General features: G+C 72.8%; 41 protein-coding genes and 1 tRNA gene. 20 read left to right on the top strand and 22 right to left on the bottom strand.

Going from position 1 to position 55,225, the window contains the following annotated elements:
* Positions 1-86: 86 nt before the first annotated feature.
* Both LDL48_RS37700 and LDL48_RS37695 read right to left on the bottom strand, forming a co-directional pair.
* Positions 87-1,286, bottom strand: coding sequence for a fibronectin type III domain-containing protein (locus tag LDL48_RS37700; protein WP_225259955.1), 1,200 nt, complete (start codon positions 1,284-1,286; stop codon positions 87-89).
* A 567-nt stretch (positions 1,287-1,853) separates the two neighbouring features.
* Complete coding sequence (locus tag LDL48_RS37695) at positions 1,854-3,758, bottom strand: amylo-alpha-1,6-glucosidase (protein ID WP_225259954.1); 1,905 nt, start codon at positions 3,756-3,758, stop codon at positions 1,854-1,856.
* A 76-nt stretch (positions 3,759-3,834) separates the two neighbouring features.
* Here LDL48_RS37695 and LDL48_RS37690 point away from each other — a divergent pair, with 76 nt between their 5' ends.
* Positions 3,835-6,468 (top strand): MGH1-like glycoside hydrolase domain-containing protein, encoded by a 2,634-nt coding sequence (locus tag LDL48_RS37690; RefSeq protein ID WP_225259953.1) that lies wholly within the window; start codon positions 3,835-3,837, stop codon positions 6,466-6,468.
* A 1,075-nt stretch (positions 6,469-7,543) separates the two neighbouring features.
* Here the strand turns inward: LDL48_RS37690 and LDL48_RS37685 are convergent.
* Positions 7,544-8,614, bottom strand: coding sequence for a helix-turn-helix domain-containing protein (locus LDL48_RS37685; RefSeq protein WP_225259952.1), 1,071 nt, complete (start codon positions 8,612-8,614; stop codon positions 7,544-7,546).
* Between the two features lie 219 nt (positions 8,615-8,833).
* Between LDL48_RS37685 and LDL48_RS37680 the strand changes: the two genes are divergently transcribed.
* The 4 genes from LDL48_RS37680 to LDL48_RS37665 all read left to right on the top strand — a co-directional run bounded on the left by LDL48_RS37680 (position 8,834) and on the right by LDL48_RS37665 (position 11,068).
* Positions 8,834-9,283, top strand: coding sequence for a hypothetical protein (locus LDL48_RS37680; RefSeq protein WP_225259951.1), 450 nt, complete (start codon positions 8,834-8,836; stop codon positions 9,281-9,283).
* Between the two features lie 78 nt (positions 9,284-9,361).
* Complete coding sequence (locus tag LDL48_RS37675; RefSeq protein WP_225259950.1) at positions 9,362-9,841, top strand: GNAT family N-acetyltransferase; 480 nt, start codon at positions 9,362-9,364, stop codon at positions 9,839-9,841.
* 10 nt (positions 9,842-9,851) lie between these two features.
* Entirely contained in the window at positions 9,852-10,682 is an 831-nt protein-coding gene (locus LDL48_RS37670) for an LLM class F420-dependent oxidoreductase (RefSeq protein WP_225259949.1), read from the top strand.
* Complete coding sequence (locus LDL48_RS37665) at positions 10,679-11,068, top strand: TIGR03668 family PPOX class F420-dependent oxidoreductase (protein ID WP_225259948.1); 390 nt, start codon at positions 10,679-10,681, stop codon at positions 11,066-11,068. The genes LDL48_RS37670 and LDL48_RS37665 overlap by 4 nt, the downstream gene beginning before the upstream one ends.
* 10 nt (positions 11,069-11,078) lie before the next feature.
* On the opposite strand, the gene LDL48_RS37660 is transcribed toward LDL48_RS37665, so the two are convergent.
* On the bottom strand, positions 11,079-13,103 hold the full coding sequence (locus LDL48_RS37660; protein ID WP_225259947.1) for a hybrid sensor histidine kinase/response regulator: 2,025 nt from the start codon (positions 13,101-13,103) through the stop codon (positions 11,079-11,081).
* The gene (locus tag LDL48_RS37655; RefSeq protein WP_225259946.1) at positions 13,100-14,866 is read right to left on the bottom strand and encodes a sensor histidine kinase; all 1,767 of its coding nucleotides are present in this window, start codon (positions 14,864-14,866) and stop codon (positions 13,100-13,102) included. The genes LDL48_RS37660 and LDL48_RS37655 overlap by 4 nt, the downstream gene beginning before the upstream one ends.
* 149 nt (positions 14,867-15,015) lie before the next feature.
* Here LDL48_RS37655 and LDL48_RS37650 point away from each other — a divergent pair, with 149 nt between their 5' ends.
* From LDL48_RS37650 to LDL48_RS37640, 3 genes are read left to right on the top strand one after another with little or no spacing between them, the layout of a single operon-like run.
* Positions 15,016-18,819, top strand: a complete 3,804-nt coding sequence (locus tag LDL48_RS37650) for an SCO7613 C-terminal domain-containing membrane protein (RefSeq protein WP_225259945.1) — start codon at positions 15,016-15,018, stop codon at positions 18,817-18,819.
* A gap of 35 nt (positions 18,820-18,854) precedes the next feature.
* Entirely contained in the window at positions 18,855-19,697 is an 843-nt protein-coding gene (locus LDL48_RS37645) for an alpha/beta fold hydrolase (RefSeq protein WP_225259944.1), read from the top strand.
* A complete protein-coding gene (locus tag LDL48_RS37640; RefSeq protein WP_225259943.1) occupies positions 19,684-20,289 on the top strand; it encodes a TetR family C-terminal domain-containing protein in 606 nt (201 codons plus the stop codon). Before LDL48_RS37645 ends, LDL48_RS37640 begins: the two co-directional genes overlap by 14 nt.
* 30 nt (positions 20,290-20,319) lie before the next feature.
* Here the strand turns inward: LDL48_RS37640 and LDL48_RS37635 are convergent, their stop codons facing one another.
* Positions 20,320-20,592 (bottom strand): hypothetical protein, encoded by a 273-nt coding sequence (locus LDL48_RS37635; RefSeq protein WP_225259942.1) that lies wholly within the window; start codon positions 20,590-20,592, stop codon positions 20,320-20,322.
* 112 nt (positions 20,593-20,704) lie between these two features.
* On the opposite strand from LDL48_RS37635, the gene LDL48_RS37630 reads away from it, so the two are divergent.
* On the top strand, positions 20,705-20,986 hold the full coding sequence (locus tag LDL48_RS37630; RefSeq protein ID WP_225259941.1) for a hypothetical protein: 282 nt from the start codon (positions 20,705-20,707) through the stop codon (positions 20,984-20,986).
* Positions 20,987-21,080: 94 nt separating this feature from the next.
* Here the strand turns inward: LDL48_RS37630 and LDL48_RS37625 are convergent, their stop codons facing one another.
* Entirely contained in the window at positions 21,081-21,659 is a 579-nt protein-coding gene (locus LDL48_RS37625; RefSeq protein ID WP_225259940.1) for a mycothiol-dependent nitroreductase Rv2466c family protein, read from the bottom strand.
* A gap of 287 nt (positions 21,660-21,946) precedes the next feature.
* Here LDL48_RS37625 and LDL48_RS37620 point away from each other — a divergent pair, with 287 nt between their 5' ends.
* From LDL48_RS37620 to LDL48_RS37605, 4 genes are read left to right on the top strand one after another with little or no spacing between them, the layout of a single operon-like run.
* The gene (locus LDL48_RS37620) at positions 21,947-23,155 is read left to right on the top strand and encodes an ABC transporter substrate-binding protein (protein WP_225259939.1); all 1,209 of its coding nucleotides are present in this window, start codon (positions 21,947-21,949) and stop codon (positions 23,153-23,155) included.
* Positions 23,152-24,132 carry a carbohydrate ABC transporter permease gene (locus tag LDL48_RS37615; RefSeq protein WP_225259938.1) on the top strand — a complete coding sequence of 327 codons (981 nt, stop codon included), beginning with the start codon at positions 23,152-23,154 and terminating at the stop codon, positions 24,130-24,132. The genes LDL48_RS37620 and LDL48_RS37615 overlap by 4 nt, the downstream gene beginning before the upstream one ends.
* A complete protein-coding gene (locus tag LDL48_RS37610) occupies positions 24,132-24,971 on the top strand; it encodes a carbohydrate ABC transporter permease (protein ID WP_225259937.1) in 840 nt (279 codons plus the stop codon). The genes LDL48_RS37615 and LDL48_RS37610 overlap by 1 nt, the downstream gene beginning before the upstream one ends.
* Positions 24,972-24,981: 10 nt before the next feature.
* Positions 24,982-26,187 carry an ABC transporter ATP-binding protein gene (locus tag LDL48_RS37605; protein ID WP_225259936.1) on the top strand — a complete coding sequence of 402 codons (1,206 nt, stop codon included), beginning with the start codon at positions 24,982-24,984 and terminating at the stop codon, positions 26,185-26,187.
* Between the two features lie 527 nt (positions 26,188-26,714).
* Here the strand turns inward: LDL48_RS37605 and LDL48_RS37600 are convergent.
* The 3 genes from LDL48_RS37600 to LDL48_RS37590 all read right to left on the bottom strand — a co-directional run bounded on the left by LDL48_RS37600 (position 26,715) and on the right by LDL48_RS37590 (position 30,850).
* Positions 26,715-27,734, bottom strand: a complete 1,020-nt coding sequence (locus LDL48_RS37600; protein ID WP_225259935.1) for an aldo/keto reductase — start codon at positions 27,732-27,734, stop codon at positions 26,715-26,717.
* Between the two features lie 9 nt (positions 27,735-27,743).
* The gene (locus LDL48_RS37595; RefSeq protein ID WP_225259934.1) at positions 27,744-28,937 is read right to left on the bottom strand and encodes an MFS transporter; all 1,194 of its coding nucleotides are present in this window, start codon (positions 28,935-28,937) and stop codon (positions 27,744-27,746) included.
* Between the two features lie 110 nt (positions 28,938-29,047).
* Positions 29,048-30,850, bottom strand: a complete 1,803-nt coding sequence (locus tag LDL48_RS37590; RefSeq protein ID WP_225259933.1) for an anthranilate synthase family protein — start codon at positions 30,848-30,850, stop codon at positions 29,048-29,050.
* A gap of 281 nt (positions 30,851-31,131) precedes the next feature.
* Between LDL48_RS37590 and LDL48_RS37585 the strand changes: the two genes are divergently transcribed.
* Positions 31,132-31,506 (top strand): response regulator transcription factor, encoded by a 375-nt coding sequence (locus tag LDL48_RS37585; RefSeq protein WP_225259932.1) that lies wholly within the window; start codon positions 31,132-31,134, stop codon positions 31,504-31,506.
* 9 nt (positions 31,507-31,515) lie between these two features.
* Entirely contained in the window at positions 31,516-33,513 is a 1,998-nt protein-coding gene (locus LDL48_RS37580; RefSeq protein WP_225259931.1) for an ATP-binding protein, read from the top strand.
* 19 nt (positions 33,514-33,532) lie between these two features.
* Here LDL48_RS37580 and LDL48_RS37575 read toward each other — a convergent pair whose 3' ends face one another.
* Both LDL48_RS37575 and LDL48_RS37570 read right to left on the bottom strand, forming a co-directional pair.
* Positions 33,533-34,741: a pyridoxal phosphate-dependent aminotransferase gene (locus tag LDL48_RS37575; protein WP_225259930.1), complete on the bottom strand. Its 1,209-nt coding sequence runs from the start codon at positions 34,739-34,741 to the stop codon at positions 33,533-33,535.
* Between the two features lie 9 nt (positions 34,742-34,750).
* On the bottom strand, positions 34,751-36,394 hold the full coding sequence (locus tag LDL48_RS37570) for a sensor histidine kinase (RefSeq protein ID WP_225259929.1): 1,644 nt from the start codon (positions 36,392-36,394) through the stop codon (positions 34,751-34,753).
* A gap of 149 nt (positions 36,395-36,543) precedes the next feature.
* Here LDL48_RS37570 and LDL48_RS37565 point away from each other — a divergent pair, with 149 nt between their 5' ends.
* Genes LDL48_RS37565 through LDL48_RS37555 form a run of 3 tightly spaced genes read left to right on the top strand, consistent with a single transcriptional unit; the run spans position 36,544 to position 39,535 of the window.
* Positions 36,544-36,918, top strand: a complete 375-nt coding sequence (locus LDL48_RS37565) for a response regulator transcription factor (protein ID WP_225259928.1) — start codon at positions 36,544-36,546, stop codon at positions 36,916-36,918.
* Complete coding sequence (locus LDL48_RS37560) at positions 36,918-38,033, top strand: HEAT repeat domain-containing protein (protein WP_225259927.1); 1,116 nt, start codon at positions 36,918-36,920, stop codon at positions 38,031-38,033. The genes LDL48_RS37565 and LDL48_RS37560 overlap by 1 nt, the downstream gene beginning before the upstream one ends.
* Positions 38,030-39,535: a glycosyltransferase family 2 protein gene (locus LDL48_RS37555; RefSeq protein ID WP_225259926.1), complete on the top strand. Its 1,506-nt coding sequence runs from the start codon at positions 38,030-38,032 to the stop codon at positions 39,533-39,535. Before LDL48_RS37560 ends, LDL48_RS37555 begins: the two co-directional genes overlap by 4 nt.
* Here LDL48_RS37555 and LDL48_RS37550 read toward each other — a convergent pair.
* The gene (locus LDL48_RS37550; RefSeq protein ID WP_225259925.1) at positions 39,522-40,244 is read right to left on the bottom strand and encodes an SDR family NAD(P)-dependent oxidoreductase; all 723 of its coding nucleotides are present in this window, start codon (positions 40,242-40,244) and stop codon (positions 39,522-39,524) included. The genes LDL48_RS37555 and LDL48_RS37550 overlap by 14 nt on opposite strands.
* Before the next feature lie 92 nt (positions 40,245-40,336).
* Between LDL48_RS37550 and LDL48_RS37545 the strand changes: the two genes are divergently transcribed.
* Positions 40,337-41,185 carry a LysR family transcriptional regulator gene (locus tag LDL48_RS37545; RefSeq protein ID WP_372472280.1) on the top strand — a complete coding sequence of 283 codons (849 nt, stop codon included), beginning with the start codon at positions 40,337-40,339 and terminating at the stop codon, positions 41,183-41,185.
* Between the two features lie 40 nt (positions 41,186-41,225).
* Here the strand turns inward: LDL48_RS37545 and LDL48_RS37540 are convergent, their stop codons facing one another.
* The 8 genes from LDL48_RS37540 to LDL48_RS37505 form a co-directional block, all read right to left on the bottom strand.
* Positions 41,226-42,671 (bottom strand): pentapeptide repeat-containing protein, encoded by a 1,446-nt coding sequence (locus LDL48_RS37540; protein ID WP_225259924.1) that lies wholly within the window; start codon positions 42,669-42,671, stop codon positions 41,226-41,228.
* 25 nt (positions 42,672-42,696) lie between these two features.
* Positions 42,697-44,619: a S1 family peptidase gene (locus tag LDL48_RS37535; RefSeq protein ID WP_225259923.1), complete on the bottom strand. Its 1,923-nt coding sequence runs from the start codon at positions 44,617-44,619 to the stop codon at positions 42,697-42,699.
* A 108-nt stretch (positions 44,620-44,727) separates the two neighbouring features.
* Positions 44,728-45,390: a DUF3159 domain-containing protein gene (locus LDL48_RS37530; RefSeq protein ID WP_225259922.1), complete on the bottom strand. Its 663-nt coding sequence runs from the start codon at positions 45,388-45,390 to the stop codon at positions 44,728-44,730.
* 30 nt (positions 45,391-45,420) lie between these two features.
* Positions 45,421-48,078, bottom strand: a complete 2,658-nt coding sequence (locus LDL48_RS37525; RefSeq protein ID WP_225259921.1) for a transglutaminase TgpA family protein — start codon at positions 48,076-48,078, stop codon at positions 45,421-45,423.
* Positions 48,072-49,193, bottom strand: coding sequence for a DUF58 domain-containing protein (locus tag LDL48_RS37520; RefSeq protein ID WP_225259920.1), 1,122 nt, complete (start codon positions 49,191-49,193; stop codon positions 48,072-48,074). The genes LDL48_RS37525 and LDL48_RS37520 overlap by 7 nt, the downstream gene beginning before the upstream one ends.
* Positions 49,190-50,170: an AAA family ATPase gene (locus LDL48_RS37515; RefSeq protein ID WP_225259919.1), complete on the bottom strand. Its 981-nt coding sequence runs from the start codon at positions 50,168-50,170 to the stop codon at positions 49,190-49,192. Before LDL48_RS37515 ends, LDL48_RS37520 begins: the two co-directional genes overlap by 4 nt.
* Positions 50,171-50,177: 7 nt before the next feature.
* On the bottom strand, positions 50,178-52,835 hold the full coding sequence (locus LDL48_RS37510) for a fibronectin type III domain-containing protein (RefSeq protein ID WP_225259956.1): 2,658 nt from the start codon (positions 52,833-52,835) through the stop codon (positions 50,178-50,180).
* A gap of 76 nt (positions 52,836-52,911) precedes the next feature.
* Complete coding sequence (locus LDL48_RS37505) at positions 52,912-54,381, bottom strand: tetratricopeptide repeat protein (RefSeq protein ID WP_225259918.1); 1,470 nt, start codon at positions 54,379-54,381, stop codon at positions 52,912-52,914.
* A gap of 199 nt (positions 54,382-54,580) precedes the next feature.
* Between LDL48_RS37505 and LDL48_RS37500 the strand changes: the two genes are divergently transcribed.
* A tRNA-Leu gene (locus LDL48_RS37500) sits at positions 54,581-54,665 on the top strand.
* Between the two features lie 245 nt (positions 54,666-54,910).
* Here LDL48_RS37500 and LDL48_RS37495 read toward each other — a convergent pair.
* A complete protein-coding gene (locus LDL48_RS37495; RefSeq protein WP_225259917.1) occupies positions 54,911-55,057 on the bottom strand; it encodes a hypothetical protein in 147 nt (48 codons plus the stop codon).
* Positions 55,058-55,225 lie beyond the last annotated feature (168 nt).

Raw genomic sequence — 55,225 nt, 5'->3', positions numbered from 1 at the left:
GGGGGCGGGCCCGCGTCCCGCGCGGGGCCCCGCTGTCGGCCGCACCCCGCGGGGCGGGGGCCCGCCCGACGGTGATCGTGCCGTGGTTATGCGGTGGTGAGCGCCCGCCGTGGACGGGACGCGGTCAGCAGGCCGCCGCCGCCCAGGACCAGGCCGGCGCCGAGCGCCAGCAGCAGCGCCACCGGGGTGCCGGTCACCGGCAGGCCGCCACCGCCGCCCGCGGCGATGGTGAGTGCCAGCTGCATGTAGCGCGGCTTGCCGTCGAGGCCGGTGCCGCTGGCGAGTAGCGAGTGTTCGCCCACGTACCCGTCGGGCAGTTTCACCGTGGCGGAGAACGTACCGTCGTCCTCGACGGTCGCCGAGCCCAGCGTCACCGGCTCCGAGTAGATCGCGAGCAGCACCGTGCTGTAGGGCTGGTAGCCGGTACCGGAAATGGTGATCGAGTCGCCGGCGGCCGGGTCGGCGCCATCCAGGTCGGACCGCATCGGGGGCGCGCCGTCCGGGATCGACGACGGCAGCGGGATGGTCAGCTTCGCCGCCGCGCGTCCGGGCTCGGACATCACGTCGCCGATGGCGTAGGCCGTGATCGTGTACGCCGTGCCGGCCGGCAGGTCGTCGACCGTGCAGGTCAGCGCGTCCCGGGGTTCGTCCCAGCAGCCGGTGCCCCAGTTCTCCGCCCCGATGCCGCCCATGTACTTGATCGGCACGCCGAGGGCGCTGGTGACCGGTTTCCAGGAGATGGTGATCGCGTTCGGGCCGCTCAGCTTCGCGGTCACGCCGGTCGGCGCGGGCGGGGTCTCGGGCAACGGGGTGGCGGCGACGGTCGCGCCCTCCGACTCAGGGCCGGCGGTCTTCGCCACCACACTGACCGTGTACTCCCGGTAGGTCAGGCCGGTCAGCGCGCAGCCGGTGGTCGACTGGCAGGACACCGGCTCGCCGCCGACCGGCGTCGCCGTGGCCACGTAACCGGTCACCCCGGGGCTGGGCGACGGCCCCCACGCCACGGTGAGGCCGTGCAGCGTCGGCGTCGCGGTGACCGCGACCGGCGGGGCCACCGGGACGTCCGCGTCGGCGTCGGCGTCCGTCCAGCTGCCTTCGTCCTCGCGGTACTCGACCGCATAGCTTCCCGGCGGCACCTCGGTGAGCTGGCACGAGCCGCTGGCCGTGGCGGTTTCGGCGCACTCGATGGTGGTGTCGCCATTGAGCCGGAAGCCGACGGCGGCGGTGTTCTCGTCCGGAAGCGTCCAGGCGATCGTCACGGTTGCCGCCTGACCGTCGACGGTCACGTCCACCGAGGTCGGGACGGACCGCGCCTGAGCATCGCCGGGCCGACCATCGCCGGGCCGACCATCGCCGGGCCGACCATCGCCGGGCCGCCGATCGCCGGGTCGACGATCGCCGGGCCGACGATCGCCAGGCCGAGCGTCGCCGGGCTGGGCGGCGGCGCGGCGGGCGGCGGCGCGCCTGGCCTTCGCTGCCTTCGCCGACTCAGCCTTAGCCGCAACCTTCCGGTCGCCGTCAGCTTTGCCGGCGTTGGCGGCCTTGCCGGCCTTGGCGGCCTTGGCGGCCTTGCTGGCGGCGTCCGTCTTCCGGGCGAGGCTGTCTCCAGCTGTCGCCGTTGCTGTTGACGTAGCTGTCGCCGGCCCGACCGCCGTGGCCGGAGCCGCCTGCACCCCCACGACCGCCGCCACCGCCAGCACCCCGACGGCATACCGCAGCGCCCGCCGGCCGCCCCGCTCCACCGACATGACCTTGTTACGCAAATCGATCCCCCGCTGCTTCGCCCGGGCGAAGGACTGCACCCGGCTCCACGCGAAGGCTAGAAGAAAAAATCGGGCGAAACAGTCGAACCGCTACATTCGGCGGGCCCGTAGTGCTTCCGCCACCGACCAGGCCTGGAACGGGCAGCCGGTGGCGGCGTGCGGGGCGTCGCCGTCCGCGGTCTCCGACACCGAGCCGATGCCGTACTCGCCGAGGTGGCCGTCCGCGTCGCACAACGTCTGGTCCGCGGAGACGCCCAACCGGGCCCACGCGGCCACGTACGGGCCGGTGAGCCAGGGCCAGACCGTCCCGGTGTGGTACGCCGTGTCGCGTTCGGCCGGCGTGCCCCGGTGCCGGCCGCGGTATCCGGGCTCGCTCGGCGCCAGGCTGCGCGGGCCCAGCGGTGTCATCAGGGCGGCACCGATGCGCTGAAGCACGGCCGGTTCGGGGCGCAGCGGCGCGTACGGCAGCGACCAGGCCAGCAACTGGTTCGGCCGCAGCGTGGCGTCGTCGCCGCCGGGGCCGTCGAGCACGTCGTACAGCCAGCCGGTGGGTGCCGGGAAGCGGCGGGCGAACGCGGCGAGCGCCGCCGGGTGGGCCCGTTGCGCGGCCCCGGCGCCGGTCCGGGCCTGCCAGGCCAGCTTGATCACCACGGCCAGCGCGTTCACCCACAGGGCGTTGATGTCCACCGCCTTGCCCGCCCGGGGGGTCACCGGCACCCCGTCCACCCTCGCGTCCATCCAGGTCAGGGCCTCCCCGGCGGCACCTTGGCGGAGCAGGCCGTCGGCCGGGTCGGCGCCGATGCCGTACCGGGTGCCGGCCAGGTGGGCGTCCACCACCCCGGTCAGCGCGGGCAGCAGCTCGGCGGCCAGGTCGGTGTCCCGGGTGGCCGCCACGTGCCGGCCCACCGCGTGCAGGAACCACAGCGTGCCGTCGGCGGTGTTGTACTCCACCGTGCCGGTGTCGGCGGTGTTCGCCAGCATGCCCTCGGACAGCGTGCCGGCGTACCCGCGCAGCAGGTCACGCCCGAGTTCGGCGCGGCCGGTCGCCAGGAACAGGCCCTCGTAGCTGATCATGGTGTCCCGGGACCAGGCGCCGAACCACGGGTACCCGGCCACCACGTCCGGCCCGGCCGGGGTCCGCACCACGAACGCGTCGGCGGCCAGCGCCAGGGTGGCCTGGGCCTCGTCGGCGGGGGAGGCGGCCGCCACCACGGCCCGGTTGCGCACCCGGGCGGCGGCCACCACGTCCGGCGCCGGGGGTGGCGGGTCGTCCAGGTCGCCGGCCCAGGCGGACACCGACACGGTGGCCCCGGGCTGGCGGAGTTCGGCGTGGAAGCTCCCGGCGTACCAGAGATCCTCGGTGGGGGTGAGCCCGCGGGCCGCCTCCTCGCGGTGCCGCACCCCGCGGTGCCAGACACCGGCCGGGCGGAAGTCCGGGCCGCGCAAGCGGTACGCGTGCTCCACCACGCAGCCGTCCGCGGTGGTCGTCACCCGCGGCGGCGGCCCGTCCGCGGTCCGCTCGCCGTGCACGTCGCGCCAGGTGACGAGCGCCTCCACGGCCAGGCTCACCGGGCCGCCGGCGAGCAGCCGGTGCACCACCGCCAGGCTGGGCCGCCCGTGCCGCATCGCGAGCGTGCGTTCCAGCACCACGTCGCCGACCCGCCAGCGCCACCGGGGCAGCCCGTCCACCAGCTCGAAGCCGGCCAGCAGGCGGTGCCCGCGGGGCGCCACGGTGTGGTCCGCCCACTCGTGCGTGCCGAGCCGGGCCACCCGGCCGGACGGCCAGGTCAGCACGGCGTCGAGCGCGGCCAGGCCGAGGTGCCGCCGGGCCGGGTCGGCACCGGCCACCACCAGCAGACCGTGGTACCGCCGGGTCCGCAGGCCGCTCACCGTGCCGGTGGCGTACCCGCCGCACCCGTCCGGGATCAGCCACTCGCGGGCGGTGCCCTCGTCGAGATGACCGCACACCGCAGGGCCGAACGCGAAACGCCGCATGATCCTCCGATTAATCTTCACCACATGTGCCGGTGACAAACTCAGTGTCGTCGACGGCGGAGGAGAAGGTCGAACTATGGGGGTGAGCACCGGCGTGGCGGAGCGTGAACGCCTGGCCCAGGCCGACTCTGGTGCGCAGCCGTGGCGGGTCTGGGGTCCCTACCTGGCGGAACGTGCCTGGGGCACGGTGCGCGAGGACTACAGCGAGCACGGCACCGCCTGGGACTACTTCCCGCACGACCACGCCCGGTCCCGGGCGTACCGGTGGAACGACGACGGCATGGCCGGGGTGTGCGACGACCGGCAGACGTTCTGCTTCGCGCTGGGGCTGTGGAACGGCCGGGACCCGATCCTCAAGGAGCGGATGTTCGGCCTCGGCGGCGACGGCGGCAACCACGGCGAGGACTGCAAGGAGTACTGGTGGTACCAGGACTCCACGCCCACCCACTCGTGGATGCGCTGGCGATACCACTATCCGCAGGCCGCGTTCCCGTACAACGACCTGGTCCGGGTCAACGGGCAGCGGACCCGGGAGGAACCGGAGTACGAACTGGTCGACACGGGCGTCTTCGACGACGACCGGTTCTGGGCGGTCACCGTCGACTACGCCAAGGCCGGCCCGACCGACATGTGCATCGAGATCACCGTCGCCAACCGCGGCCCGGACGAGGCAACCCTGCACGTGCTGCCCACGCTGTGGTTCCGCAACACCTGGTCGTGGGGGCTGCCGGGGCGGCACGCCGTACCGTCGATCGACGGCACTCCGGGCCGGCTGCACGGCCGGCACCGTACCCTCGGCTCGATCGTGCTGGACGGCGAGGGCGAACCGCCCGCGCTGATGTGCGACAACGAGACCAACGCGCAGCGCCTGTGGGGCCTGCCCGGCACCACCCAGTACCCGAAGGACGGCATCAACGACCACCTGATCACCGGCGCGCCCACGGTGAACCCGGCCGGCGTCGGCACCAAGGGCGCGCTGCACTACCGGGTCACCGTGCCGGGCGGCGGCAGCCGGCAGATCCGGCTGCGGCTGTTCCGCAGCGAGGACGACCGGCCGCCGGCCGCCGACCTGGGCGAGGGCTTCGCCACGGTGGTACGCGACCGCGGCGCCGAGGCGGACGCGTTCTACGCCGAGCTGATTCCCGCCGCGGCCGGCGACGAGGAGGCCGCCGTGGCGCGGCAGGCCATCGCCGGGCTGATGTGGGGCAAGCAGTTCTACCACTTCGACGTCAAGCAGTGGCTGACCGGCGACCCGGGTTCGGCGCCGCCGCCACCGGGCCGCCGGTACGGGCGGAACAACGCCTGGTGGCACATGAACAGCTTCGACGTGGTCTCCATGCCGGACCCGTGGGAGTACCCGTGGTACGCGGCCTGGGACCTGGCGTTCCACGTGGTCACCATCGCCCGGGTGGATCCGGGCTTCGCGAAGAGCCAGCTGCTGCTGTTGCTGCGCGAGTGGTACATGCACCCCAACGGCCAGATCCCCGCGTACGAGTGGGCGTTCGGCGACGTCAACCCGCCGGTGCACGCCTGGGCCGCGCTGAAGGTCTTCGAGATCGACGGCGGGCGGGACTTCGACTTCCTCGCCCGGGTCATGCACAAGCTGCTGCTCAACTTCACCTGGTGGGTGAACCGCAAGGACGTCGGCGGCAACAACGTCTTCGAGGGCGGCTTCCTCGGCCTGGACAACGTCGGCCCGTTCGACCGGTCCGCGGCGCTGCCGGTGGCCGGGGTGCTGGAGCAGTCCGACGGCACCAGCTGGATGGCGATGTACGCGCTGAACCTGCTGGACATGTCGATCCGGCTGGCGCTGCACGACCCGACGTACTCGGACATGGCGACGAAGTTCTTCGAGCACTTCGCGTACATCGCGGGTGCGGCGTACCGGCAGGGTCTGTGGGATTCCGAGGACTGTTTCTTCTACGACGTGCTGCGGCTGCCGGACGGGCACCGGCTGCCACTGAAGGCCCGGTCCATCGTGGGCCTGCTGCCGCTCGCGGCCACCACCCGCCTCACCGCCGGCACGCTGAACCGGCTGCCCGAACTCGGCGCGCGGCTGCGCTGGATGCTGGCCAACCAGGCGGACTACGCCGACGTGATCAGTGCCCGCCGGTTGTCGCCGGACGGCCGGCAGCAGCGCCTGCTGTCCATGGTGGGCCAGGACCAGCTGTTGCGGATCCTCGCCCGGATGCTGGACCCGGAGGAGTTCCTGTCCGACTTCGGGTTGCGCACGCTGTCCCGGGCGCATCTGGACAAGCCGTTCACGGTCTCGCTGGGCGGCTCCGACTTCACCGTCGGGTACGAGCCGGCGGAGAGCACCAGCGGCCTGTTCGGCGGCAACTCCAACTGGCGCGGTCCGGTGTGGATGCCGGTGAACTTCCTCCTCATCGAGGCGCTGCGGGAGTTCGCCGCGTTCTACGGCGACGACCTGAAGGTGGAGTACCCGACCGGCTCCGCCACCAAGGTCTCGCTCACCGAGGTGGCCGACGACCTCTCCCGGCGGCTGGTGTCGCTGTTCGTGCCGGACTCATGGGGACGGCGCCCGATCTACGGCGCCGCAGAGAAGTTCCAGACCCACCCGGACTGGAAGGACCTCATCGTGTTCCCGGAGTACTTCCACGGTGACAACGGTGCGGGCCTCGGTGCCTGGCACCAGACCGGCTGGACCGCCCTGGTCGCGGACCTGATCCTGACCCTGCACCGGCGGTGAACCGGACGGGACGCCGAGGTGGGCGAGCGCCTCGTCGACGGTCCGGCCGCGCGGCAGCGACTCGATCCACTCGCGCCAGATGTCCCGGTCCCGCCGCCACGCGGCGAGGTAGTTGAAGCACAGCGTCGGGGTGATCCGGTGCAGGCTGGCGCGTGCGGCCCGCAGTGATGCGGCGATCTGCTGCCGGCGGAAGGCGGTCAAGTCCTGCTGCCGCGGCAGGAGCTGCAGGAGGTGCTCGATGATCCGGGCCCGGTCGGCCAGGAACCTGGTCCAGAACGTGTGGTCGCCGTCGGCCGTGGTCAGGCCGGCCTCGATCAGCGCGAAGACCCCTTCGGCCAGGCAGTCGCCGAACTCCTCGGCGCCGGCCCGGGTGGGATTCGCGTACGGGTCGAACTTCGCCTGCGCGAACCGGCCGGACACCGCGCACTTGGCGAGTTCCGCGGAGTTCAGCAGGAAGAACCAGTCCTCGTTGTACACCTCGGGGAAGAAGGAGGTGGTGCGGGCGGCGGTGTACAGCATCGCGCCGGACCCGATGAACGTGCCCTGCCGGCCGCCGGTGTCGCGGATGGCGTGACAGACCACCGAGTTGTCCGGGAACCCGACGTTGTCCATGCCGACCACGTCGTACAGGTCGAGCAGGGTGGCGGCCCGTTCCACGGTGTCCACGCCGAGATCGTGGATGTCGTCGTCGAGCGCCAGGATGCGCCGCCATCCGGCCATGTGGGCGACGGCGAGACCGAGGTTGCGCTTGGCGGGCGTGTCCCGGCGGTAGCGGAACGGCGTCTCCGCCAGGAGCGCGGTGGTGAGTAGCCGGGGCAGCGTGTGCACGGTCCGCATGTCGACCGGGTGCACGGTGGCGCCCGCCTGCCGTGCCGCGGCCCGCACGTCGGCGGCCTCCGTCCGATGACTGCACAGCACGAGCAGGGGGCAGCCCAGGCCGGCCGCGAGCGCCATGGCGGGCTGCAACCGGCTGCCGTGCCGCGAGGCGGGTACGACGATCCCGTCGATCCGGGTGCGACGGGTGGCGACTGGCGGCCGTTCGAGCAATTGATCATGGAATGGCGACTGTGCGGGCCTAGGGCGTGGCGGTGGAACGCTCATCCCCGGCCTCCGGCCACTCGTGTAGGCGAATGTCGTCCCGCGTCCAGTCCGGAACGACCACTTCATTGGCGACGATCTTCACGCGGCAGACGATGCTATAGGTGTCGGCCGGGGGAAATCTACGGGCGATGTAGGCCGCGTTCCGCTCCTGGATCTTCGGATCGGTCAGGGCCCGCACCACCCCGTAGCTACCCCGGCTGTACATGCCGTTGAAGGAGGTCAGGGTCCGGGCGTGATTATAGGGATTCGGTGCGCGGAGAAAGTGCGCCACGTCCTCCTTCAGCGTGGTGTTGCCATGCTCCCGGATGAGTTTCGGTTTCAGATCACGACGCCGCGATCCGCCGCCCACCGAGAATCCGCCGGGGTCGTCGTCGCTGGGCCGCAGCAGTTGCTTCACCGGTACGTGCTCCAGGTCGGACAACGCCGCGGCGGTCACCTCGTTGAAGTCCACCCCGCCGAGCGCGATCAGGTGCGCGGTGAGGTCGTCGGTGGACAGCTCCCGGACGATGCCCACGGTGACCGGGTTGACCGGGTTGAGCCAGCGGACGTACGGCAGCAACTCGATCAGGGCGTCGAGATCCGCGTACTTGTAGGACTCGATGTAGTCGGGGTGGTGGGACCGGGCCCAGCCGAACTGGGAGCGGAGACGTTCCGGCAGCTCGGAGCAGACGATGGTGATGGCTTCCCCGGGCGGGTACTGCAGCGGGCTGGTGGCGGTGACCACGGTCGCGGTCCCGTCGGCGTGGTCGCGCAGCGCCAGCAGCTCGCGGCGCAGCTTGACGTAGGAGGCGCGCTCGGCGTCGTCGAGGTCGTCCTCCGCCGGCAGCTGCGGTTTGCCGTTCAGCGCGGTGCCGGCCCGGGCGAACAGCCGCGCGTAGGCGTCGATCCGCTCGTCCGGCGGCGGCGTGCCGTGCTCCCAGGACGAGACGAGCGGCACGCTCACGCCGAGCGCACGACTCAGCCGCGACTGGGTCAGGGGCTGGCCGGCCCAGCCGCCGGTGCGCAGGTCTCTGAGGCGGTCGGCGAGCGGGGTGACGGAGGGCATCGATGCCGCTCCCTTCAGAAATTTCAGTGCGTTGCCGCTGAAGCTCAGCGAGCAGACTAAACCCGGTTTGCGGCGAGTATGTGACCGGACTCGACGGAACGCGGCATAGTCGGCCCAGGCGCCAGAAAGGACGAATCCGACCGTCTACTTCAGCCGGTCGCTGAATATTAGGCTGAGCGTACAGCGACTGCTGAAGTTGCTACCTCGGACGAAGAGGTGATGGCGATGCCGATTACCGACCGTCTGCCACGAGGGCGTGGCCCGCCGCTCAACGGATCGTCCGTCTGGATCCGCGCGCACCGCTTCGGTGCGGAAGAAGAGAGCACCCCCGGATTGCGGCCGGAGGTGCTCGGCAGACACATCTCTTCGCCAGGGAAGGCCTGCATTCACATGACCATAACGCCGGAACTCGCCGACGTACATCAACTTCCTGTTTCTCTTCTGGCTGGTCAGGCAACCGGGCAGGCGCCGAACGACGTGTTCGGCGTCATCGCCGTGGTGGTCGTGATCATGTTGCTGGGGTTCGCCTTGGACGGTTTACGCACCGTAGTGTCCAGTCTCTGGGCGATGTCCAGGCTGTTGTTCTCGGCGCTCGGCGTGGCGATCTCCCTCGTCGCCGCGCTGGCCGTTCTGATCGGGGCGGTGATCGTGGCGATCATCGGTGACTGAGGTACCCGACGTGTCCCGGCCGGCGGCCGGGACACGGCCCGGCTAGCCAGGTCCCGGACGTTCGGATTAGCTGTGTCGATGGAGGGCGAGGTCCGGGTCGCGGAACCGGGCGACCTCGACCGGTTCGCCGACGCCTTCGGGCCGGAGCAGTACCACCTGTTCCGGAGCCGGGCGTCCCAGTGGCGGCGCGGACTGGGCGAGATCCTCGTCGCGCTGCGGGACGGTCGTCCGGTCGGCGCCGTCTTCGTGTCCTGGGACGTCGCCGACGAACCCGCGGTGCGCAAGTATCTGCCCGGCGTGCCGGTCATCTTCCATCTCCACGTGGCGGCGGCGCATCGCCGTCAGGGCGTCGGCACCGGGCTGATCCGGGCGGCCGAGCGGCGACTGCGCGGTCGGGGCCACACCCGTGTGCTGCTCGGCGTGGACGAGTCCAACCGCGCGGCGCGCCGGTTCTACCTCCGGCTCGGGTACGTTCAGCCGGACGAGCCCGCACTGCGCGGCCTGCACGCCCCCGCCGAGACGTACGACATCCTCGTGGCCGACCTGAACCGGGCCTAACATCGACGGCATGGAATACGGCGTCGGATACTTCCCCACCCATGACGGCATCGGACCCGGCCCCCTCGCCCGCAAACTGGAGGAGCGCGGCCAGGACGCGCTCTTCTTCGCGGAACACACGCACATCCCGGCCAGCCGGGAGACGCCCTGGCCCGGCGGCGCGGACCTGCCGCGCAAGTACTGGCACACCTACGACCTGTTCGTGGCGCTGACCGCGGCCGCGTCCGCGACCAGCCGGCTGCGGGTCGGCAGCGGCGTCTGCCTGCTGATCCAGCGCGACCCGATCGTCACCGCCAAGGAGGTCGCCAGCATCGACCACCTGTCCGGCGGCCGGATGGAGTTCGGCGTGGGTGCCGGCTGGAACCGCGAGGAGATGGCCAACCACGGCACCGACCCGCGCACCCGGATGGCGTTGCTGGGCGAACGGATCCAGGCGATGCAGGCGATCTGGAGCCAGGAGGAGGCCAGCTTCGCCGGGGAGTTCGTGAGCTTCGACCGGATCTGGTCCGCGCCCAAGCCCGCCCAGAAGCCGTGGCCGCCGGTCTACATCGGCGGCGGCGGGCCGACCGTGCTGGACCGCGTGCTGGCGTACGGCGACGGCTGGTTCCCGCAGTGGCACGACCGGGACGTGCTCGCGCGGATCGCCGAACTCACCGCCCGCGCCGACCGGCACCTGCAGGTCCAGGTGCTCAGCGTGCCGCCCGACCCGAAGGTGCTGGAGCAGCTGGAGCGCGCCGGCGTGCACCGCGCGTCGATGTGGCTGCCGTCCGGGCCGTGGAGCGTGGTGGAGCGCGGCCTGGAGCGATGGGAGCAGGCGATCAACGAGGTCACCGGCGGATGACGCCGGCCGAGCGATTCGCCGGTGCGCGGGTCGCCCGGCTCGCCACCGTCGACGACACCGGCGCGCCGCATCTGGTGCCGATCGTGTTCGCGCTGGTCGGCGACGTCATCCACACGGCGGTCGACGCCAAGCCGAAGCGGCACCGGCGGCTGCGCCGGCTGGCGAACATCGCGCACGAGCCGCGGGTCAGTGTGCTCGCCGACCACTACGACGAGGACTGGTCCGCGCTCTGGTGGGTCCGCGCCGACGGTGTGGCCCGGGTGCGCGAGTCGGCCCCCGAGGCGGTCGCGGCGCTGGCCGCGCGCTATCCGCAGTACCGCGGGACGCCGCCGCCGGGACCGTTCGTGGCGATCGAGGTGCTGCGCTGGTCGGCCTGGCCGGTGTGACGTCCCCCGGTCACGGCGGGCCGGAGTCCAGGATCTGCCGGACCCGGTCGAGCAGCGCCGCCTCGGCGAACGGCTTGGCGATCAGCGCGACGTCCGGGCCCAGCGTGCCGTCTTCGGTCAGCCCCGGGGCGTACCCGGACATGAACAGGATGCGGACCCGTGGCTTCAGCGCGGTCAGCGCCTCGGCCACCAGCGGCCCGTTCAGGCCCGGCATGACCACGTCGGTGAGCAGCAGGTCGACGTCCTCGACGTGGCGCCTTGCGAGGGCCACCGCCGCGGCGCCGTCCTCGGCGGCCAGCACGCGGTACCCGTGCCGTTCCAGGATGCGCCGGGTGACCTCGCGGAGCGCCGGTTCGTCCTCGGCCAGCAGGATCGTCTCGTCGCCGCCGCGCCGGGCGGCCGGCGCCGGGGCCTCGGCCGCGGACGCCGGGGCCTCGTCGGTGGCCGGCAGCAGCACGGTCATCGTGGTGCCCCGCCCGGGTTCGGAGTCGACCCGGACCTGACCGCCGACGTTGGTGACGATGCCGTAGACCGTGGCCAGGCCCAGACCGGTGCCCGCACCGAGCGGCTTGGAGGTGAAGAACGGCTCGAAGATCCGGTCCGCGGTCTCCCGGGTCATGCCCACGCCGGTGTCGGTCACGTCCAGCCGCGCGTACCGGCCGGGGGACACCGCGAACCCGGCCGCGGCGTGCTCGTCGAGGGTGACGTTGGAGCCGGAGACGGTGACCCGGCCGCCCGTGGGCATCGCGTCGCGGGCGTTGACCACCAGGTTGACCAGGATCTGTTCGAGCTGACCGGAGTCGATCCGGACCCGCCACAGCCCGGGTTCGGTGGCGGTCCGCAGCTCCACGCGCTCGCCGATGGTGCGCAGCAGCAGCTGTTCCACCTCGGCGACGACCGCGGCGATGTCCAGCACCTCGGGCTGCGCGATGTCGCGCCGGCCGAACGTCAGCAGCTGCTGCACCAGCCGGGTGGCGCGCTCGGTGGTGCGGCGGATCTGGTCGACGTCCTCGCCGGTCCGCTTCCAGGTCGCCGGATCGCGGGCCGCCGCGGCGGCCACGTCCTCGGCGACGAACTCCAGGTAGTTCACGATGACCGCGAGCAGGTTGTTGAAGTCGTGCGCCACGCCGCCGGCGAGCTGGCCCAGCGACTCCAGCCGCTGGGCCTGGTGCAGCCGGCGCTCGTACAGGTCGCGTTCGGCCTGGGCCTGGGCGTGCTCGCGGGCGGTCTGCAGTTCGAGCCGCTCGGTGATGTCGTGCATGAAGGCGTGGAAGTGGCGGTCGGCGCCGACGCCGACCTGCCAGATGGACAGCTCGACCGGCAGTTCCCGGCCGGACCGGTGCAGCGCGGGCACCTCGACCCGGCGGCCGGTCAGCCGGGGCCGGCCACCGTCCAGCAGCCGGCGCAGCCCGGTCCGGTGCGCGTCCCGCATGGCCGGCGGGATCAGCGTCTCGGCCAGAGGCCGGCCGATCACCTCGTGCCGTTCCCACCCGAACACCTGCTCCGCGCGGTCGTTCCAGTCGGTTATCAGGCCGTCGACGTCCATGCTCACGAACGGGTCGCCGGCACTCTGGATGATCAGCCGGCTCTGGTCCTGCTGCCACCGCATCTGCCGTTCGCTGTGCCGCAGCGCCTCCTCGATCCGCTTGCGCTCGATCGCGTGCCGGATGGCGCGGGCCAGTTGCTCACCGTCGACCGTGCCCTTGACCAGATAGTCCTGGGCACCGGCGCGGAGCACGGCGACCATCAGGTCGCGGTCGGGCCGGCCGGAGAGCACCACCAGGGGTACGCCGGACACGTCGCGGCGCAGTTCCTGCACCGCGTCGTACCCCTCGGCGTCGGGCAGGGACAGATCCAGGAGTACGCAGTCCGCGCCGCGCGCCCCGAGATGGTCGCGCGCCGGGCCGAGCCGGGTGAAGTGCTCGACCACGAACGTCTCGTCGGCCGCCTCGGACAGCAGCGCCTCGACCAGCGCGGCGTCGGCGGCCTGGTCCTCGACCAGGACGATGCGCACGGTGGCGCCGGGCGGGCTCACCGGGCCGCCGGGAGGGTGAAGGAGAACGCCGCGCCGCGGCCGGGCGCGGACTTCACCCAGATCCGTCCGCCGTAGCTTTCCACGATCTTCTTGCAGATGGACAGCCCCATGCCGGTGCCCGGGTACTCGTCGGCGGTGTGCAGCCGCTGGAACACCACGAAGACGCGCTCGTGCTGGCGCGGATCGATCCCGATGCCGTTGTCCCGCACCGTGATCCGCCAGAACGCGCCCTCCCGCTCGGCATGTGCGTGCACCACCGGGGCGTCCGCGCCACGGTACGTGATCGCGTTGCCGATCAGGTTCTGCAGCAGCTGGTTGGCGTGCAGTGCGGTCACCCGTACCTCCGGAAGGTCGTCGCGGTCGACCCGCGCACCGGCTTCGGCGATCGGGGTGTGCAGATTCGCCACCGCCTCGTCCCAGGCGGTGTTGAGCGGCGTCGGTGCCGCCGGGACTTCCGCGCTGCTCATCCGGGAGTAGGCGAGCAGTTCCGTGATCAGCTGGGACATCCGTTTCGCGCCGTCGGCGGCGAACCGGATGTACTCCCGGCCCTGGTCGTCGAGGCGGTCGTCGTAGCGGCGCTGGAGCAGGCCGAGGAAGCTGCTCACCGTGCGCAGCGGTTGCTGCAGGTCGTGCGAGGCGACGTAGGCGAAGCGTTCCAGTTCGCCGTTGGACCGGGCCAGCAGCCGTTCGCTCGCCCGCAGCTTCGCGGTCATCTGGCCGGCCAGCGTGACGGCCCGGGTCCGGGCCGAGGACAGCGCCCAGAACAGCCAGGCGGTGAGGCCGCTGAGCAGGACGCCGACGATCGCGATGGTGATCGGCGCGGCGCTCTCCAGACCGGAGGAGAGCGACGCCGAGGGCCGGTAGTGGATCTCCCAGCGCCGGCCGCCGACGTCGAGCGTCAGGACCACGCCGTCGGTCGCGGCGGCGTCCCGGTCGCCCCGAGGCAGCAGGTCGGCCGGCGCGGCGGGTGTGGGGTCGGCGGCCAGTCCCCGGTCGTAGACGGCCAGCGAGCGCTCCGAGACCCTGGTCGGCCCCAGCACGCCGGCCAGCAGGTCGCCCATCCGGAACGCGGCGTACTCCACCCCCGCGAACGCCGCCCGGCGCTGGTCGACGGTCGCGGTGGGCAGACCGGTCCGGTACGACGGCACCATGATCAGGAACCCGGTCTGGCGGCCGGTCTCCTGCACCAGCGTCACCGGCGCGGTGGCCGCGGCCCGGCCGGTGTCCCGGGCCCGCTGCACCGCGGCGCGCCGGGCCGGCTCGGTGAGCAGGTCGAATCCCAGCGCCGGCTGGTTGCCGTCCTGCGGTTCGACGAAGCTGATCGGGGCGTACTCCGCACGCTGCCCGGAGGGATGGATCGAGAAGCGGGGGTACGGCAGGCGGCTGGCCGTGATGTCGCGCCGGACGGTCACCTCATAGTCGGCCCGGGCCGGGTCCGCGACCAGCGGGGCGAAGCCGATCACCTGGATGCCGGGGTAGCGGCGCCGGATGTCGAGGCGGGCGACGTACCGGTGGAACTCGAGGTGGGTGACCGCGGTGCTGGCGCTGCGCAGGCCGCTGGTACCGATCAGCATCTCCTGGTACTGGTCGAGGCGCCGGTCGATGAACTCGCGGGCGTCGGCGGCCTGGACCGCGGCCTCGCGCTCCTCGCGGTCCGCGACCAGCACGCCGCACCACACCGAGGCCGCCACCGTGAGCCCGAGCAGGGGCACCGCGACCAGGGCAGCGCGGAGGGCGCCGTACCGGCCCGGCCGGTCCGCCACCGCTGATCTCGCCGCCCGAATTCCCCGTTTGATACCAGAAATATAACTTTCGCGCTATCCCGTAGGTGGGAAAGCCCGGTTCGCGGACTCGCGGGTTCTGAGTACGACGACTCAATCGCGGCCCGGCCTGCGAAGACGAGGATCAGGACGTGACCTACCCGTGCCCGTACTGCCGTACCGAAGCCGACGTTGCCACCGGATGCCCCGGCTGTGGCCGCGGACCCGATCCGGACGCGGCCGCCGTGGTCCGCCTGGACGCCGAGATCGGTGTGCTCACCGCACGCCTGGCGGCGGCCCGGCAGGCTGCCGAGGCGTTGGACGGCGAGCTTCGCGACGCGTGGCAACGCCGGCACACCGCGGCGGCCCGCGTCCGCGCGGCCGTCGCGGCCGCCGCTCGCCGGGCCGCTCCGGCCGCCGGCCCCGCGTCCGGGCCTGTCGCCGGTCTGGGGTCCGGGCAGGCCGGCGGGCCGGGTGGCGGCGGGCCGGGTGGCGGCGGGCTGGTTGGCGGCGGGGTGCGCCGGCCCGAGACGTCCGCCCGGCTCGTGCAGAACGCGCTGTTCCTGCTCGGCGGTCTGCTGCTGGCGGTGGCGGCGATCGTGTTCACCGCGGTGGCCTGGTCCCAGTTCGGCCTCGGCGGCCGGGCCGCCCTGCTCGCCGGCTTCACCGCGGTCGCGCTCGCCGTTCCGCCGCTCGCGCTCCGCCGCGATCTGCGCGCCACCGCCGAGACGTTCGCCGCGCTCGGCCTGCTGCTGGTCCTGCTCGACGGGTACGCCGCCTGGTACGTGAACCTCTTCGGCGTCGCCGACTACTCCGCCTACGGGTACGCGGGCGCGGTGTGCGCGGTGACCGCCGCGGTCGCCGCCGGATACGAGCACGTGACCGGTCTGGCCGGCCCCCGCTACGTGGCGCTGGTGATCGCGCAGCCGGTGCTGCCCCTGCTGGTGGCGCCGCTCGACCCCGACCCGGCCGGCTGGTCGTTCACGCTGGCCGCCGTCGCCGCCCTCGATGTCACGGTCATCTATTTTCGGGGACGCGGATGGGCCGGAATCAGTATCACGGCGTACCTCTGCGGTCTCCTTTCTATCGCGTGGTCCGTACTCGGAGCGCTGATCGCCCTGGCGGTCGCGTCGACCGTGGCCGAGGCCGCGCTGGGCGGGACCGCCCTGGTGACCGCCGTGCTGGTGGTGACCGCCGCGGCGGTACTGGCCAGGGTGGCGGTCGCCCAGGCGGTGGCCGGCGGACTGATCGTGGTCGCGCTGGCCGTCGGCGGGGCGCGGGTGCTGAACCTCGCCAACGGCGAGTACGCGCCGGTGCTGATCGCCGCGCTGGTGGCCGGCCTGGCGTGGGCCGCGGTCGCGGTTCGGCGGGTGCTCCCGGCGGTGGTCCGGCGCGGCCCGTGGGCCGGTGCCGTGGCCGTCGTCGTGGTGCCCGCCGCGGTAACGCTGATCGTGGTGGCGTTCGCCGCGTCCGGTGCGGTGGAAGCGGCCCAGCCGTTTCTCGGCGCCGATCCGGGCCGCGCGGTGGAGCGGAACGGCTTGCAGTTTCCGGCCGTGGTGGCCCTGGTCGCCGCGGCGGTGGTCGCTCTGCTGCCGGTGGGCCTGCGTCGCTGCGGCGTGATCGGGGGTGTGGCGGCGCTCGGCCTGACCGTGCCGGCCGGGTTCGGGTTGGCCTGGTGGTCCGTGCCCGCGGTGGATCTGCTGGTGGTGGGCGCGGCGGTGGCGCTCGCGGTCCGAACGGCGACACCGTCCGGTTCTCCGGCCGCAGGGTCTTCGGTTGTGGGGTCTCCGGCGGCGGGGTCTTTGGCTGATGGGTCTGGCGGGGCTTCTCCGGTCGGGTCGGCCGGGGTCGGTGGGTGGCGGCCGGGAGGTGCTGGGGCGCGTGCGGTGCCGGGTGCCGTGGTCTGGTTCGGCGCCGTCGCCGCGATGCTGGTCGCGCATGCCGTGCTGACCGGATTCGGCCGGGCCGCGGTGGCCGCCGCCACGCTCGGTGCGGTCGCCCTGATCGGCACCGCGGCGGCGGCACTGGCCCGGCCCGAGCGCCGGGGGGATGCCGGCGCGGTCTCGCTCGCCGGGGGTCTGCTCGCCGTACCGGCCGCCGTCTGGGCCCTCACGGTGGCGTTGTCCGTGCCGGCGGTCTGGCAGACCCGGGCGGTACTCGCCTCGGCCGCCGCGCTGGTGGTCGTGCCGTTCCTGGTGCACCGTGCCGGGACGGCGTACCGGCGACCCGCCCACGTCGCCGTGCTGCTCGGGCTGATCACCGCGCCGCTGTGGGCACTGGAGTCCGGTGACTCGCCCGGCATCTACGCGGCCGTGGCCTTGCTGCTGACCGCCGTCACCGTGCCGCTCCGGCCCGGGGTCGCGGTGCCCGCCGCGCTGCCCCTCGGGTTCGCCCTCGTGCTGGCGGTCGCGGAGAGCGTGTGGTCGGTGCTGGTGGCACCGTACGGCTGGTTCGGCGCGGTGTGGGACGGCCGCCCGGCCGGGGTAGGTCTCGACCCGGCCGGACTCGCCGACGTGGCCCCGGACGACACGGTCGCCGTGGCGCTGGCGGCGTTGGTGGCCGTGGTGCTGCGGGGCGCACCGGCGCTGCTGTGGTCGGGGGACGGTTCGGCGGTCTCCGGGCAAGGTGGCGGTTCGGCGGTCTCCGGGTCGGGTGGCGGTTCGGTGGTCTCCGGGTCGGGTGGCGGTTCGGCGGTGGCGTGGCTGCGGGTGGCGGTGGGGAGCGCCGTCCCGGTGGTGATCGTGGCCGGGCCGATGGCGGTCGCCGCGGCAGGGGTGCGGTGGCCGGGGGTGCCCGCGGTGAGTCTGCTGGCGGGTCTCGCGGTCCTGCTGACGCTGGCGTTGCGACCGCCGGCCCGGGACGGGATCACCGCGGCGGTGTGCGCGGGTGTTGCCGCCCTGGCCGCCGGTGCCGGGCTGGCGGGCGCGCTGCCGACACACGCCTCGACGCTGGCGGCCCTGGGCGGTGTGCTGGTCGCCGGTGCGGTGGCCGGCGTGGCGGGGCGGGCCATGGGCGTACGGATCGTGGGCTGGCTGGTCGCGGTGGTGGGCAGCTTCGGGCTGGCGTTCACCGTGGGCCGGGCCTGGGATCTGGCGCTGACGCCCACCGCCTTCATCGTCCTCGGCGCCGCGGCCGCGGCGCTGGCGCTCGGCACCATCCTGGCCGGCCGCCGGACACCTGCGGACCGGACCGAATCCGGGGCGGCGGCCCTGGACGGGATCGGGACCGGGTCCGGGGCGGTGGGCGCGGATGCCGGCCCTGGTGGCGTCGGGGGATCGCGGGCCGGGCGGCGGGCTTTGGAGGGCCGGGTCGTGCAGGCGGCGGCGCACGCCGGGGCGGTGGTGGCGGTGCTGTTGGCCGCCGGGTCCGTCCGGGCCATGGCCGTGGTCTGCACGTTGTGGGGTCTGGCGCTGGGGGTGCGTGCGCTGTGGCCGGGGGAGCGCACCGTGGTGCGGCACGGGCTGGTCGTGGCCGCGGCCGGCGCGGAACTGCTCGGCTGGTGGCTGCTCGTGGCGGACGCCGAGGTGGCGATGCGGGAGGCGTACACGCTTCCGGCGGCCGCGGTGGCGCTGCTGGCCGGATGGCTGGCGTGGCGGCGGAGGCGGGAGCTGAGCAGTTGGGCCGCGTACGGGCCGGCGCTGGCCGCGGCGCTGCTGCCCACATGTGCGTCCGTGCTGGTCGACGACGGGGCGCCGGTGCGGCGGCTGGTGCTCGGCCTGGGTGCGCTGGCGGTGCTGCTGGCCGGCGCGTACGCCCGGTTGCAGGCGCCGGTCGTGGCCGGCGGGGCGGTGCTGGCGGTCACCGCCGTCCATGAGCTGGCCCTGGTGTGGGACCTGTTGCCGCGCTGGATTCCGCTGGCCGTGGCGGGGCTGCTGCTGGTCGGGCTGGCCATGACGCTGGAACGACGGCGGCGGGACCTGTCCCGGGTCCGGGCCGCACTGACCCGGATGAACTGAAGACAGCGGATACATACAGCACGTATGTTGATGGGATGGAGAAGGAGATAGCGCTGGCGGGGGGCACGGTGCGGTACCGCGACCACGGCACCGGGCCACCCGTGGTGTTCGTGCACGGACTGTTGATGCACGCGGGTCTCTGGCGCAACGTCGTACCCGGCGTGGTGGACGGCGGATTCCGCTGTCTCGTACCGGACTGGCCGTTCGGTGGGCACTCGGTCGCGGTGCCCGCGGCCGACCTCACCCCGCCCGGCCTGGCCGCGATGATCGCCGACTTCCTGGAGCGGCTGGACCTGCGCGACGTCACGGTGGTCGCCAACGACACCGGCGGCGCGATCGTGCAGATCCTGATGGCCGCCCGGCCGGAGCGCATCGGCGCCGTCGTGCTCACCCCGTCGGACAGCTTCGAGCGGTTCCCGCCGCCGGTGTTCGCCGCCCTGCCCACGCTCGCCCGGCTGCCCGGCATGGTGTGGTTGCTGGTCCAGCTCTTCCGGATCCGGGCCCTGCATCCGCTGCCGTTCGCGTTCGGGTGGGTGGCCAAACGGCGGGTGCCCGCGGACGTCGCGGACTCCTACCTCGGCCCCTCGCGGCGGGACCCGGCGATCCGGCGGGACCTGCGGCGCTTCCTGCGTACGGTGCACCGCAGGCACACCCTCGCCGCCGCCCGCGCGCTGCCCGGGTTCACCCGGCCGGTGCTGCTGGCCTGGGCGGCCGAGGACCGGATGTTCCCCCTCGACCTGGCGCACCGTCTCGCCGCCCTGCTGCCGGACGCCACCGTCGTGCCCATCGACGATTCCTACACGCTCGTGCCGGAGGACCAGCCGCAGGTGCTGACCGAACTGATCGTGGACTTCGCCCGCCGCCATGCCCCGGCGTAGCCAGCGGGAACGTTCGGACACCACCCGGGCCGCGCTGGTCGCCACCGCTCGGGAGCTGTTCGGCGATCGTGGCTACGCGCATGTGCCCGCGGACGAGGTGGTGCGCCGGGCCGGGGTGACCCGCGGGGCGATGTACCACCACTACGCGGACAAGCGGGACCTGTTCCGGGCGGTGCTGGAGGAGGTGGAATCGGAGATCACCGAGGAGATCGCGGCCGCGGTGGCGGCTGCTCCGGACCGGGCGGCCGGTCTGGTCGCCGCGGTCCGCACCATGCTCGGCATCTGCCGGCGCCCGGCGGCGGTTCGGATCGTACTGATCGACGCCCCGGCGGTGCTCGGCTGGCAGGAGTGGCGCGCGGTCGAGGAGCGGTACGGCCTCCGCCTGATCACCGGGCTGCTCGACGACGCGGCGCGCGACGGCCAGGTGGAGCCGGCGGCCGTGCCGATCCTCGCGCAGTTGGCGTTGAGTGCGGTGATCGAGGCCGCGCTCATCGTCGCGCACGCCGAGGACCGGGAGAAGGCGGTCGCCGACGCGGAGCGGGCCCTGCTGACCCTGTTGTCCGGCCTGCTGACGGGCGACCGGCGGCGGTGAACCGTCCGGCCGGGGCCGGACCCGAGATGGTCAGCGTTCGGAGTGGACGATCGCCTGGGCCACGCGGCGCAACTCGGCGGCGTCCGGGTGGAAGCCGGCCGCGATGTCCGGGTGCAGTCCGGAGCGGGTCTGGTCGAGCAGCATCGCCTGGACCTGGTCGACGGACTCCCCGGCGTACCGATGACTGATCTTGTCGGCAGCGGCCTGCAGGGCCGAGGTCAGCTGGTCCTCCAGCGGGCCGCGCAGCTTCTCCTCGACCGGGCTCATGGTCTGCGGGTCGAGTGAAATATGGGGATCCACCACGGTGGTCCTTCCGGGTAAGAGCGACGACGGCGCGCGACGGATACCCATCCGTGCGGCACGGTCAAACCGTCCGGCCGGGTGACTACTGGCGCGCGTGTCACACACTGCTGGAATGGACCTCGCGACGACTCTCTTCGTGGCCGGCCTGGCGCTGGCCGTGGCAGGTGCGGTGTGGGCGGCTCGCCGGGCCGGTTCGGACCGGCACCCGAGCGGTTACGGTTCGGGGACCGGCGACCACCGGTTGGCCGGCGGTACGACGGCCGCGGGCGGGATCGGCGCGACCGTCGACGACAACCGCGGCGGTACCTCCGACGGCGGCTCCTTCGACGGCGGAAGCTTCGGCGGCGGCGGCTTCGACGGCGGTGGCGGCGGCGGGGGTGGCGGCGGCAGCTAGGCGGCTTCGGCCAGGGGGCGGCTGCCAGGCGGCTGCGGCCAGGCGGCGGCAGCTAGCCGCCGCCGTCCCGGGCGGCCGGTCGTGCCGTCGTGGGTCAGCCCCGGCCGCGCTTGAGTTCGAAGAACGTGCCGCTGTGGGCCAGCGGCACCACCGCGTCCCAGATCGCCAGCGCCTCCGGGTGGTCCGGCACCTCGCTCAGGATCGGGCCGTGCACCGCGCGGGGCGCGCCCTCGATCCACAGCACCGGCGAGCCGATGTCCGGGCCGGCCGAGGCGAACGCCTTCTCGTGCGAGGCGCGGACCGCCTCGTCCCAGGACGGGTCGTCGAGGATCGCCTTGACGTCCTCGAGGCCGGCGGCCTCGGCCGACGCCGCCACGATGTCGTCGCTGAGCGGGACACCGGCGTCGTGGGTACGGGTGCCGAGTTCGGTGTAGAACGCCCCGGCCTCGGCATTGCGCTGATCGGCGGCCAGGGCCTCGACCAGCCGGAGCGCGCGGCTGGCGGCGGCCATCATCGAGCGGTACTCCTCGGGGGCGTTGCCGCCGCTGAGGATGGTCAGGCTGAACGCCCGCCAGTGCACGGTCACGTCGCGTTCTGCCGCCACGCCGACCAGCCACCGCGAGGTGCGCCAGGTGAACGGGCAAGCCGGATCGAAGTAATAGGTGGCCTCCATGCCCCGATCGTAGGCCGCCCGGCCCGGCGTCGCGGCCCGGAGCCGTGTTGCGGATGCGTTTCGCGTTTGTGTCGTCACCCACTGGGGCAGGAGATCAGCAGCCGCCTCTCGTGACCGGGATCACCATCGGGTCGCTTCGTGGGCGGAGAACTGCCCGTCGGCCCCGGGCGTCCCCCGCCCGCCGCCGGCGGCTGCCGGACGGAGGCTCAATGGCGATTCGGGACCGACATCCGCAACGGGGCAGCGTGCGTGCCCGGGCTCTCGCGGTCGGGGCCGCGATAGCACTGATGGCACCACTGACGGCGTGCGGATCCAGCGACGAGGGTGGCGTACCGACCCTCAACCTCTACCAGTTTCCTGTCGAAGGCATGCAGAACGTCATCGACAACTGCAACCGGGCGGCCAACGGTCGCTACATCATCGTCTACCAGGTGCTGCCCCGCGCGGCGGACGACCAGCGGGTGCAGATGGTGCGCCGGCTCGCCGCCGAGGACGACAGCATGGACATCCTCGGGCTGGACGTGACCTGGACGCAGGAGTTCGCCAGCGCGGACTGGATCCAGGAGTGGACCGGCGAGGACCGGACCGAGATCGAGAACGGCACGCTGCCCGGGCCGCTGGCCTCGGCACAGTACGAGGACCGGCTGTACGCGGCGCCGAACAACACCAACGTGCAGCTGCTCTGGTACCGCAAGGACCTGGTGTCGGAGCCGCCGAAGACGTGGGACGAGATGATCGAAGCCGCGCTGCGACTGAAGCAGGAGGGCAAGACGTACCAGGTGCTGACCATGGGTGCCCAGTACGAGGGCCTGGTCGTGCTCTTCAACAACCTGGTGGCCAGCGCCGGCGGCAACGTGGTCAGCGAGGACGGCAAGACCGCGGTGATGGACGCCGGCACGGTACGCGCGCTGGAGGTCATGCAACGCTTCGCCACCGCGGGAGTGACCAGTCCGTCGTTCACCAACCAGATCGAGGACGACGTACGGCTGGCGTTCCAGAACGGCGCGGGCGCGTTCCAGCTGAACTGGCCGTACGTCTACTCCGCGCTGCAGAGCGACGCGCCGCAGCTGGCGCCGAACGTCACCTGGGCGCGCTACCCGGCGATCGACCCGAACACGCCGAGCCGGGTCACCATCGGCGGTTCCAACATGGCGGTCAGCAAGTACAGCCGGCACTCCGACCTCTCCTTCGAGGCGGTCAAGTGCCTGCGGAACGCGGAGAACCAGAAGTACCTGGCGATCAACGCGGGCCAGCCGCCGACCATCGAGGCGGTGTACTCCGATCCGGAGATGCTCGAGGCGTACCCGATGAAGGAGACCATCCTCGAGGAGCTGAAGGACGCGGCGCCCCGGCCGCTGACGCCGGCGTACCAGAATCTGTCGACCGTGGTGGCCGCGACGCTGTCGCCGCCCGCGGACATCGACCCCGGCCAGACCGCCGCGGCTCTGAAGAAGTCGATCCAGGAGGCCATCGACTCGAAGGGGGTGCTCCCGTGAGCATTTCGTCCACCACGCCGGCCGGCGCCGCCACGACGGACGCCGAGAAGCGGGCCGGCACCGCGCCGCGGCGCCGGGGCAGGACCCCGCTCAGCGAGGGTAAGAAGCAGGAACGGAAGCTGGGCTGGCTGCTCTGCGCACCGGCGGCGCTGGTGATGGTGGCCGTGACGGCGTACCCGATCCTGTATTCGTTCTGGCTCTCCCTGCAGCGCTACGACCTGAAGTTCCCGGACGAGCGGCAGTTCGTCGGGTTGGAGAACTACGCCACCGTGCTGACCAACAGCTACTGGTGGACCGCGTTCGCCGTGACCGTGCTGATCACCGTCGTCTCCGTGGTGGTCGAGCTGGTGCTGGGCATGGGGCTGGCGCTGATCATGCACCGGACCATCGTCGGGCGCGGCCTGGTCCGCACGTCGGCGCTGATTCCGTACGGGATCGTCACGGTGGTGGCCGCCTTCAGCTGGCGGTACGCGTGGACGCCCGGCACCGGATACCTGGCCAACCTGGTGACGCCGGACGGGGCGCCGCTGACCGAACGGGCCAGCGCCCTGGCGATCATCATCCTGGCCGAGATCTGGAAGACCACGCCGTTCATGGCGCTGCTGCTGATGGCGGGCCTGGCCCTGGTGCCGGACGACCTGCTCAAGGCCGCGTCGATGGACGGCGCGAGCTGGTGGCAGCGGTTCACCAAGGTGATGCTGCCGGTGATGAAGCCGGCGATCCTGGTCGCGCTGCTGTTCCGCACCCTCGACGCGTTCCGCGTCTTCGACAACATCTACGTGTTGACCAACGGGGCCAATCAGACCTCGTCGGTGTCGATGATCGCCTACAACAACCTGATCAAGGGGCTCAACCTCGGCATCGGATCCACCATGTCGGTGCTGATCTTCCTGACCGTGGCGATCATCGCGTTCATCTTCGTGAAGCTGTTCGGCACCGCCGCGCCGGGTAGCAGCGACGACGGCGGGAGGCGCTGATGGCCACGCTCGACACCTCGAACCGGGCGAAGTTCAAGTGGGGTCTGCTGGACGCCGTCGTGGTGGTCTTCGCCCTGATCCCGGTGCTCTGGATCATGTCGTTGTCGTTCAAGACCACGGCCACGCTCACCGACGGCAACTTCATCCCGCGGGAGTGGACGCTGGACAACTACCGGACGATCTTCCAGACCGACCAGTTCGTCCGGGCCCTGGTCAACTCGATCGGCATCGCGCTGATCTCCACGCTGATCGCGGTGGTGCTCGGCACGATGGCCGCGTACGCGATCAGCCGCCTGGACTTCCCGGGCAAGTCCCTGCTGGTCGGGGTCTCCCTGCTGATCGCGATGTTCCCGCAGGTGTCGCTGGTCTCGCCGCTGTTCAACATCGAGCGGCAGATCGGGCTGTTCGACACCTGGCTGGGGCTGATCCTGCCGTACATCACGTTCGCGCTGCCGCTGGCGATCTACACGCTGTCGGCGTTCTTCAAGCAGATCCCGTGGGACCTGGAGAAGGCGGCCAAGATGGACGGCGCCACCCAGGGCGAGGCGTTCCGCAAGGTGATCGCGCCGCTGGCCGCGCCGGGCGTCTTCACCACCGCGATCCTGGTCTTCATCTTCTGCTGGAACGACTTCCTGTTCGCCATCTCGCTGACGTCCACGGAACGGTCCCGCACGGTGCCGGTGGCGCTGTCGTTCTTCACCGGGGCGTCGCAGTTCGAGGACCCGACGGGTGCGATCTCCGCGGCCGCCGTGGTCATCACGATCCCGATCATCCTCTTCGTGCTGTTCTTCCAGAAGCGCATCGTCGCGGGCCTCACGTCCGGCGCGGTCAAGGGTTAGGTGACAACAGATGGCTGACATCGTTCTCGACAAGGTGACCAAGAGCTATCCGGACGGCACCACCGCGGTGCACGGCATCGACCTGGAGATCGCCGACGGCGAGTTCATCATCCTGGTCGGCCCGTCCGGCTGCGGGAAGTCCACCACCCTCAACATGATCGCCGGGCTGGAGGACATCACGTCCGGCGAACTGCGGATCGACGGCGCCCGGGTCAACGACAAGGCGCCGAAGGACCGGGACATCGCGATGGTGTTCCAGTCGTACGCGCTGTACCCGAACATGACCGTGCGGGAGAACATGGCGTTTCCGCTGAAGCTGGCCAAACTTCCGCGCACCGAGATCGACAAGAAGGTGAACGACGCCGCGAAGGTGCTTGAGCTGACCGACTACCTGGACCGCCGGCCGGCCAACCTGTCCGGCGGGCAGCGCCAGCGCGTCGCCATGGGCCGGGCGATCGTGCGCAACCCCAAGGCGTTCCTGATGGACGAACCACTGTCCAACCTGGACGCCAAACTGCGGGTGCAGATGCGTACGCAGGTCTCCCGCCTGCAGAAGCAGCTCGGCACCACGACCGTCTACGTCACCCACGACCAGACCGAGGCGATGACGCTGGGCGACCGGGTGGTGGTCATGCGGGCCGGCCACATCCAGCAGGTCGGCGACCCGCAGACGCTGTACGACAACCCGAACAACCTGTTCGTGGCCGGGTTCATCGGCTCGCCGTCGATGAACTTCCTGCCCGCCGAGGTGGCCGAGGGCAAGCTGCGTACCGCGCTGGGTGACCTGCCGCTGGGCGACCGGATCCAGCGGATGCTCGCCGCCGGGGACGCCCCCCGGCAACTGGTGCTGGGCATCCGGCCCGAGCACTTCGAGGACGCGGCGCTTGTCGAGGACCACCACCGGGCCCGCGGCGTGGAGTTCACCGCGCCGGTGGACCTGGTGGAGTCGATGGGCTCGGACAAGTACGTGTACCTGACCGTCGAGGGGGACGCGGCGACCGCCGCCGACCTGGAGGATCTGGCCGCCGACGCGGGCGGTGCGGACCTGCCGAACCAGTCCGGGCTGGTGACCCGGTTGTCCGCGGAGTCCCGGGTACGCGAGGGCGCGGACGCCAAGATCTGGCTCAACCTCGACAAGATCCATCTGTTCGACCCGGCGGACGGCCGGAACGTGACGCTGCACGAGGGGCGCGCGGCCGGGGTGTCCGCTTCCTGAGGTGCCGCCGGTGTTCAGTGGAACACCACGGTGGTTTTCGAGCGCCTGTACCAGCGTTGGTGTACCAGTGGAGCGCTCCACTGGTACACCAACGTCGTTTCGGGCGGCTCGGCCTGGCGGCTCGGCCTGGCGGCTCGGCCTGGCGGCGTCCGATATGTGGCCTTCGGGCAGTAGATCTTGGAGGCGTGGGCAGATCTTGGAGGCGGGTGGCCCTCCTGAGGGCCGTTGCGCTCCAAGAATCGTGCACGCCTCCAAGATCTGAGCAGCAGTGGCGGCGTTGGCCTCGAGGACGAGACGGCGCTGTCGGGGCGGCCCCGTGCGCGGCGTGTGGGGGTGTGGTGGGGTCCGTGCCGGAAGTCGACACGCCCCGTCGTTGGGGGCGCGGCGTGTGGGGGTGTGGTGGGGTCCGTGCCGGAAGTCGACACGCCCCGTCGTTGGGGGCGCGCCGCGTGTGGGGTGCGGCGCCCTCCGCACCGGGAATCGCGCCGCACCCACGGACGCGCCTCGCTTGCCGCTGCTCGGCGGGGTCAGATGGCGCGGCTGCGCTGGCCGATGCCGAGTTCGCCGTACGGGTAGTCCGGCGTGTGCAGGTCGCTCGCCGCGTCCAGCGCCGCCGTCTCCTCGGCGGTCAGGTGCAGGTCCGCGGCGCGCAGGTTGACGTCGAGCTGGTCCAGCGTCCGGGCACCGAGGATGGTCGCGGTGACCGCCGGCCGGTCGGTCACCCAGGCCAGCGCCACCTCGGCCATCGACACGCCGCGGTCCTCGGCGACCCGCTGCACCGCCTCGACCACGTTCCAGGTGCGTTCGGTGTCCCGGCGCTCCCAGGCCTCCATGCCCTTCTCCGGGTTCTCGCCGAGCCGGGTGGCGCCGCTCGGCCGCTGGTCGCGGCGGTACTTGCCGGTCAGCCAGCCGCCGCCCAGCGGGCTCCACGGCAGCAGGCCCAGGCCGGCGTCCTGGGCGGCCGGGACGATCTCCCACTCGATCTGGCGGACCAGCAGGTTGTACTGCGGCTGCAGGCTGATCGGTCCGGCCAGGCCGAGTTCGCGTGCCAGGTGTACGGCCTTGGTGAGCTGCCAGCCGGTGAAGTTGGAGAAGCCGTAGTAGCGGATCTTGCCGGCCCGGACGAAGCCGTCGAGCGTGCGCAGCGTCTCGTCGAGCGGGGTCAGCGGGTCCCAGGCGTGCGCCTGGTACAGGTCGATCGCGTCGACGCCGAGCCGGGTGAGGGAGGCGTCCAGCGCGCGGGTGAGGTGGCGGGCGGACAGGCCGAGGCCGTTGGGTTCGTCGGCCATCGCGAAGCGGCCCTTGGTGGCCAGGACCACGCGGGCGGTCACGTCGGCGGGCCGGGACGCGTACCAGTGTCCGATGATCCGCTCGGACTCGCCGGCGGAGTACACGTCGGCGGTGTCCACGAACGTGCCGCCGGCCTCGACGAAGCGGTCGAGTTGGGCGTGTGCCGTCTGTTCGTCGGACTCGCGCCCGAAGGTCATGGTGCCGAGACAGAGTGCGGACACGGCGCAGCCGCTGCGCCCGAGGGTGCGATATTCCATGCTGCCAACCTATGCCGGGCCGGCGGGCGCCGCCCGGTTCAGCAGAACCCGGCCGAGGATCGCGGTCACCACGCCGCCGAGCACCACCGCGAGCAGGCCGACCCGCAGGCTGCTGAGGTCGGCGAGCAGGCCGATCAGCGGCGGCGACACCAGGAACCCGATGCGCAGCAGCCAGGACACCACGGTCAGGCCGACGCCGGGCGGGAGGCCGGGCAGTTCGTCGGCGGTGTGCATGGCGGCCGGCACGAGGGTGGCGGCGCCGAGGCCGGCGAGCGCGAAGCCGGCCAGGGTGGTGCCGACGGTGGGCCACGCCAGGGCGCCGCCGAGGCCGGCCGCGGTGAGCAGTCCGCCGGTGCGGACCACGGTGCGCTGGCCGAAGCGGTTGACCACCCGGTCGCCGAGTAGCCGGCCGAGGGTCATCGCGGCCTGCAGGGCGACGAACGCCAGGCCGGCGGTGGCGGCGCCGGTGTGCAGGTTGTCGCGCAGGTAGATGGCGCCCCAGGAGGCGCCGGCGTCCTCCACCAGTGCGCCGCAGGCGGCGAGCAGGCCGAGCGCGGCGAGCATCCGGACCGCGGTGCCGGTGAGGCGACGTGCCGGTGACGGTCCGGTGGTGCTCGCCGCGGGGCGTTCGCGGTCGTCCGGGCCGGGCAGCGTGTACCGGTACGCCACCAGGACGATCACGCTGATCAGCGCGCCGGCCACGCCGAGGTGCAGGGCCAGCGGTATCCGGAGCCCGGCGGCGGCGGATCCCATCACGCCGCCGGCGACGCAGCCGACGCTCCACAGGCCGTGGAACGAGTTGACGATCGAGCGACCGTAGATCCTCTGCACCCGCAGGCCGTGTGCGTTCTGCGCGACGTCCACCACCGAGTCGACCGCGCTGGCGACGAAGAGCACGCCGGCCAGGACCAGCCCGTTGGGGGCGAGCGCGAGGAGCGTGAACGCCGGCGCGAGCAGCACCATGCCGAACGCCGCGACCCGGGCCGACCGGAGCCGGCGGATCACGCCGGCCGCGAAGAACCCGGCCAGCACGGCGCCCACGGTGCCGGCCGCCAGGGCGGTGCCGAGCGCGGTGTTGCTCAGCTCCAGGCCGGTCTTGAACTCGGGGATGCGCGGTACGACGTTGGCGAACATGGCGCCGTTGGTGAGGAACAGGGCGGCCACCGCGACCCGGGCGCGGCGGACCGTGAGGGTCGCAGGCATGACACCGTGACTTAAACGTGTCAGCGAGGTGCTGTCAAGCCGCGACACAGGGTGGCCGGTGATCCGGGCGGGGGCTCTCGACCCGCCCGGATCACCGGCACACCTATCCGCTACCCGATGTGGGACGGACTAACCACATCGATGAGCAAAGCTGTGACAAGTTCTTCGAGGACGGCCGTCCCGTCCCGGCTGAGCACCGACTCCGGATGGAACTGCACGCCGGCGAAGGAGGGCCCGCGCAACCCGTGCAAACTGCCGTCGGACTCGTCGCCGGCGATCTCCACCGGGCCGTACGGGGTGTCCAGGGTGGTGCCGGAACCCAGCGCGGTGAAACTGGAGTAGAAGCCCACCCGCCGGGTGGTGCCGAACAGATCGATGTCGCGGGCGACCCCCTGGTACGGCGCCTCCCGCCGGTGCAGCGGCAGGCCCAGCGCGCCGGCCAGCATCTGCTGTCCCAGGCACACGCCGAGCGTCGGCCGGCCGCCGGCGAGCAGACCGGACAGCAGGCCGCGGAGGAAGGTCATCTTCGGGTCCGTCGTGGACCGGGGATCGCCCGGGCCGGGGCCCACCACGACGAGATCCGCGGTGAGCGGCCCGGTCGCGTTCCACGGCACCACCGACACGGTCAGGCCGAGAGCCCGCAACTGGTGTGCCAGCATCGCGGTGAACGTGTCCTCGTTGTCCACGATCACCGCGCGGTGCCCGGCGAGGTGGGTCGAGGCGGGCCGGCGCTCGTCGAGCCAGAACCGGGCCAGGCCGACGTTGCGGGCGGCGAGCGCGGCCTGCACCTCGGGCGTGTCGACGGCGGGCGGCGTACCCCCGGAGGCCGGTGCGGATCGCAGGCCCAGCGCGGCCAGGATCCCGGCGGCCTTGGTGTGGGTCTCGGCGACCTCGCCGGCCGCGGTGGAGTGCCGGACCAGGGTGGCGCCGACCGGCACCCGCAGGGTGCCGGCCGGGGAGATCTCCGCGGTCCGGATCAGGATCGGCGCGTCCAGCGTCTGCCGGCCCTGGTCGTCGTGGCCGAGCAGCGCGAGTACGCCCCCGTAGTAACCGCGCCCGCGGCGTTCGTGGCGGGCGATCACCCGGCAGGCGTTCTCGATCGGGCTGCCGGTCACGGTCGGCGCGAACATGGTCTCCCGGAGCACGTCCCGGACGTCCATCGAGCCCCGCCCGGCGAGCAGGTACTCGGTGTGGGTGAGCCGGCTCATCTGCTTCAGGTACGGCCCGACCACCTGCCCGCCGTGCTCGGCGACCGCGGCCATCATCTTCAGTTCCTCGTCCAGCACCATGTAGAGCTCCTCGGTCTCCTTGGCGTCGGCGAGGAACTCCAGCAGCGAGCCGGAACCGTGCCGGAACGTCCCGCTGATCGGGTTCATCATGGTGAGGCCGTCGGCGACGCTGACGTGCCGCTCCGGGGACGCACCGACCAGCGTGCGGGTGCCGGTGTGCACCAGGAACGTCCAGTACGCGCCCTGCTCGCGGGTGAGCAACCGGTGGAACGCGGCCCTCGCGGCGGTGAGCGGGTCACCGGTGACGGAGGCGGTGAAGACGCGGTGGATGACGAAGTTGGCGCCCTCGCCGCGGCCGATCTCGTCGCGCAGCACGTCTCCGACGACGGTGCCGTACTCCGCGTCGGAGATGTCGAACGCGCCGCCGCTCACCTCGAACGGATGGTCGCCGAACGCGTCCAGCGGGGCGGTCTCGGCCGAGGTGATCCGCAGGCATTCCAGCGGCGCGCCGTCGTCCACGCAGTCGAAGCCGCGTTCGGTGATCTGGCGGTAGGGGATCACGGCCAGGGTCTGGCCGCCGGTATCCAGCGGGATGTCGGCGAGCGTGTCGACGGTGACCAGGTCTCCGGTGAGCACCTCGACGTGATCGGCGCCGTCGCGGTGCAGCAGGGCGAACGGTGGCATGGGTCCTCTTTCCTCGAGCGGCGCCGCCGAGGCCGGACCATGCGAAAACGGCCGCCTCGGGGAGGCGGCCGCGGTGTGCTGACGTTACGCGCGGGTGGGTGTGGCCGCCGGTGAGGCGGGCCACCACTGGTTCCGGTGCGCGTGCATGGCGGGAGTTTACGGCCGGCGTGCCGGCCGCGCCAGCCCCGGCCCGATGCCAGTGATCTGCCGCGCCGGACCGGAATGTCCAGATAATGTGCTATTCAGTGGCTGCAGCTACGAACCGAGCGTAGGGGGAAGCCGTGACGGTGGTGCTGGTCGCCGACGACGACGCCGACATCCGTGATCTGGTGGCCTTCAAGCTGGAACAGGCCGGTTTCGAGGTGATCGCGGTCGGCGACGGGCCGGCCGCGGTGGAACAGGCCGCGCTGCGCCATCCGGCGCTCGCCGTGCTGGACGTGTCCATGCCCGGGCTGTCCGGCATCGACGTCTGCCGGATCCTGCGCGGAGAGCCGGCCACCGCGGACATGCTGATCATCATGCTCACCGCGCGGGTGCAGGAACAGGACGTCGAAGGCGGGTTCAGCGCCGGCGCCGACGACTACGTGACCAAACCGTTCAGCCCGCGTGAACTGGTCTCCCGGATACAGGCGCTGCTGAGCCGGACCCGCGCCTGATCGCGTCCGATGCAACGTGACCGGTCCGTCGGGCATCTGCTGACCAGAGCGTTTGCCGCGCTGGTCCTGCTGATCGTCGGCGCGGGCCTGGCCGAGATGACCACCGTGCTGATCCAGCACCGGGTGGTCGACCAGCTGTCCAACCACGTGCAGCCGCTGCAACTGGCCAACGCGCACCTGCGCGGGGTGCTCGCGGACGGCCAGCGCGGGGTGCGCGGCTACCTGCTGACCGGCGACAGCGCGCAGCTCGACACGTACCACGTCGCCCGGGCCGACTACACGGTGGCGGTGATCGAGCTGCGCCGGCTGGCCACCAGCGAGGAACGGCAGGCGGTGGACGGCCAGGTGGCGCGGGCCGACATCTGGTGGACCCACGCCGAGGTGCAGCGCCAGGCGGCACCGCGCAGCGACGCCGCGATCCGGTACGTCGCCGCCGGCCGCCCGCTGTTCCAGGACTTCCTGACCGCGAACGACCAGTTCGACGACCGCCTGCAGGCCCGGGCCGACCGCCTGCAGGAGCGCAGCGCCTCGCTGAGCCGGTTCACCATGGTGACGCTGGCCGTGGTGACGCTGCTGGCCGCGGCGCTGGCGGCGACCACGGCCGCCCGGACCACCCGGCGGATCACCGGACCGCTGGGTCAGCTGGTCGCCGTGCTGGACCGGATGCGGGCCGGCGAGCACGAGGCCCGCGCCGACCCCGAGGACGGCCCGGCGGAGATCCGCGCGGTGGCGGACGCGGTCAACACCCAGGCCGACGAGAGCGCCCGGGTCCGCCACGCCGAACAGCGGACCGCCCGGCTGCGGGACGAGGCCCGCCGGCTCGGTTACCGGATCCGGGCGCACCTGGCCGTGGACGACGCGATCCGGGAGGCGATCGACGGCCTGGCCGGCACGCTCGACGCGGACCACGTGCTGGTCCGGATGGCGCCCGCGGAGACCGAGGTGCCGCCGGCCGCCAGCCTGCGTGACGAGCACGACGGCGGCCCGCTGACCGAGCTGGCCGGCTGCGATCTCGGCTGGCTGCGCAGCGGCGACGTCTGGTACACCGACGACCCGGCACCGGCCGGCGACGCCCGCCCGCCGGAGATCGAACTGCGCGCCGGCAACCCCACCGGCCACGGGCACGTCCTCACGGTCGCGGTGAGCGCGGGCAGCGATCTGATCGGGGCGCTCACCCTGATCCGGGACAACGGCCCGGCGTGGACGCCGGTCGACGTCCGGCTCGCCGAGTCGGTCGCCGCCGACCTGGGGCGCGGCGTCCACTACGCCCGGCTGTACGAGCAGGAGCAGCACCTGGTGGCCCGGTTGCAGGAGCTGGACACCGTCAAGACCGATCTGATGTCCACCGTCTCGCACGAGCTGCGGACGCCGCTGACCAGCATCGCCGGCTACCTGGAACTGCTGCAGGACGCGGAGGCCGGTGACCTGACCGATGCGCAGCGGCGGATGCTGGAGGTGATCAGCCGCAACACCCGCCGTCTCCGGGAACTGATCGAGGACCTGCTCACCCTGTCCCGGATCGAGTCCGGCGGATTCCGTACCTCGACGCGCGACGTCGAGGTGGGCGCGGTGGTCGACGGCGCGCTGGCCGCGATCTCACCGGTGGCGGCCAAGGCGTCGGTCGGGTTGTACACCGAGGTGCAGCGCCCGCTCGGGCTGCAGGCCGATCCGGACCAGCTGGACCGGGTACTGATGAACCTGCTCACCAACGCGGTGAAGTTCACCCCGCCGGAGGGCACGGTCACGGTTACCGCCCGCCGGGAGGAGGACGAGGTGGTGATCGCGGTCGCGGACACCGGCATGGGTGTTCCGGACGCCGAGCAGCCGGGGCTGTTCGGCCGGTTCTTCCGGGCCACCAACGCGATCCACCAGGCGATCCCGGGCACCGGTCTGGGTCTGGCCATCGTCGCCGCGATCGTGGAGAACCACGGCGGCTCGGTCGGGGTGCGGTCCGCCGAGAACGTCGGCACCACCGTCACCGTCCGCCTGCCGGTGCGCACCGATTGACCGGCCCGCCGGCCGCCGCCTACTGCCGGTAGGTGGAGAGGAACCGGGCCAGCCGGTCGGTCGCGTCGTCCAGGACGTCGACCGGCGCCAGGAACACCATGCGCAGGTGATCGGTGGTGGGCAGGTTGAACCCGGTGCCGTGGGACAGCAGCATCAACTGCTGTTCGAGCAGGTCGACGATCATCTTCTGGTCGTCGCGGATCTTGTGCACCTCGGGGTCGAGCCGGGCGAACAGGTACAGCGCGCCGCGCGGCTTGACGCAGTCCACCCCCGGGATGGCGGTCAGCTTGCGCCAGGCATGGTCGCGCTGTTCGTAGAGGCGTCCGCCGGGCCGGATCAGCTCGTTGATGCTCTGGTAGCCGCCCAGCGCGGTCTGCACCGCGTGCTGCGCCGGCACGTTCGGGCAGAGCCGCATGTTGGCGAGCAGCTGCAGCCCTTCCAGGTATTCCTCGGCCAGGTTCCGCGGGCCGGACACGGCCAGCCAGCCGGAACGGAACCCGGCCGCCCGGTACGTCTTCGACAGCCCGCCCATGGTCAGCACCAGCAGGTCCGGGGCGAGCGCCGCCGTGCACTCGTGCCGGGCGTCGTCGTACAGGATCTTGTCGTAGATCTCGTCGGCCAGCACCAGCAGGTCGTGGCGGCGGGCGATGTCGAGCAGGCCGAGCAGCGTCTCGCGGGAGTACACCGCGCCGGTCGGATTGTTCGGATTGATGATCACCAGCGCCCGGGTGTTCGGCGTGATCTGCGCGGCGACGTGCTCCAGGTCCGGTTCCCAGCCCTGCTCCGACAGGCAGCGGTAGTGCACCGCGCGGCCTCCGCAGAGCGTCACCGCGCCGGTCCACAGCGGGTAGTCCGGGCTCGGCACCAGGACCTCGTCGCCGGTGTTCAGCAGCGCCTGCAGCGACATCACGATCAGCTCGGAGACGCCGTTGCCGAGCAGCACGTCGTCCGGCTGCACGTCGCGTACGCCGAGCGTCTGGTAATACTGCGCGACCGCGACCCGGGCCGAGTAGATCCCCCGGGCGTCGCTGTAGCCCTGCGCGTCGCCCAGGTTGTGCACCACGTCCGCCATGATCGGCTCCGGGGCGTTGAGCCCCCACGGCGCCGGGTTGCCCAGGTTGAGCTTGAGGATCCGGTGGCCGGCGCTCTCCAGCTCCTGTGCGCGGCGCAGCACCGGCCCGCGGATGTCGTACCGGACGTTCCTGAGCCTGCTCGCCTGACCCACCATCACGCCAGCTTAGAACGCGCTCAACGCAGGCAGTGCGTCCGGGACCGTCACGCCGGTGGCCGAGACGGTGAACGCGAAGACGCTGCCGCCGCCCGGGTTCGCGGTCACGCCGATCTCGCCGCCGTGCATGTCCACGATCCGGCGGCACACCGCCAGCCCCAGCCCGGTGCCCGGATAGCCGTCGGCGGCGGGCGCGCGGTGGAACGGCGCGAAGATGCGAGCGCGGTGCTCCTCGGGTACGCCGATGCCGCGGTCGGCTACCTCGATCCGCCACCATCCGGGGCCGGCCTCGGCGGCGCTGATCCGTACCCGGGCGGCGGTGTCGTGCCGCACGAAGCGCACCGCGTTGTCCACCAGGTGTTCCAGCACCTGGCGCAGCAGCGCCGCGTCCGCGGTGACCACCGGCAGCTCGCCGACGTCGATGCTGGGCCGGGTGCCGGTGTGGGTGTCCAGGTGGGCGGCGACGACCTCCAGGGTCAGCCGCTCGGTGTCGACCGGTTCCGGCCGCAGCGCCTGGTCCATGGTGTCGGTGTACGCGCGCAGTTCGTCGACCACCCGCAGCATCCGGGTGGTGCTCTGCTCGATGCGGTCCAGGAACCCGTGTGACGCCTCGCCCAGCCCGGGCGTCTCGTCGCGGAGCAGTTCGGTGAAGCCGGCGATGGCGTGCAGCGGGGCGTGCAGGCTCTCCGCGGCGGTCGTGGCGAGCCCGGTGAGTTCCGCCTCCCGGTCCCGGGCGGCCTGCTCGGCCTGCTCGGCGCGGCGCTCGGCGGCGGTGCGCCCGGCACGGTCGGCCCGGGCGCGGGCCGCGGCGGCCCGGTGCGCGGCCGTGACGACCAGGACGATCAGTGCGGCGAGCGTGCTGACCGCGGCGGCGGCCAGCATGGTCAGCGGGGCGGTGGCCGGGCCGGCGCCGTCCGACGGGGTGGTGGCGTGCACGGTGACCTGCCAGGACTGGCCCGCGACACCGAGGTCGGCGGTGATCGCGGCGGCCCGGGCCGGGGGACCGTCGGACCAGTGGGCGACCTGGCCGGCGCCGGCGGCGGTCAGGGCGACCGAGACGCCGGAGACGCCGGCGCCGTGCAGCGCCGCGTCCAGCAGGTCGCGGGCGCGGATGCTGACCACGACCCACCCGGCCCGCGGGCCGGGTTGCGGTGCGGCCAGCTCGAACGCCGGTTGGCGGCGGGCCGGTGGCAGCGGGAGGTCGGCGAGCAGCAGGTGCGGCGGACCGGCGACCAGGCGGCCGCTGGCGCGGGCCTGGTCCAGGGCGCGGAGCAGGTCCGGTCCGGGGCGCAGCCGCGGCTGGTCGGGCGGGGTGGTGCCGTCGAGGACCCGGCGGTGGTGCACCGCGCGGTCGGCGCCGATGATCAGCAGTTGGTACGCGCCGGGCAACCGGTCGGCGGCCACCGCGGCGACGGCGGTGGCGGGGTCCGGTCCGGTGGCGGTGCGGGCCGCGAGGTCGTGCATCGTGTCGGCGTACCGCTGCATCGTGGTGGTCAGCGCGGCGTGCACGGCGCCGGAGCGCCGGGCCAGGTCGGCGGCCTGGGCGCGGTCCTCGGCGAGCGCGACGCCGCCGGTGGCGACGCCGCCGGCGGTCAGCCCGAGCATCAGGACCGCGAGTGCCAGGGCCGCTCCGCGCCGACCGGGCACGCGCATCACCCCGCTGATATCCACGGTGCCTCTATCGGACCCGGGGCATGCGGCTTGAGCAGCACCTCCCAGGGTTGCGGCATTGCTACCGTTGCCCGGGTCGCATCGGTTGATAACGGATATATTGGGCGGACCGGCGGAGGGAGCGGGAAGCGGTGAGCACCATCCTTCTCGTCGAGGACGACCCGGACATCCGGCAACTGGTGTCCTTCAAGCTGGTCCGGGCCGGGCTGCGGGTGGTCGAGGCCGCCGACGGCCTCAGCGCGCTCGACGCGGCCCGCCGGCACTCACCCGACCTGGTCATCCTGGACGTCCGGATGCCCCGCATGTCCGGGCTCGAGGTCTGCCGCGAACTGCGTGCCGGGCCGCTGCCGACCGAGGTGCCGATCATCATGCTGACCGCCCGGGCCCGTCCGCAGGATCTCGAACAGGCCTACGCGGCCGGGGCCACCGACTACGTCGTCAAACCGTTCAGCCCGCGGGCGCTGCTGGAACGGGTCCAGTCGGCGCTGCTGCAGGTGGGCCGCTGATGTCCGACCTGTTCGAGATCACCCTGATCGTGCTCGCCGCGGTGGTCGTGGGCATGACCGCCGGCATCGTCGTGGTCCGGCTGGCCCGGCACGTCCGGGAGAGCCGGCGGGCGGCCCTGGCCGCCGGGCCGCGCCGCGCGCTGCTCGCCTTCGTCGCGGACAACGGCGAGACCGGTGGCGACGAGCTGGTCGCCATCGGCGACGACGCCTGGTCCGCCGCCGAACCCGCGGCGCTGAGCCTGCTCGGCAAGCTGCGCGGCGAGGCGCACCTGGGCCTGGTGTCGGTCTTCCTGCGTCGCGGCACCGCCCGCGCCGCGCTGCGTGACCTGCGCTCGCGCAGCGCGGTGCGGCGTGCCCGGGCCGCGCAGATCCTCGGCGACCTGGAACTGCGGCAGGCCGTGCCGGACCTGTGCCGCCTGCTCACCGACCGGCACAGCGAGGTGCGCGTGGTCGCGGTCCGGGCACTCGGCCGGATCGGCGACCCGGCCGCCGCCTGGCGCCTGATCGCCAGCCTGGACCAGCCCGATCAGGTGCCGTCGCTGCTGGTCACCCACACCCTGGTGCAACTCGGCCCGGAGACCGAGGTCACCCTCTCCGCGGCGCTGGACCACCCCGAGGCCCGGGTACGGGTGGTCTGCCTGGACGCGCTCGGCCTGCTCGGCGCCGCCGGGTCGCTGCCGCGGGTGTCCCGGGTGCTGCGGGAGGACCCGGTGCCCGAGGTACGCGTGTCCGCCGCCGCCAGCCTCGGACGGTTCGGCACCCGGTCCGCCGTGGAACCGCTCACCGCCGCCCTCGCCCCGGCCCGGCCCACCGAGCTGCGGGCCGCCGCCGCCCGGGCCCTCGGCGACCTCGGTTCCCCGACGGCCGTGCCGGCGCTGATCGAGCTGGTGCACGACGACGCGTACCGGGTCGCGCACGAGGCCGCGCAGGCGCTGCGCCGGCTCGGCCCGGCCGGGCTGCGGGCCCTGCAGGAACTGCTCGACGAGGAGGCGAACCGGGCGCGGGCGAACGGCATCGGCGCGCACGCCCGCCCGTCCTCCGGGGTCGCGCACGCCCGCGAGGCGCTCGCCCTGGCGGCGATCACGTCGCCCGGCCGGCTGGTGACCACCGCATGACCGAGGATCTGGTGCGGGACGTCCTGCGGATCACCGACTGGGGGATCTTCGCGTACTTCATCGCGCTCAACAGCAGCTACCTGGTGCTGATGGTGCTGGCCGGGCTGGAGTTCATCCGGCACCTGCGGCGGATCCCGTTCGCCGGTGCCGACGACATGTTCCGCAGCCCGCTCACCCTGCCGGTGTCGGTGATCGTGCCGGCGCACAACGAGGGCGCCGGCATCGTGGCCGCGGTGCAGGCGATGACCGCGCTGCGGTATCCGCGGTTCGAGGTCGTGGTGGTCGACGACGGCTCGTCCGACGACACGTTCGAGCTGCTGCGCCGCAAGTTCGACCTGGTCGAGGTGCCCCGGGTGGTGCCGGGCGAGGTGCCGTACCGGTCCCAGGTGCTCAGCGTGCACGTGGCCCGGGACAACCCGGAGGTGCTCACCGTGGTCCGCAAGACCAACGGCGGGAAGTCCGACGCGCTCAACGTCGGCATCAACCTGGCCCGGCACCCGCTGATCTGCATGGTGGACGCGGACTCGGTGCTCGACCCGGACGCGCTGCTGTCGGTGGCGAAGCCGTTCGGTGACGACCCGCTGCGGGTGGCCGCGTGCGGCGGCGTGGTCCGCATCGCCAACGGGTGCAAGGTGGTCGGTGGCCGCGTCGTGGACGTCCGGATGCCGCGCCGCTGGCTGGTCCGGATCCAGGTGGTCGAGTACCTGCGCGCCTTCCTGATGGGCCGCACCGGCTGGTCCCGCCTCGGCGGCCTGGTGGTCATCTCCGGCGCCTTCGGCGTCTTCCGCCGCGACCTCGTCGTCAAGGTCGGCGGCATGGCGCACGACACCATCGGCGAGGACGCCGAACTCGTCGTACGCCTGCACCACTACCTGCGCGAACGCGGCGACGACTACCGCGTCGTGTTCGTCGCCGAACCGGTCAGCTGGAGCGAGGCCCCGAGCACCTGGAGCGTCCTGGGCCGGCAACGCCGCCGCTGGCACCGCGGCATCGCGGAGATCCTGAGCAAACACCGCCGCATGATCGGCAACCCCCGGTACGGCCGGATCGGCCTGCTCGCCCTGCCGTACTACGTGGCGTTCGAACTGCTCGCGCCGTTCGTCGAACTCGCCGCCCTGGTCCTGCTGCCGCTCGGCCTGTGGGTGGGCGCGGTGGACGTCGAATTCGCCTGGAAGTTCGCCCTGGCCGCGTACGGCTACGGCCTGCTGGTCAGCCTGGTGTCGCTGTTCATCGAGGAGGTGTCGTTCCACCGCTACCGGCGCTGGTCCGACCTGCTGCGCGGGGTGCTGGCGGCGATCGGCGAGAACTTCGGCTACCGGCAGGTGCTGGCGGTGTGGCAGGTGCGCGGCGCGGTCGGTGCGTGGCGCGGCGGGCAGGCCGTGTGGGGCACGATGGAACGGCAGGGGTTCGAGACGGTGGCCGCCGACGCCGGCGAGAGGCCGGTCAACCCGGCGGCGCCCCCGATGGAGACGGTCGGACTGCACCCACCTACCAGGGGATGACGCCGTCGTCGTTGACGAACGTGCCGGTCGGGCCGCCGTCGGGCAGCGTGGCGAGGCGGATCGGGGTGGCCGCGGCCTCCCGCGGCGGGCGGCCGACGAAGCCGGTGAAGTCCGTCGCCACCAGGCCCGGGCAGGCCGCGTTGATCAGGATGCCGGTGCCGGCGAACTGCCGCGCGTACTGCACGGTGACGGCGTTCAGATACGACTTCGTCGGCGAGTACGCCGCCATGATCGGGCCCACCTCGACGGCCGGGTCCGCCTGCCAGGTCACCGACCCGACGCTGCTGGAGACGTTGACGATCCGCGGCGACGCGGACCGCCGCAGCAACGGCAGCATCGCATTGGTCACCCGGATCACCCCGTAGACGTTGGTCTCCACGATCTCGCGGACCACGTCCAGGTCCAGCGTGGTCGGGTCCTGCACCCACCCCGGGCCGGTCTCGCCCGAGATCCCGGCGTTGTTGACCAGCACGTCCAGGCGCTCGAGCAGGTCCACCGCCCCGGCCACGCTGCGGTCGTCGGTGACGTCCAGCGGGACCGCGAACGCGTCCACCCCCGCGGCGTGCAGCGACTTCACGGCCGCCTCGCCCCGGGCGCCGTCGCGGGCACCCACCGCCACCCGGTAGCCGAGAGCGCCCAGCCCGGCCGCGATCTCGTACCCCAGTCCCTTGTTCGCGCCGGTCACCAGCGCGGTCTTCGTGTCACTCATGACGTCGATGCTGGCCGGTCCGGGACCGGCGGCCCAACACCGATCCGGTGCGCTGTCATACCCGCCCGGTATCACCGACGTATCGTGGTGCGGTGGACACGCTGGAGACCCGCGAACTGCGATACTTCGTCACGGTCGCCGAGGAACTGCACTTCGGCCGGGCCGCCGAGCGCCTCGGCATGGCCCAGCCGCCGCTGTCCCGGGCGATCCAGCAGCTGGAACGACGCCTCGGCGTGACCCTGCTCGACCGCAACCGCCGCGGCGTCGCGCTCACCGGCGCCGGGCAGGTGCTGCTCGACGAGGCCCGGACCCTGCTCGACGGTGCCGCGGCCGCCGCCCGCCGCACCCGCCGCGCCGCGTCCACCACCACCCGGCTGGTGCTGGCGACGAAGGCCGGCGCGAACCACGACCTGCTGCGGAACCTGCTCGACGCGCACGCCGCCGAGCCCGACGCGGCCGAGATCGAGGTGGTGCTGTGCGGGATGGGGGACCAGGCGCGGATGCTGCGCGACGGGCGCGCCGACGTGGCATTCATGCAGCGGCCCTTCGACAACCTCGCCGGCTTCGACACCGAGGACCTGACGACCGAGCCGCAGGTCGCCATCGTGCCCGCCGCGCACCCGCTGGCCGCGCGCACGTCGCTGACCACGGCCGAGATCAGCGACGTGCCGGACCTGCCGCTGGCCCGCTGGCCCGATCCGGACGGCCGGTACGAACCCGGCCCGGGCCCGGAGATCCGTGACCTGTCCCAGCTGGCCCAGCTGATCGCGCTCGGACACACCACGGCGGTGCTCTGCGCGTCCGCCCGGTCCTGGCTGTGGAGCGCGCACGCCGCCATTCCGCTGACCGACTCCGCCCTGGTCACCACGGTGCTCGCCTGGCCCGCGCACAGCCGGTCCCGGGCCGTCGCCGGGCTGGTCCGCACGGCCTCCCGGCTCTGACCGCCGCTGGCCCGTCCACGCGCCGGTGTGCGGCGTCGGGCTATCCGCGGACCAGGCGTGCGGAATCGGGTCCGTCGGGCTCGACCTGCCATCCCTGCGGTGGGAGGTGCGCACGGTCCAGCGGGCCGGAGAGGTGCACCCCGTCGAAGCCGGGCGGTCTGCCGAACGACGCCCCGTCGAACGAGATCAGGCCGTGGAAGGCGGCGCCGGCGTACGCGTTCACCGTGAAGTCCTCGCCGCCGAACTCCGCGCCGCCCTGGAAGACCGTCCGGCCGAAGCGGGCGTCGCCGAGGAACGACGCGCTGCTGAACGCGCAGCCGTCGAGGAAGGCGGCACCGTCGAAGCGGGCGTCCCCGGCGAACGAGACGCTCCGGAAGGCCGCGAAGTCCTCGAACACCGCATCGCAGAACGAGGCCCCCTCAAAGGCCGGGGCGTCACTCAGCCGAGGGTCGTGGACCGCGACCTCGCCCCGCCCGGGCCGGCCCTCGAAACGCGCGTCGCTGAACCAGGCGGTGTCCTGGAACGTGGCCCCGGCGAAGTTGGCGAACTCCGGGAAGGTGGCGCCGAGGAACGAGGCCGGACCGTCGAACGTGGTCCCCTCGAACGACGCCCATCCCCGGAACGTGGCGCCGGCGAACTGTGCCGGGCCCACCCGGCAGCCGCGCATGTCGAAGTCGACCAGCACGGCACCGGCGAAGTTGAGTTCGAGGTCGCGCCAGAAGCCCTGATCGGCGGGTCGCAGGTGGCCGAGGAGGACGCCCTGCGCGGTGCGGCGCACCTCCAGTTCGTCCGGGGACGGTGATCCGGCGTCGCCGTCGTCGTCGCCGGCCGGGAACGGCATGCGGAGGTAGGCGCAGATGAGGTTGGCGATGGTCCGCCGATGGCCGGGTTCGCCCTGCGCGAGCCGTTCCAGCGCGTAGAGGCCGGCCATCCGCACCGGCGCCTTGTCCGAACCGAGTTGCTCGGCGGCCTTGACGTACAGCTCCGTGATCCGCTTCTCGGCGGCGTCGTACTCCACACCCTTCGCGGCATGTTCCTGGTGATGCTGACGGCGGAACGCCAGCAACAGCGCCGCCGCGGCTCCGGCGCCGCCGGCCGCCGTCAGTCCCGTTCGGATCGCCTCGATCCGGGCCCTCGCCTGATCCGACGCCGGCCGGATCGACGACGCCTCGTGCAGCAGCCACGCCGTGGTGGCCCACATGGTCGCCGCCACGACCGCTGCGGCGGCGACCGCCCACCACGCTGTGAAGGTGTGCAGATTGCGCACCCCGGGCGGGAACTCCGGGGTGTAGAAGTACATCGGCCGGACGACGAACGCGGCGATCAGGCAGATCAGGGCCGAACTGAGCAACAGCAGGTCGAGCGCGGACCGTCCGCGGGCCACCCCGGCCAGCCACTGCCACGGAACCACCGCGGAGGCCAGCAGGCCCATGCTGACCACCGCGAGGGCCCAGCTCGCCAGCAGATTGCCCCGAGCCCTGATCATGCCGTCCCGCCCCAGGTCACGTGGCCTAGTGCGTGATGCGGATGTCGTCGATCCAGCCGCGGTAGCCGCCGGTGTTCGCCGGCTGGTCGTACCCGATGTCCAGCTGGGTGATCTCCCGGCCGTTGGCCGCCGCGCCGAGCGGCACACTCACGTAGGTCCACTGGTCGAGCGGCACCTTGGTGCACTGGGCCCGCGGATGCACGGCGTTGCCACGCTGGTCGACCACGTCCGCGTCGCGCAGGCTGAGCTGCGTGGCGTCGCGGTGGTCCAGGAAGATCGCGTCCATCGCCACGCAGGTGCTGTTCTGGCCGGTCACATGACGGTTGCTGGTGGTGCTCTGTGGATAGATCCAGTACGACAACCGGGTGCTCGGCGTGACGAACACGCTGCTCAGCTGGAACACCTTCGTGTAGGCGTGCGAGCTGGTCGCGTTGTCGTCCTTGCCGGAGAACATCAGCATCTTCTCGCCGCCGTGCGTCGGGGTCTCCGCCCGCACGCCGGTCTCCGGGCCGGTCAGGGAACAGCACACCCCGCTGACGTTCTTCAGCCCGCCGCGCGGCGCGCCGGTCGACACGGTGTCGCTCCACGTCGGAGCGGGCTGGCCGGTCTCCAGACCGGTGGCGAACGGGGCCGGCGCGATGACGTCGGTGATCGCGATGTCGTCGACGTACCCGCGGTAGCCACCGGTGTTCGCCGGCTGGTCGTAGCCGACCGAGACGGTGGCGATCTGCTTGCCCTCGGCCGCCTCGCCGATCGGCACGACCACCTGCGTCCAGGTGTCCAGCGGCAGCTTGTTGCACTGGTGGGCCGGGTGCGGCCGGTTGCCCCGCTGGTCCACCAGCGCGGAGTCGCGCAGGTTCTTGCCGTCCGTGTAGACCAGGTCGACCGCCACGCAGGTGCTGTTGCTGCCGGTCACGTTGCGGTTCCCGGTGGTGCTCTGCGGGAAGATCCAGTAGGACAGCACGGTGGACGCCCGGACCCGCAGGTTCCCGGGCTTGAACACCTTGGTGTACGCGTACGAACTGGTCGCGTTGTTGTCCTTGCCGGAATACATCAAGGCCTGCCGGCCGCCGTGCGGGGTGCCCTCGGCCCGGACGTCCGCCTCGGGACCGGTCAGCTCGCAGCACACCCCGACCACGTTGCGGATGCCGCCGTGGCCGGCCCCGGTGTCGTCGACGGCGTTCTTGAAGTGCGGTGCGGGCTGGCCCGCCTCCAGGCCGGTGACGAAACCGGGGAACTGCCCGACGATCCAGGCCCGGATGTCGTCCACCCGGGTCTCGGTGGCGGTCGCCTCGCCGCGCGGCTCGCCCAGGCAACCGGCCTGATTGGAGTCGTGGTGCACGGCCAGCAGCTCCACGGTGCCGTCGCGGTCCCGGAACGCGGGGCCGCCGGCGTCGCCCCGGCACACCCCGGCCCCGGCGTCACCGGACGAGATGGCGAACGTCGCACCGGAAACGGCGGTGACCGTGGACCGGCCCTGCTTGAGCCGGTCCGGCACCCAGTCGGTCGCGGTCCGGCCGTACCCGGCGATGCTCAGTGTCTCGCCGGCCTCCGGCGCGGCGGTCGCGATGGCGACCGGCGCGGCCGTCGCCGGGGCCTCCAGCCGGGCCAGCGCCAGGTCGCGGTCCGGGTGCGGGACGACGTCGGTGACCGCGGTGACCGTGCCGCCGGTGCCGCCGGCCAGGTTCGCCCGGCCGACCGTGACCGTGGTGGGCCAGGCCGGATCGCCGCCGCGGACCGTGCCCTGCGCGTCGGCGAAGCACGCCGCGGCGGTCAGGACGAGCTGCGGGTGGACGAGCGCGCCGCTGCACGACCGCTCGGTGGCGCCGATGGAGATCTGGGCGACGAACGGGTGGTCCGCCGTGTCGGCGCCGCCGGTGATCGCAGCCGCCGGTCCGGCACCGAGCCAGACCAGAGCGGCAGCGGCCGATGCGCAGAAAGCACGCATGGGCGTGCGAAATCGATGTGTCATGAAGTTCAAGCCCCCGCTCGTCCCCGTGTCGGCGCCATGTAACCACAGCGCCGCCGGATCGAGCAATGCCGATCAGCTGGGGAATCAGGAACCGTCGTCGGGGCGGCCGGCCGCCATCGCCGGGTCGGTCACCGGGTGCCGCAGACCCGGGTGCCCGGCCGGCAGACTGCGCCGGATCACCCACCAGCTCACCGCCAGGCACGCCGCCACCAGCGGCCAGGTCAACGCGACCCGGGCCGCGCCCAGCGCCACCACCTGCCCGCCGGCGTAGAGCGGCAGGAACACCGCCACCCGCACCACGTACTGGCCGACCCACACCCAACTGCCGCGCGAGTACGCCCGCAGCAGCTCCGGGTCCCGCCGCCACCGGGTCCGCTGGCCGAGCACGGCGCCGACCACGACGCCCAGCAGCGGCCACCGGATCACGATGCTGACCACCCAGGCCAGTGCGCTGGCGGCGTTGCTGAGCAGCTGCAGCAGGAAGAAGTCCTCGGCCCGGCCGGTGCGCAGCGCGACCAGCGCGGCGACGCACACCCCGAGCAGCCCGATGAGGACGGCGCGGGGCCGGTCGCCACGCGCGAGCCGCCAGGCCGACACGGCCACCGCCGCGACCACCGCGGCGCCGGCACCGGCCCAGACGGACTGGCCGCCGGCGAGCCAGCCACCCACGAACCCGACGGCGGGCACGGTGGCGTCGACCGCGGCACGTCGCCCGCCGAGCAGGTCCGCCAGCGACTCGTCCGCCACGCCTCACCCCCGCCTTGAACTTAGGCCAGCCTAACCGGCGGGTCCGGCACCGTCGACGCCGGTTACCGGCGCGTCGCCGGAGGCCCGCGGGCCGGGGCGTGCGGGAGCCGGCTCGGGGCCGGGCCGCGCGGCGGCGGACTCAAGTCCTGGGTCGGGGGGTGTGGGGGACTGGTTCGGTTGTGGGCCGGGGTATGCGGCGGGCGGTCCGGGGAGGCCGGCCGGGGGTGCTGCCGCCGGTTCCGTGCCGGGGCCTGGGTGCGCGGTCCGGCGATGCCAGTACAGCGGACCGGGATGGACCTGCCACCAGAGCTGCCGCCACCGGGGACGCCGCTCGCGGAGCGCGTCGGCGTACGCGACGACCTGCGCTGCCGCCCGGTCCGCCTGGTCGGCGTCGGCCGCGGCCGGCGCGAAACCGGCGATGTTCACCCCGGCGACCAGTTCGTCCAGCGGCGGCAGCGGGCCGGCGACGGTCCGGTCCGGTGCCGGCCGCCGGCCGGTGCCGGCCTCCTCCTCCGTCGGCGGTGCGGTGTCCGGCGGGCCGGGGTGTGGTGCGGCGTCCGGTAAGGCGGGGTCTGGTGCGCTGCCCGCTCGGCCCGGCCGGGGTGCCGCGGGCCGCAACCGGAGACCGCGCCTGAGGATTCCCTCCGGTGGCGGCGGCAGCACCGAGGCGAACGCCGCCGCCTCCGTCGCGGCCAGATACCGCGGCACCGGCCGCCCCGCCAGCCGCAGCGCATCGGTGAACTCCAGCCAGGCACCGGCGATGCGGTCGTGCGGCGCGCCCTCGACCAGCCGGCGCCGGCGCTGCGACCGGCGCATCAGCACCACGGCCAGCGCCACCCCGGCCAGCACCAGCAGCACCGACCCGGAGGCGCCCCCGGCCACCAGCACGGCCGGCGCGCCGCCGTCCGGGACGGCCGCCAGGACCGGCGGCGCGGCGGACGCGCTCGGTTCGTCACTCGGCGGGGTGGCGTCCGGCGTGGTCGGCGGCGGCGTGGACGGCTTCGGGGTGAAGTCCTCCTCGACCGGCCGCGGCGGTTCCTTGCTCTTCGGCAGCGGGTCGAACGCCACCCACCCCAGGTCCTCGAACAGGATCTCCGGCCAGGCCACCGCGTCCGCCCCGGTGACGGTGCCACCGGCCGCCGGGGCGTCGAAGCCGACCACCACCCGGCTGGGCAGTCCGGTCAGCCGCGCCAGCAGCGCGAACGACGCCGCGAACTGCTCCGACGTGCCCACCTGTCCGCCCCGGTTGCGCGGCCCGAACAGGAAGAACGACAGATTGGGGTACGCGTGCCCGCTGGGCGCGTCGGACACCTTGCGGTAATGCTCGGCGAGGAACTCCTCGATGGCGACGGCCCGGTCGAACGCGGCGCCGTTGCCGTCGGCCAGCTGGTCGGCGAGCCGCTCGACCGAATCCGGTACGCCCGCACCCACGGTCAGGTAGCGCGTGACCGTGTCGCCGGGCGGGGTGTCCGCGGCGGGCAGCAGGTTCAGGTCCGGAGTCTGCCGTGCGGAGGTGACCGCGTACCGGACGCCCTTCTGCAGCTTCTCGGGCCGGATCAGCGTGCCGGTCGCCGGGTCGTACGCCACCCGGGCACCGGTCACCTCGGTCGGCGTGGGCACCACCGGCAGCAGGCGCCCGGTCAGTTCGGCGATCGTGATGTCCTGGCGTACCTGGTCCACCGCCACGTCCGGCAGGGCCGGCTGGGGTGGCAGCACCCGGCCCGCGTTGCGGTACGTGGCACCGACCCGCCACGTGACACCGTCGTAGTCGGACAGCACCGCCAGCCGCAGCCGTACCGATGTCTCCCGTCCGGCCGGCATCGGCTCCACCTGCAGCAACCGCTGGTCCGGGTTGAGCGCCCACCCGGAGATCCGGTTCAGCGGGCTCTCGTCGAGGCTGTCCACCTGGGGTGGCTCCACGTACCGGCGCGGGTCCACCGGCGTCGCCGACACCTGACCACTGACCCACGGACCGACCAGGGCGATGAGCCCGACCACGACGGCCAGCCCGGCGGCGGCACCGGCCAGCGCGCGTCCCCGCACGGCCGTGCGCGTGGGAGCGGGGACGTCCCGGAGATCCGTACCGCTGCGGGGTCGGGAAACAGCGAGACCGGCCACCACCGCGACGGCGAACAGCAGCGTGGGCCACCCGGCGGCGGCCGCGTTGGGGCCGACGACGTAGAGCGCACCCGCGTACAGCGCGGCCGCGGGCAGACAACCCAGCAGCACCCGGCCGGCGCGCACCGCGATCTCCGTGCCGGCCAGCCCGGCGAGCCACGCGGCGATCACCGGCACCACCACCGTGTCCGGCGTGGCCTCCACCGGGATCATCGCGGTGAGCAGGCGGGGAATGCCGTTCACGAGCGCGTCGGGGAGGACCTCCGGCAGCGGTTCGCGGATGTCCGCCCGGTTCGCCGCCACGGCCAGCGCGCCCGCGGTGTACCCGGCCAGCAGCAGCACCGACCCGGGCGCGACGCTCCAGCTGGGCAGCCGGCTCGCGGCCACCCCGGCGCCGACGGACAGCACCGCGGCGCCGGCGACCAGCTGCGCGAGCAGCCCGTCCGCGTAGATCCGGCCGAGGACCAGTCCGGACAGGGCGATCAACCCGGCCAGCATCAGCGGTACCACCGCGGCGCGCGCCGGCCGCACCATCCGCGGTACCACCGCGTCGCGCGCCAGCCTCACCATCCGCGCACACCGTCCCACGCGGCGGCGAATTCCCGGCCGTCGTCCGCCTCCACCACGATCATGCCGCCGCTGGTGGACACCGGCGCGCCGTCCCGGTCGCCGAACAACCCGGCGATCACCACCGGGTACGGCCCGCGCAGCCCGCTCACCGCGCCCAGGTCGGGGTGCCCGCCCGGCCCGGTGAGGAACACCAGGGTGTCGCCGAGGCGCCGGCTGCGCAGCGTCCGGACGCGGGTGGTCAGGTCGCCGTCGGCGAGCGTCACCTCGGTGAGCACGTCGAGGAACGGGCCGGTGCGTTCGCCGCAGACCAGGTGCAGGCTGACCGGCAGGTCCTCCCGGACCGCGGCGCTGACGATCGACGCGGCGGCCTCGCAGGCCACCTCGAACGACTCCGGGTCCGGGTGCGCGACCGCGCGGTCGTCGAGCAGCACCACGATGGTCGGTTCGCTGGTGTCCAACTGCTCGCGGACCATCAGTTCGCCGACCTTCGCGCTGCTGCGCCAGTGCACCCGGCGCAGCTCGTCGCCGACCACGTACTCGCGCAGCGAATCGAACGTGATCGTGCCGTGCGGCACCTTGTCGATCCGTCCGTCGAGGCTGCGCGCCATCCCCGCCGGAACCGCCCGCAGCAGGTGGATCCGCGGATGCACCCAGACCGCCGCGGTGTCGCCGTAGGTGCGGGCCAGCGACACCAACCCCAGCGGATCGGTACGGGTGACCCGCAGCGGTCCCACCGGCACCACGCCCCGCCGCTCGGTGGGCACCGGATAGGTCACCGTGGTGTCGTGGCCCGGGCGCAGCCGCAGCAGCGGAACCGGCACGTCCCGGCCGGCGCAGCGGTCCGTGGCGACCAGGCTGGCAGCGCGTAACCGGCTGGTGTTGCGCACGGTCAGCGCCAGGTTCGCCGGCTCACCACGGGCCACCCGGTCCGGGTCGGCGACCCGGGCGACGCCGAGCCTGGGCCGCCAGGACGCGAACCCGGCCGCGGAGGCCGCCGCGACCGCCGCCGCCGCACCGAGCAGCGCCAGGTCCGGGTATCCGAACCGGAACCCGGCGGCGAGCAGTGCGCACGCGGCGGCCAGGACACCGGCGCCGCGCGCGGTGACGCCCTTCACGCGCGTTGGTTGTCCGGCAGCGGCACCGGAACGGACCGGATCGCGTCGTTCAGCACCTCCGCCGCGGTGACGCCGCGCAACTGGGCGTCCGGGGAGAGCAGCACGCGGTGCGCGAACACCGGTTCCACCAGCGCCTTGAGGTCTTCGGGCAGCACGTACCCGCGGCCGTTGATCAGCGCGTACGCGCAGGCCGCGCGGGTCAGCGCGATCACGCCACGCGGACTGACGCCGACCCGGACCTGCGGGTGGTTGCGGGTCGCGGCAGCCAGCCGGACCGCGTACGTGTACAGCGGGTCGGCGATGTGTACGTGCAACGCCATCCGGACCATCTCGCCGACGGTCGCGGTGTCGGTGACCGGTTCGAGGGTGTCCGGGGACCGCAGCGCCGCCCCGCGCAGCACCTCCACCTCGACGTCCTCGTCCGGATAGCCGACCGAGAGCTTCACCAGGAACCGGTCCAGCTGCGCCTCGGGCAGCCGGTAGGTGCCGTCCATCTCGACCGGGTTCTGCGTCGCCACCACGAGGAACGGCTGCGGCACCGGGTGCGGCACGCCGTCCACGGTGACCCGGCGTTCCTCCATGACCTCCAGCAGCGCGGACTGCGTCTTCGGCGAGGCCCGGTTGATCTCGTCGGCGATGACCAGGTTGGCGAACACCGGTCCGGGGTGGAACTCGAACCCGCGGCTGGCCTGGTTGAAGATCGTCACGCCGGACACGTCGGACGGCAGCAGGTCGGGCGTGAACTGGATCCGCCGCCACTGCCCGCGCACCGCCGCGGCGAGCGCCCGGGCCAACGTCGTCTTGCCCACCCCGGGCACGTCCTCGAGCAGCACGTGACCCTGGGCGAACAACGCGGTCAGCGTCAGCCGCACCACGTCCGGCTTGCCCAGCACCACAGTGCCGATCCGGTCGGCGAGCTGCCCGGCGATCTGGGCGAAGCCCTGGATGTGCTGGGGCGGCAGGGGTTCCGGTTGCACGGGTGACCTAACAGCCGGGCAGGTTGTCGAGGTCGTCGCCGCCGTCGAGGTTCAGCCACGCGTACGGGATGTAGTTCTTGCCCTTGTAGTCCACCTGGATCCACATGCTGCTGGCCTTCTGGCTGTTGTAGATGTAAGAGTCCACATGTTCGCCGGACTTCTTGCAGAACGCCTTCAGCCGCGTGCCGTTCTCCACCCACCCGGCCTGGCGGTCGTTGTCCTGCCGGGTGACCTCGAAGATCTCGTTGCCGTTGCGCCCGTTGACGTCGTCGTTGCAGTACGTCCTGGTCTCGCCCTCTTCACCGTTGACGCACCGGGCGGTGCCGTACAGCGCGTCGGTCGTCTGGGCGCGGGTCTTCGTCACCGTCCCGGCCGCGTTCTTCGCCGTCACCGTCAGCGTGTAGGCCGTGCTGGGCTTCAGCTTCTTCGCCGTCAGGCTGGAGCAGCTGCCGTCGTCCGACCCGCCGCCGTTGTTCGCCGAGACCGAGCAGGTGGCCGTGCCGCCCCCCGCATCCACGCTGAACGTGACGGTCGCCGTGTTGAACGTCGCCGAGCTACCGGTGATCGTCACGGTCGGCTCGGCCACCGTACGGGCGGTCGCGGTGCCCGGCTCACTGTCCCCGGCCTCGTTGACCGCACGCACCTGCACGGCGACGGTGGCACCGGCGTCGAACCCGGTCAACGTGACCGCGGTGCCGTCGACCACATCGGTGGACCGGCCACCGGCGGTCACCACGTACTTCGACACCGGGCGGCCGTTGTCCACCGACGGCGTCCAGGTCACCCGGACCGCGCCGGCCTGGTCGCCGACCGTGGCCGCGTCCACCGCCTCGGGCCGGCCCGGCTTCGCGAACGGCACCACGCTGTTGCTCACCGGCGACGCCTTCGACCCGGCGCCACGCTCGTTGACCGCGACCACGGTGAACGCGTACTGCTGGCCGTACTGCAGCTCGCCGTCCCGCAGCACCAGCTCGGGGCCGTCCGACTCGCCGATCGGCGCGCTGCCGCCCTCGGACACCGCGGTCACCGTGTACCGCTTGATGTCCAGGCCCTGCCCGTTCGCGGCCGGCCACCGCACCACCACCGTGCCGTCCGGCCGCGCCTCGGCGCGTACCTCGGTCGGCGCGTCCGGCACCTCGGACGTCGGCCGCACCGGGTTGCTGGTCCGCGACGGCCCGTCGCCCTTCGCGTTGACCGCGTGCACCTCGAACCGGTACGTCTCACCGTTGGTCAGCCCGGTCACGTTCACCGACCGCTGGTTCGCGCCCACCTGGAACGTCCGGCCCGCACCCACCACCACGTACCGCGAGATCGACGCGCCGTTCGCGCTCGCCGCCTGCCAGCTCACCCGGGCCTCGGCGTCACCGGCCGCGGCGCGCACGTTGCGCGGCGGGCCCGGCTCGCTCACCGTCGGCTTCTTCGGCTTCGGCGGCGGCGGGGGAGTCGGCGGCGCGGGCGGCGCGTCCCCGCCGAGCACGTCGTCGGCGTACTTGTCGACCACCCGCACCGTGTGCGCGTTGTCCACCACCCGTGCCGTCGACGAGCCCGGCGCGTTGATGAACAGGTAGTTCTCCCGTACCTCGAGTTCCAGCGGCCCGCCCGCGTTCCGGAACGGGATGTCCCGCTGCGGCTGTCCCGCGCCGTCGAAGACGTGCACGACGCCGGTGTCCGAGTCGGCGACGTAGAAGAAGCCCTCCCAGGCCACCGCCGGCTCCAGCCGGGTGCCGTCCCCCGGGACCGGGAACTGGCTGCGCATCCGGCCGTCGGCCACCACGTAGACCCGTCGCGCGTCCGGCTCCGTGACCGGCACCGCCAGGCCGTCGGTGCGCGGCGCCAGCGAACCCGGCCCGGTCAGCGGCAGCGTCGTCGGGGTCGCCGCCTTGCCGTCGCGGATCGTGGTCAGCTCGTTGGTCGTGCGGTTGAGCACGGCCAGCCCCGAGTCCAGCGTGGAGATCGCCAGGTCGTGGCTCGGCGGAGCGACCGCGGTCGTGCTGATCTGGCTCGGACCCGCGGCCGCGGCGGTGCCGCCCTCCGGGCCGTCGGACGCGAGCGGCGCCGCCGTGATCGCCGACACGGTGCCCTGGCTGGGCACGGCGATCCACAGCCGACCCTCGCCGTCGAACACCCCGCCGGTGATCCCCGGCGGGTAACGCAGCGGTTCGCCGAGCGGTGCCAGCGTGCGCGGATCGAGCTGCGCCACCTCGCCGCGCACCGTGTCGATGATGAAGGCGGCATCCTCGTGCAGCGCCACCCGCACGCCGATGCCGGGATTGTTCAGGCTGGCGCGGTATTCCTTCAACGAGGTGAGGTCCATCGAGCTGATCCGCCCGGTGCTCACGTCGCGGAGGATCACGAAGCGGTCGTTCTGGCTGACCTGCATCTTGTGGCCGCGTCCCCGGGGCACGTCCACCCGGGTGTCCACCCGCGCCGTGACGCCGTTGATCCGGGCGATCTCGCTCTTGTTGGAACTCCAGACCCAGGACGCGGCATCGAAGCTCGCCACCGCCTGGTCGGCCGCGCCGAGCCCGAGCACGGTCAGGCCCAGGCCGGCCACCAGGCTCACGACCGTGCCGATCGTGACGAGGCCACCGCGGCTGCGCCAGCGGCGCTTCGATGCGGTCACGGCGCGTCCCTCCTCGGGTTTCCGCTGCAGAACGGAGGCCATCATAGGGGGAGGGGGACGGCGGGGGACACCCGGTCAATCACGATTGTGGATAACCATGATCGCCGTCCGTAGTGGATCAGTCGGTCTGATCGGCCTCCGGCCGCCCCGGCACCCGGCTCGTGCAGGCCTGCGGCGAACTGGCGAACTGGTCGGTGCCGTAGACCGCCACCACGGCGAAGCAGTAGTCCAGCTGATCGTTGAGTCCCTGCAGGTCGTACTGCGTGACGCCGGGCCCCACCTCGCCCATCGGCTTGAGCACCTCACCCGGGTGTCCACCGGTGACGATGAAGGAGGTCTTACCCTCGCCGGGATCGCCCCAGGTCACCTGGATGCGCGAGCCGAAATCGCGGACCCGCACGTCCACCGGCGGCGGCCCACCGCCCAGAGTTGGCACATCCGTCCGGTCCGGACCGTCCCCACGGTCGGCAAGCACGAAGACCAGCGCGACCACCGCGATGACGGCGGCGAGGACCGCGGCAATCGCCGCGAACAGGACCGGACCCCTGCGCGGGTACGCCGGTCCGCCCGTTCCCGGGTACGCCGCTTCCGGCCGCGGGTACGCCGGCGCATCAGGTGGTGCCGTGACGGGCGACGGGGGCGGCCCCGGCGGCGGTGAGGGCTGGTGGGCCGGGAGGCCGGTGCGCGGCTGCACGATTGGATGCAGGACGGTGGGCTCGTTCCCGACCCTCGCCTGAGGGTCACGGGTGTCGGGCGGCAACTGCCGTCCCGGGACCCGCCGGACGAGAGGCGGCGGCTCGACGTCCAGCGGCTGGACCGGCCACAGTTCGGTCGACGGCGGGCTGGGGGGTGGTGGTGTCGGCTCTGCCGGCCGCGCTGTCTCCATGGGGCGGGCGGGCTGGGTCTGCTGGGGTGTCTGGGTCGGCTGGGCTGGCTGGGTCTGCCAGGCCGGTTGGATCCGCTGGGCTGATTGGACCGGCTCGGTCGGCTGGACCGGTGGGGCTGGCTGAGCCGGCGGGGCCGGCCGGCTCTGTGAGGCGGTGGGTGCGGGCTGAATCGGCGGGGTCTGGTCGACCGGTCGTGGCGGCTGGCCAGGTGTCGGATAGTGTGGCGGAGCCGTCACTGCCTGGGTCGGTGCCGGCGGAGGTCGCACCGCCGACGTCTGCCCGCCCAGGTACTGTTGAGCCCGCGTAACCGCCCAGTGGAACTCGCCCAGCACCGCCGGCCCGTGCTCCGCGACCCGCCCGAACGCCTTCCGCGCCTCGTGCCGGTTTCCCAGCTCCTCCGCCACCACGCCGAGGTCGTAGGAGATCTCCAACATCAACGGATCGACGTCGCCCAGCCGCCACTGACCGGCAGCGTAAGCCTCCTCCAGCACCCGCCGCGCCGCCGACGGGTCGTCGGCGGACTGGTGAACCCGAGCCAGCTGATGCGCGGCGGCGAGGACATCCGGATGGTCCTCACCAAGATTCACCCGCCCCAGCGAAACCGCGTGCCGCAGCAGCGCCACCGCCCCGGCCCGATCACCCGAGTCGGCCATGGCCTGTGCACGCTGCCGGGCAGGCGTGAGCGGGGACGGCTGGGACACGCCCGCCATGCTGCACGCTGCCCACCGGCGACGCCAAACCACTTGCCGTTATGCCCGGAACGTCATGTTCGCCGACGTCCGGCGGGCCTCCATGAGGGGGTGGCCGGAGGGCGTGTAAAGTGCTTCCCTGTGCAGCTCCAGAGGGCTGCCGATCCCGGGTGCGAGCAGGGGATCGGTCCCGCTAGGCTGTGCAGAGCAGGTCCGGGTGGCGGAATGGCAGACGCGCTAGCTTGAGGTGCTAGTGCCCTTTATCGGGCGTGGGGGTTCAAGTCCCCCTCCGGACACACTTTAGTACATGATCCACGGCCACCGGTCGCCGTGGATTTGTGGTCCAACTCGGGCCTCGGACACACTTGAGTACAAGATCCATTTGGCGAGGCCTCTGCTTGAATCAAGCGGAGGCCTGGCTTGTATGTGAGCTTGATTCCAAGTTGTCGGTAGACCTCGGCTTTGTCCGTGGGGTCGGCTCGCCGCAGGATCGTCGCGATACCGGCCATGGCCTCGACCAGGGTGTTGATCTCGTCAGGGGTCATGGTGCGGCGTCCGTGATTCGTCGTAGGTCGGCCTCGGCGACGGCTTTCTCGGCTTGGACCTGGGTGATCCACTGCTGGACCAGGACCGGGTCGGTACCGGCGTCGAGTGCGGCACGGTACCGGTCGAGCTTGGTCTGAGACACCCAGGGATCCATTAGTAGATCTTGCGTTGATCAGGTCGGAGTGGCGATTTCAAGGTTTGGATGCAACACCCACGTTTCTGCAGGTAGGAGTGGGTTGTGGCAGGGAGATTGTCGGCGTTGGAGCGGGAACGGATCGGGTTAGGGCGGGCGGCGGGTGAGTCGGTCCGG

The organism is Jidongwangia harbinensis (assembly GCF_020216025.1).
In the GTDB taxonomy this organism is placed as follows: Bacteria; Actinomycetota; Actinomycetes; order Mycobacteriales; family Micromonosporaceae; genus Actinoplanes; species Actinoplanes harbinensis.
The sequence above is the reverse complement of the archived record's forward strand: the minus strand, read 5'-3'. Positions and strand labels throughout refer to the sequence as shown.

What these genes read in the sequence shown, in the direction of transcription:
- LDL48_RS37695 (WP_225259954.1), bottom strand. Translation starts at nt 3,758, where the DNA reads ATGCGGCGTTTCGCGTTCGGCCCTGCGGTGTGCGGTCATCTCGACGAG.
- LDL48_RS37690 (WP_225259953.1), top strand. Translation starts at nt 3,835, where the DNA reads ATGGGGGTGAGCACCGGCGTGGCGGAGCGTGAACGCCTGGCCCAGGCC.
- LDL48_RS37685 (WP_225259952.1), bottom strand. Translation starts at nt 8,614, where the DNA reads ATGCCCTCCGTCACCCCGCTCGCCGACCGCCTCAGAGACCTGCGCACC.
- LDL48_RS37680 (WP_225259951.1), top strand. Translation starts at nt 8,834, where the DNA reads ATGGCGATGCCGATTACCGACCGTCTGCCACGAGGGCGTGGCCCGCCG.
- LDL48_RS37675 (WP_225259950.1), top strand. Translation starts at nt 9,362, where the DNA reads ATGGAGGGCGAGGTCCGGGTCGCGGAACCGGGCGACCTCGACCGGTTC.
- LDL48_RS37670 (WP_225259949.1), top strand. Translation starts at nt 9,852, where the DNA reads ATGGAATACGGCGTCGGATACTTCCCCACCCATGACGGCATCGGACCC.
- LDL48_RS37665 (WP_225259948.1), top strand. Translation starts at nt 10,679, where the DNA reads ATGACGCCGGCCGAGCGATTCGCCGGTGCGCGGGTCGCCCGGCTCGCC.
- LDL48_RS37645 (WP_225259944.1), top strand. Translation starts at nt 18,855, where the DNA reads ATGGAGAAGGAGATAGCGCTGGCGGGGGGCACGGTGCGGTACCGCGAC.
- LDL48_RS37640 (WP_225259943.1), top strand. Translation starts at nt 19,684, where the DNA reads ATGCCCCGGCGTAGCCAGCGGGAACGTTCGGACACCACCCGGGCCGCG.
- LDL48_RS37630 (WP_225259941.1), top strand. Translation starts at nt 20,705, where the DNA reads ATGGACCTCGCGACGACTCTCTTCGTGGCCGGCCTGGCGCTGGCCGTG.
- LDL48_RS37625 (WP_225259940.1), bottom strand. Translation starts at nt 21,659, where the DNA reads ATGGAGGCCACCTATTACTTCGATCCGGCTTGCCCGTTCACCTGGCGC.
- LDL48_RS37620 (WP_225259939.1), top strand. Translation starts at nt 21,947, where the DNA reads ATGGCACCACTGACGGCGTGCGGATCCAGCGACGAGGGTGGCGTACCG.
- LDL48_RS37610 (WP_225259937.1), top strand. Translation starts at nt 24,132, where the DNA reads ATGGCCACGCTCGACACCTCGAACCGGGCGAAGTTCAAGTGGGGTCTG.
- LDL48_RS37605 (WP_225259936.1), top strand. Translation starts at nt 24,982, where the DNA reads ATGGCTGACATCGTTCTCGACAAGGTGACCAAGAGCTATCCGGACGGC.
- LDL48_RS37600 (WP_225259935.1), bottom strand. Translation starts at nt 27,734, where the DNA reads ATGGAATATCGCACCCTCGGGCGCAGCGGCTGCGCCGTGTCCGCACTC.
- LDL48_RS37595 (WP_225259934.1), bottom strand. Translation starts at nt 28,937, where the DNA reads ATGCCTGCGACCCTCACGGTCCGCCGCGCCCGGGTCGCGGTGGCCGCC.
- LDL48_RS37590 (WP_225259933.1), bottom strand. Translation starts at nt 30,850, where the DNA reads ATGCCACCGTTCGCCCTGCTGCACCGCGACGGCGCCGATCACGTCGAG.
- LDL48_RS37580 (WP_225259931.1), top strand. Translation starts at nt 31,516, where the DNA reads ATGCAACGTGACCGGTCCGTCGGGCATCTGCTGACCAGAGCGTTTGCC.
- LDL48_RS37575 (WP_225259930.1), bottom strand. Translation starts at nt 34,741, where the DNA reads ATGGTGGGTCAGGCGAGCAGGCTCAGGAACGTCCGGTACGACATCCGC.
- LDL48_RS37570 (WP_225259929.1), bottom strand. Translation starts at nt 36,394, where the DNA reads ATGCGCGTGCCCGGTCGGCGCGGAGCGGCCCTGGCACTCGCGGTCCTG.
- LDL48_RS37560 (WP_225259927.1), top strand. Translation starts at nt 36,918, where the DNA reads ATGTCCGACCTGTTCGAGATCACCCTGATCGTGCTCGCCGCGGTGGTC.
- LDL48_RS37555 (WP_225259926.1), top strand. Translation starts at nt 38,030, where the DNA reads ATGACCGAGGATCTGGTGCGGGACGTCCTGCGGATCACCGACTGGGGG.
- LDL48_RS37550 (WP_225259925.1), bottom strand. Translation starts at nt 40,244, where the DNA reads ATGAGTGACACGAAGACCGCGCTGGTGACCGGCGCGAACAAGGGACTG.
- LDL48_RS37540 (WP_225259924.1), bottom strand. Translation starts at nt 42,671, where the DNA reads ATGATCAGGGCTCGGGGCAATCTGCTGGCGAGCTGGGCCCTCGCGGTG.
- LDL48_RS37535 (WP_225259923.1), bottom strand. Translation starts at nt 44,619, where the DNA reads ATGCGTGCTTTCTGCGCATCGGCCGCTGCCGCTCTGGTCTGGCTCGGT.
- LDL48_RS37525 (WP_225259921.1), bottom strand. Translation starts at nt 48,078, where the DNA reads ATGGTGAGGCTGGCGCGCGACGCGGTGGTACCGCGGATGGTGCGGCCG.
- LDL48_RS37510 (WP_225259956.1), bottom strand. Translation starts at nt 52,835, where the DNA reads ATGGCCTCCGTTCTGCAGCGGAAACCCGAGGAGGGACGCGCCGTGACC.